At 65.2% G+C, this 56,197-nt stretch carries 53 protein-coding genes and 1 riboswitch (2 of these 54 running past the window's edge); of the genes, 23 read left to right on the plus strand and 30 right to left on the minus strand.

What is annotated here, in order from left to right; all coding sequences use genetic code 11:
- A protein-coding gene (gene hemB, locus CLM60_RS13705) for a porphobilinogen synthase (RefSeq protein WP_095589701.1) crosses the window boundary here: on the plus strand, window positions 1–397 show its 3' portion. Its footprint begins 605 nt before the window's first position; only the last 397 of its 1,002 coding nucleotides appear in the window; its start codon lies off the left edge, out of view; it ends in the stop codon at window positions 395–397.
- A gap of 119 nt (window positions 398–516) precedes the next feature.
- Window positions 517–1,077 (plus strand): lipid-binding SYLF domain-containing protein, encoded by a 561-nt coding sequence (locus tag CLM60_RS13710; protein ID WP_095589702.1) that lies wholly within the window; start codon window positions 517–519, stop codon window positions 1,075–1,077.
- A gap of 74 nt (window positions 1,078–1,151) precedes the next feature.
- Here the strand turns inward: CLM60_RS13710 and CLM60_RS13715 are convergent, their stop codons facing one another.
- A complete protein-coding gene (locus CLM60_RS13715) occupies window positions 1,152–1,586 on the minus strand; it encodes a 6,7-dimethyl-8-ribityllumazine synthase (RefSeq protein WP_095589703.1) in 435 nt (144 codons plus the stop codon).
- 73 nt (window positions 1,587–1,659) lie between these two features.
- Window positions 1,660–1,804: riboswitch (FMN riboswitch) on the minus strand.
- Window positions 1,805–1,949: 145 nt separating this feature from the next.
- On the opposite strand from CLM60_RS13715, the gene CLM60_RS13720 reads away from it, so the two are divergent.
- Together CLM60_RS13720 and CLM60_RS13725 are read left to right on the plus strand one after the other, a co-directional pair.
- The gene (locus tag CLM60_RS13720; RefSeq protein ID WP_176473881.1) at window positions 1,950–2,516 is read left to right on the plus strand and encodes a YceI family protein; all 567 of its coding nucleotides are present in this window, start codon (window positions 1,950–1,952) and stop codon (window positions 2,514–2,516) included.
- Between the two features lie 2 nt (window positions 2,517–2,518).
- Window positions 2,519–3,061, plus strand: coding sequence for a cytochrome b (locus CLM60_RS13725; protein WP_095589705.1), 543 nt, complete (start codon window positions 2,519–2,521; stop codon window positions 3,059–3,061).
- 1 nt (window position 3,062) lies between these two features.
- Here the strand turns inward: CLM60_RS13725 and CLM60_RS13730 are convergent, their stop codons facing one another.
- On the minus strand, window positions 3,063–3,935 hold the full coding sequence (locus CLM60_RS13730; RefSeq protein ID WP_095589706.1) for an NAD(P)-dependent oxidoreductase: 873 nt from the start codon (window positions 3,933–3,935) through the stop codon (window positions 3,063–3,065).
- 81 nt (window positions 3,936–4,016) lie between these two features.
- Between CLM60_RS13730 and CLM60_RS13735 the strand changes: the two genes are divergently transcribed.
- A complete protein-coding gene (locus CLM60_RS13735) occupies window positions 4,017–6,482 on the plus strand; it encodes a penicillin acylase family protein (protein WP_095589707.1) in 2,466 nt (821 codons plus the stop codon).
- Between the two features lie 59 nt (window positions 6,483–6,541).
- Here CLM60_RS13735 and lpxB read toward each other — a convergent pair whose 3' ends face one another.
- The 13 genes from lpxB to pyrH form a co-directional block, all read right to left on the minus strand.
- Window positions 6,542–7,705: a lipid-A-disaccharide synthase gene (gene lpxB, locus CLM60_RS13740; protein WP_095589708.1), complete on the minus strand. Its 1,164-nt coding sequence runs from the start codon at window positions 7,703–7,705 to the stop codon at window positions 6,542–6,544.
- A complete protein-coding gene (locus CLM60_RS13745) occupies window positions 7,702–8,520 on the minus strand; it encodes an LpxI family protein (RefSeq protein ID WP_095589709.1) in 819 nt (272 codons plus the stop codon). The genes lpxB and CLM60_RS13745 overlap by 4 nt, the downstream gene beginning before the upstream one ends.
- A gap of 3 nt (window positions 8,521–8,523) precedes the next feature.
- Window positions 8,524–9,321 (minus strand): acyl-ACP--UDP-N-acetylglucosamine O-acyltransferase, encoded by a 798-nt coding sequence (lpxA, locus tag CLM60_RS13750; protein ID WP_095589710.1) that lies wholly within the window; start codon window positions 9,319–9,321, stop codon window positions 8,524–8,526.
- Window positions 9,322–9,325: 4 nt separating this feature from the next.
- Complete coding sequence (gene fabZ, locus CLM60_RS13755) at window positions 9,326–9,787, minus strand: 3-hydroxyacyl-ACP dehydratase FabZ (protein WP_095589711.1); 462 nt, start codon at window positions 9,785–9,787, stop codon at window positions 9,326–9,328.
- 69 nt (window positions 9,788–9,856) lie between these two features.
- Window positions 9,857–10,450, minus strand: coding sequence for an OmpH/Skp family outer membrane protein (locus tag CLM60_RS13760; protein WP_095589712.1), 594 nt, complete (start codon window positions 10,448–10,450; stop codon window positions 9,857–9,859).
- Window positions 10,450–12,786, minus strand: coding sequence for an outer membrane protein assembly factor BamA (bamA, locus tag CLM60_RS13765; protein ID WP_095589713.1), 2,337 nt, complete (start codon window positions 12,784–12,786; stop codon window positions 10,450–10,452). The genes CLM60_RS13760 and bamA overlap by 1 nt, the downstream gene beginning before the upstream one ends.
- Before the next feature lie 131 nt (window positions 12,787–12,917).
- The gene (locus tag CLM60_RS21350) at window positions 12,918–13,046 is read right to left on the minus strand and encodes a hypothetical protein (RefSeq protein WP_281256702.1); all 129 of its coding nucleotides are present in this window, start codon (window positions 13,044–13,046) and stop codon (window positions 12,918–12,920) included.
- Between the two features lie 85 nt (window positions 13,047–13,131).
- A complete protein-coding gene (gene rseP, locus CLM60_RS13770; RefSeq protein ID WP_095589714.1) occupies window positions 13,132–14,475 on the minus strand; it encodes an RIP metalloprotease RseP in 1,344 nt (447 codons plus the stop codon).
- Window positions 14,476–14,488: 13 nt separating this feature from the next.
- Window positions 14,489–15,670: a 1-deoxy-D-xylulose-5-phosphate reductoisomerase gene (gene dxr, locus CLM60_RS20965; RefSeq protein ID WP_176473882.1), complete on the minus strand. Its 1,182-nt coding sequence runs from the start codon at window positions 15,668–15,670 to the stop codon at window positions 14,489–14,491.
- Between the two features lie 3 nt (window positions 15,671–15,673).
- Entirely contained in the window at window positions 15,674–16,465 is a 792-nt protein-coding gene (locus tag CLM60_RS20970; protein ID WP_176473883.1) for a phosphatidate cytidylyltransferase, read from the minus strand.
- Window positions 16,465–17,190, minus strand: a complete 726-nt coding sequence (gene uppS / locus CLM60_RS13780; protein ID WP_281256703.1) for a polyprenyl diphosphate synthase — start codon at window positions 17,188–17,190, stop codon at window positions 16,465–16,467. Before uppS ends, CLM60_RS20970 begins: the two co-directional genes overlap by 1 nt.
- A gap of 25 nt (window positions 17,191–17,215) precedes the next feature.
- Complete coding sequence (gene frr, locus CLM60_RS13785; RefSeq protein WP_095589716.1) at window positions 17,216–17,779, minus strand: ribosome recycling factor; 564 nt, start codon at window positions 17,777–17,779, stop codon at window positions 17,216–17,218.
- 63 nt (window positions 17,780–17,842) lie between these two features.
- Window positions 17,843–18,580, minus strand: coding sequence for a UMP kinase (gene pyrH, locus CLM60_RS13790; protein WP_095590704.1), 738 nt, complete (start codon window positions 18,578–18,580; stop codon window positions 17,843–17,845).
- Between the two features lie 88 nt (window positions 18,581–18,668).
- Between pyrH and miaA the strand changes: the two genes are divergently transcribed.
- The 8 genes from miaA to CLM60_RS20740 all read left to right on the plus strand — a co-directional run bounded on the left by miaA (window position 18,669) and on the right by CLM60_RS20740 (window position 29,495).
- Window positions 18,669–19,544 carry a tRNA (adenosine(37)-N6)-dimethylallyltransferase MiaA gene (gene miaA, locus CLM60_RS13795; protein WP_095590705.1) on the plus strand — a complete coding sequence of 292 codons (876 nt, stop codon included), beginning with the start codon at window positions 18,669–18,671 and terminating at the stop codon, window positions 19,542–19,544.
- A gap of 104 nt (window positions 19,545–19,648) precedes the next feature.
- Window positions 19,649–20,434, plus strand: coding sequence for an AraC family transcriptional regulator (locus CLM60_RS13800; protein ID WP_095589717.1), 786 nt, complete (start codon window positions 19,649–19,651; stop codon window positions 20,432–20,434).
- A gap of 241 nt (window positions 20,435–20,675) precedes the next feature.
- Window positions 20,676–22,340, plus strand: coding sequence for an ABC transporter substrate-binding protein (locus CLM60_RS13805; RefSeq protein WP_095589718.1), 1,665 nt, complete (start codon window positions 20,676–20,678; stop codon window positions 22,338–22,340).
- 129 nt (window positions 22,341–22,469) lie between these two features.
- Window positions 22,470–23,516 carry an ABC transporter permease gene (locus CLM60_RS13810; RefSeq protein ID WP_095589719.1) on the plus strand — a complete coding sequence of 349 codons (1,047 nt, stop codon included), beginning with the start codon at window positions 22,470–22,472 and terminating at the stop codon, window positions 23,514–23,516.
- Between the two features lie 18 nt (window positions 23,517–23,534).
- Window positions 23,535–24,956 carry an ABC transporter permease gene (locus CLM60_RS13815; protein ID WP_095589720.1) on the plus strand — a complete coding sequence of 474 codons (1,422 nt, stop codon included), beginning with the start codon at window positions 23,535–23,537 and terminating at the stop codon, window positions 24,954–24,956.
- 11 nt (window positions 24,957–24,967) lie between these two features.
- The gene (locus CLM60_RS13820) at window positions 24,968–27,052 is read left to right on the plus strand and encodes a dipeptide ABC transporter ATP-binding protein (RefSeq protein WP_095589721.1); all 2,085 of its coding nucleotides are present in this window, start codon (window positions 24,968–24,970) and stop codon (window positions 27,050–27,052) included.
- 193 nt (window positions 27,053–27,245) lie between these two features.
- Entirely contained in the window at window positions 27,246–28,439 is a 1,194-nt protein-coding gene (locus CLM60_RS13825) for a CAP domain-containing protein (protein ID WP_095589722.1), read from the plus strand.
- Between the two features lie 216 nt (window positions 28,440–28,655).
- Window positions 28,656–29,495 carry a hypothetical protein gene (locus CLM60_RS20740; protein ID WP_141246525.1) on the plus strand — a complete coding sequence of 280 codons (840 nt, stop codon included), beginning with the start codon at window positions 28,656–28,658 and terminating at the stop codon, window positions 29,493–29,495.
- Window positions 29,496–29,540: 45 nt separating this feature from the next.
- Here CLM60_RS20740 and CLM60_RS13835 read toward each other — a convergent pair whose 3' ends face one another.
- Complete coding sequence (locus tag CLM60_RS13835; protein WP_095589724.1) at window positions 29,541–30,128, minus strand: lytic transglycosylase domain-containing protein; 588 nt, start codon at window positions 30,126–30,128, stop codon at window positions 29,541–29,543.
- Window positions 30,129–30,288: 160 nt separating this feature from the next.
- Here CLM60_RS13835 and ssb point away from each other — a divergent pair, with 160 nt between their 5' ends.
- Both ssb and CLM60_RS13845 read left to right on the plus strand, forming a co-directional pair.
- Window positions 30,289–30,789, plus strand: a complete 501-nt coding sequence (gene ssb, locus CLM60_RS13840; protein ID WP_095589725.1) for a single-stranded DNA-binding protein — start codon at window positions 30,289–30,291, stop codon at window positions 30,787–30,789.
- A 163-nt stretch (window positions 30,790–30,952) separates the two neighbouring features.
- Window positions 30,953–31,354, plus strand: a complete 402-nt coding sequence (locus CLM60_RS13845; protein ID WP_095589726.1) for a DoxX family protein — start codon at window positions 30,953–30,955, stop codon at window positions 31,352–31,354.
- A gap of 111 nt (window positions 31,355–31,465) precedes the next feature.
- On the opposite strand, the gene CLM60_RS13850 is transcribed toward CLM60_RS13845, so the two are convergent.
- The 3 genes from CLM60_RS13850 to CLM60_RS13860 form a co-directional block, all read right to left on the minus strand.
- Entirely contained in the window at window positions 31,466–32,332 is an 867-nt protein-coding gene (locus CLM60_RS13850; protein ID WP_217983297.1) for a dioxygenase family protein, read from the minus strand.
- A 105-nt stretch (window positions 32,333–32,437) separates the two neighbouring features.
- Window positions 32,438–33,574: a 3-dehydroquinate synthase gene (aroB, locus tag CLM60_RS13855; RefSeq protein WP_425427239.1), complete on the minus strand. Its 1,137-nt coding sequence runs from the start codon at window positions 33,572–33,574 to the stop codon at window positions 32,438–32,440.
- A gap of 4 nt (window positions 33,575–33,578) precedes the next feature.
- Window positions 33,579–34,124, minus strand: a complete 546-nt coding sequence (locus CLM60_RS13860; RefSeq protein WP_095589729.1) for a shikimate kinase — start codon at window positions 34,122–34,124, stop codon at window positions 33,579–33,581.
- A 115-nt stretch (window positions 34,125–34,239) separates the two neighbouring features.
- Between CLM60_RS13860 and CLM60_RS21355 the strand changes: the two genes are divergently transcribed.
- The 5 genes from CLM60_RS21355 (at window position 34,240) to CLM60_RS13885 (ending at window position 39,237) form a co-directional block, all read left to right on the plus strand.
- Complete coding sequence (locus CLM60_RS21355; protein WP_095589730.1) at window positions 34,240–34,374, plus strand: hypothetical protein; 135 nt, start codon at window positions 34,240–34,242, stop codon at window positions 34,372–34,374.
- Entirely contained in the window at window positions 34,364–35,902 is a 1,539-nt protein-coding gene (locus tag CLM60_RS13870; protein WP_095589731.1) for a hypothetical protein, read from the plus strand. The genes CLM60_RS21355 and CLM60_RS13870 overlap by 11 nt, the downstream gene beginning before the upstream one ends.
- Window positions 35,899–36,831, plus strand: a complete 933-nt coding sequence (locus tag CLM60_RS13875; protein ID WP_095589732.1) for a site-specific tyrosine recombinase XerD — start codon at window positions 35,899–35,901, stop codon at window positions 36,829–36,831. The genes CLM60_RS13870 and CLM60_RS13875 overlap by 4 nt, the downstream gene beginning before the upstream one ends.
- A 56-nt stretch (window positions 36,832–36,887) precedes the next feature.
- Window positions 36,888–38,198 (plus strand): HlyC/CorC family transporter, encoded by a 1,311-nt coding sequence (locus CLM60_RS13880; protein WP_095589733.1) that lies wholly within the window; start codon window positions 36,888–36,890, stop codon window positions 38,196–38,198.
- Between the two features lie 88 nt (window positions 38,199–38,286).
- Complete coding sequence (locus tag CLM60_RS13885; protein WP_095589734.1) at window positions 38,287–39,237, plus strand: hypothetical protein; 951 nt, start codon at window positions 38,287–38,289, stop codon at window positions 39,235–39,237.
- Between the two features lie 40 nt (window positions 39,238–39,277).
- On the opposite strand, the gene CLM60_RS13890 is transcribed toward CLM60_RS13885, so the two are convergent.
- On the minus strand, window positions 39,278–40,825 hold the full coding sequence (locus CLM60_RS13890; RefSeq protein WP_095589735.1) for a helicase HerA-like domain-containing protein: 1,548 nt from the start codon (window positions 40,823–40,825) through the stop codon (window positions 39,278–39,280).
- Between the two features lie 412 nt (window positions 40,826–41,237).
- Here CLM60_RS13890 and CLM60_RS13895 point away from each other — a divergent pair, with 412 nt between their 5' ends.
- The gene (locus CLM60_RS13895) at window positions 41,238–41,885 is read left to right on the plus strand and encodes an invasion associated locus B family protein (RefSeq protein WP_095589736.1); all 648 of its coding nucleotides are present in this window, start codon (window positions 41,238–41,240) and stop codon (window positions 41,883–41,885) included.
- A 312-nt stretch (window positions 41,886–42,197) separates the two neighbouring features.
- Here CLM60_RS13895 and CLM60_RS13900 read toward each other — a convergent pair whose 3' ends face one another.
- The 4 genes from CLM60_RS13900 to CLM60_RS13915 are packed head-to-tail and all read right to left on the minus strand — an operon-like array spanning window position 42,198 to window position 46,460.
- On the minus strand, window positions 42,198–43,406 hold the full coding sequence (locus tag CLM60_RS13900; RefSeq protein WP_095589737.1) for a beta-ketoacyl-[acyl-carrier-protein] synthase family protein: 1,209 nt from the start codon (window positions 43,404–43,406) through the stop codon (window positions 42,198–42,200).
- On the minus strand, window positions 43,406–43,669 hold the full coding sequence (locus CLM60_RS13905; RefSeq protein WP_095589738.1) for an acyl carrier protein: 264 nt from the start codon (window positions 43,667–43,669) through the stop codon (window positions 43,406–43,408). Before CLM60_RS13905 ends, CLM60_RS13900 begins: the two co-directional genes overlap by 1 nt.
- Window positions 43,670–43,702: 33 nt before the next feature.
- Entirely contained in the window at window positions 43,703–44,794 is a 1,092-nt protein-coding gene (gene lpxD, locus CLM60_RS13910) for a UDP-3-O-(3-hydroxymyristoyl)glucosamine N-acyltransferase (RefSeq protein WP_095589739.1), read from the minus strand.
- A gap of 52 nt (window positions 44,795–44,846) precedes the next feature.
- The gene (locus CLM60_RS13915) at window positions 44,847–46,460 is read right to left on the minus strand and encodes a L,D-transpeptidase family protein (protein WP_095589740.1); all 1,614 of its coding nucleotides are present in this window, start codon (window positions 46,458–46,460) and stop codon (window positions 44,847–44,849) included.
- Window positions 46,461–46,799: 339 nt separating this feature from the next.
- Between CLM60_RS13915 and mepK the strand changes: the two genes are divergently transcribed.
- Both mepK and CLM60_RS13925 read left to right on the plus strand, forming a co-directional pair.
- A complete protein-coding gene (mepK, locus tag CLM60_RS13920; protein WP_095589741.1) occupies window positions 46,800–47,366 on the plus strand; it encodes a peptidoglycan L,D-endopeptidase MepK in 567 nt (188 codons plus the stop codon).
- A gap of 155 nt (window positions 47,367–47,521) precedes the next feature.
- A complete protein-coding gene (locus CLM60_RS13925) occupies window positions 47,522–48,148 on the plus strand; it encodes a LysE family translocator (RefSeq protein WP_245848417.1) in 627 nt (208 codons plus the stop codon).
- Between the two features lie 107 nt (window positions 48,149–48,255).
- On the opposite strand, the gene hflX is transcribed toward CLM60_RS13925, so the two are convergent.
- The 6 genes from hflX to CLM60_RS13955 form a co-directional block, all read right to left on the minus strand.
- The gene (gene hflX, locus CLM60_RS13930; protein WP_095589742.1) at window positions 48,256–49,542 is read right to left on the minus strand and encodes a GTPase HflX; all 1,287 of its coding nucleotides are present in this window, start codon (window positions 49,540–49,542) and stop codon (window positions 48,256–48,258) included.
- Window positions 49,539–49,772, minus strand: a complete 234-nt coding sequence (gene hfq / locus CLM60_RS13935) for an RNA chaperone Hfq (protein WP_036559479.1) — start codon at window positions 49,770–49,772, stop codon at window positions 49,539–49,541. The genes hflX and hfq overlap by 4 nt, the downstream gene beginning before the upstream one ends.
- Before the next feature lie 138 nt (window positions 49,773–49,910).
- The gene (locus CLM60_RS13940; RefSeq protein ID WP_095589743.1) at window positions 49,911–51,434 is read right to left on the minus strand and encodes a TrkH family potassium uptake protein; all 1,524 of its coding nucleotides are present in this window, start codon (window positions 51,432–51,434) and stop codon (window positions 49,911–49,913) included.
- Between the two features lie 4 nt (window positions 51,435–51,438).
- Window positions 51,439–52,815 (minus strand): Trk system potassium transporter TrkA, encoded by a 1,377-nt coding sequence (gene trkA / locus CLM60_RS13945; RefSeq protein ID WP_095589744.1) that lies wholly within the window; start codon window positions 52,813–52,815, stop codon window positions 51,439–51,441.
- Between the two features lie 55 nt (window positions 52,816–52,870).
- The gene (ntrX, locus tag CLM60_RS13950; RefSeq protein ID WP_095589745.1) at window positions 52,871–54,280 is read right to left on the minus strand and encodes a nitrogen assimilation response regulator NtrX; all 1,410 of its coding nucleotides are present in this window, start codon (window positions 54,278–54,280) and stop codon (window positions 52,871–52,873) included.
- Window positions 54,281–54,303: 23 nt separating this feature from the next.
- On the minus strand, window positions 54,304–56,197 hold the 3' portion of the coding sequence (locus CLM60_RS13955; RefSeq protein ID WP_095590707.1) for a sensor histidine kinase NtrY-like. Its footprint extends 365 nt past the window's final position; only the last 1,894 of its 2,259 coding nucleotides appear in the window; its start codon lies beyond the right edge, outside the window; the stop codon is at window positions 54,304–54,306.

Here is a 56,197-nt window from a genome sequence, read left to right on the forward strand (position 1 = left end):
ATATGCCAGCGCCTTTTACGGCCCGTTCCGCGACGCGGTGGGCGCCAGCGGCGCGCTGAAGGGCGACAAGGCCACCTATCAGATGAACGCCGCCAATTCGAACGAGGCGCTGCGCCTGATCGAACGCGACCTGCTGGAGGGCGCCGATATGGTCATGGTCAAGCCCGGCCTGCCCTATCTGGACATCTGCCACCGGGTGAAATCGACCTTTGGCGTCCCGACCTATGCCTATCAGGTGTCGGGCGAATACGCGATGCAGATGGCGGCGGCGCAGAATGGCTGGGTCGATGGCGACAAGGTGATGCTGGAAAGCCTGCTGGCGTTCAAACGCGCGGGCTGTGACGGCATCCTGACCTACTACGCGCCCCGCGTGGCGCGGATGCTGGCCGGGGGCTAGGGCCGCGCAATGCGCCGCGCAGGGACACAACACCTGATGACATAGCGGGGATAAGACACTATACATGGACAAAACGGCCACCAAGGCCGAATCCAGAGGCATAGTCAGAGGGCATATCCATGAGCACGTTTTCACGGCGGTCTTTTCTTATGGCAGCAGGCGCAACCACCGCGCTGACCGCGGCCTGCGGCAACGGTGTCGGCAGCCAGGGCGGCGCGCGGATCGACGCGCGGGTCGACAGCACCCGCGATTTCCTGTTCAGCCGCTATCCCGGCACGGTCGATCTGTCGAACAAGGCGCAGGGCATCCTGTGGATGCCGCTGATCACCGAGGCCGGATTTGGCGTCGGCGGGTCCTATGGCCGCGGCGCGCTGCGGATCAATGATGTGACGGTCGATTACTATTCCGCGACCCAGGCGAGCTTTGGCCTGCAGATCGGCGCGCAGCAATACGCGCACGCGCTGTTCTTCATGACGGCCGAGGCGCTGAGCACCTTCCGCCGCTCGCCCGGCTGGTCGGCGGGTGCCGATCTGGAATACGCGCTGAACGACGAGGGCGGCAATGTCAGCGCCGAGACCCTGACCGCGCTGGACCCGGTTGTGGCCGTGGTCTTCGGTCAGGCGGGGCTGCTGGCCGGTGCCTCGGTCGAGGGCACGAAATACAGCCGGATCATCCCGTAAGGCGATCTATTCCTAAAGAACGCATAACGCCGCGCAACCTGCGCGGCGTTTTCGTTTTCAGACCGGGGCAACGATCACGCGGCCAAAGCGGCCCGCGTCTTGCCCACCATCAGCGCGGCATCGGCGGCCTCGCGGCCCTTCAGCACGAAATGCTCGCGATAGATGGCCAGGTGGTGCGAGGTTTCCTGGAACTGATGCGGCGTCAGCGACACCGACAGCACCGGCACGCCGGTTTCCAGCCCCGCCTGCATCAGGCCGCTGACCACCGCCTGGGCGACGAAATCGTGGCGATAGATCCCCCCATCGACCACCAGCGCCGCCGCCGCGACCGCGCCATAGCGGCCCGTCGCCGCCAGTTCGCGCGCCATCAGCGGCAGTTCGAACGCGCCCGGCACATCGAACACGTCCACCTGTTCGGCCGGGATGATCTGTTGAAAGCCGACCAGCGCCTGGTCGACGATTTCGGAATGCCAGTTGGCTTTGACAAAGGCATATCGGGTGGGTGTCATGGTGATCTCCTTTCGTAACGACACGTCACCCAAGGCGATCACATGCAAAAAGCCCGCAGGACGCGGACCGGTTGCACGTTCTCTTTCATCCGGACTGTAACCGTCGGCTCAGGAATTGCACCTGATCTGCTGGACCCTTCACGATGAAGGCGCTCGCGGGCTTGCAGAACACGCTGCTTACCGCCGGTGGGGAATTCCGCCCCGCCCTGAGAACAGCGTGACCATGCCCCGGCGGGCGGGCGGATGCAACCGCGTTCGCGCGGGGCTGACGCCAACGTGTTTCGAATTATTCCGCCCGTTGGCGCGTTGAACCGGCAAGGGGGTCCGCCCCCCATGTCATTTCAACCCGAACGGAGATTTCAGATGAAGACCTTTGCCATCCTGTCGACCCTGCTTGTGCTGGCCCTGCCGGCGGTGGCGGCCCCGCAACCCTATGCGCTCCAGAAAGAGGACAGCAGCGTCGGTTTCAGCTGGTCGCTGGGCCAGGACGAGGTGCGCGGCAGCATGCCCATTGCCGATGCCGATATCGTGCTGGACCTGGACCGGCTGCAAAACAGCACTGCCACCGTGGTGGTCGATGTGCGCGGCGCGCGGGCGGGCTTTCCGTTTGCCAGCCAGGGCATGAAAAGCAAGAAAGTGCTCTGGGCGCAGAAATACCCCACGATCACCTTTCAAAGCACCCGCTTTCAACGGGATGGCGACCGCGCGATCGTGGATGGCACCCTGACCGTGCGCGGGGTCAGCCGCCCGGCCCGGTTCACGGCCGAGCTCTTCCGCCCCAAGGGGACGGCGGCGGATGATGTCAGCCGGCTTCTGGTGCAGCTGACCGGCAGCCTGTCGCGCGCCGAATTCGAGGCCGATGGCTGGTCGGACCTGGCCGGGGACGAGGTGCGGCTGTCGATCAAGGCCAAGATGCGGATCGGGGGCTGATCATGCGCCTGGGCAATACCCCCGACCGGTTCGGCCCCGTGACCCGCGCCCTGCATTGGGCCACCGCGCTGATCGTGCTGGCGGCAATCGGGGTCGGCTATTGGCTGGCCTATTCGGAATTTTCGCTGGCGCTGCTGAAATACTATGGGCTGCACAAGACGCTGGGGATCACGGTGCTGGCTCTGACCGGGCTGCGGCTGGTCTGGCACCGGATCACCGCCCCGCCCCGCCCGCTGCCCACGGGCACGGCGTGGAAGGACCGGCTGGCCGCGCTGGTGCACAAGGGGTTCTATGTGCTGCTGATCGCCATGCCCCTGTCGGGCTGGGTCGCCGGTTCGGCCACGGGCATCGACACCGTGATCTTCAACCGCTGGACCCTGCCCGCCATCGCGCCCGTGGATGAGGGGTGGGAGAAGGCCGGTTTCATCATCCACGGCCTGACCGCGAAGCTGCTGGTTGCGGCCATCGCGCTGCATCTGGGCGGCGTGCTGGTCCGCGCCTTGCTTCAACGCGACGGGACGCTCAAGCGGATGTGGGCGGGGTGACCTAGCCCAACGCCCTGAGCCGCTTGATCAGGCTGGAGGTATCCCAGCGGCCGCCGCCCATCGCCTGTACGTCCTTATAGAACTGATCGACCAGCGCGGTGACGGGCAGCGCGGCGCCGACCTCGTCGCCCGTGGACAGGCAGATGCCCAGATCCTTGCGCATCCAGTCGACGGCGAAGCCATGGTCGAACTTGTCGTCGATCATGGTCTCGTAGCGGTTGGCCATCTGCCAGCTGCCCGCGGCCCCGCCCGAGATCACCTCGACCACCGCCTTGCCGTCAAGCCCGGCCTTGTCGGCGAAATTCAGCGCCTCGGACAGGCCCTGAACCAGCCCGGCGATGCAGATCTGGTTGACCATCTTGGTCAGTTGCCCCGCGCCGCTGTCACCCAGCCGTTTGACCGTGCGGCCATAGGCCTCCATCACCGGCAGGGCGGCGTCGAAATGGGCCGCGTCACCACCGCACATGATCGACAGGACCCCGTTTTCGGCCCCCGCCTGCCCGCCCGAAACCGGCCCATCGACAAAGCCGATGCCCTTTTCGGCCGCCGCCTGGTGCAATTCGCGCGTGACCGCCGACGACACCGTGGTGTGATCGACAAAGATCGCGCCGGGCGACATGCCCGCAAAGGCCCCGTCCGGCCCCAGACAGACGCCGCGCAGATCGTCGTCGTTGCCCACACAGGACAGCACGAATTCCGCCCCCTCGGCCGCCTTGGCCGGGGTGGCGGCGTGATCGCCCTTGTGGCTGTCGCACCAGGCCTGTGCCTTGGCCGCCGTGCGGTTATAGACCGTCACCTGGTGGCCCGCCGCCGCCAGATGTCCCGCCATCGGGTATCCCATTACCCCCAGGCCCAGAAACGCCGTTCTTGCCATCACAACCTCCCATGTGTTTGCATCGCCTTGCGCTAGGTTTTAATGAACGGCTCTGATGAAGCCGTCAATAACGGGGCTGGAATGCAGACTGTCTTTCGCTGGCTGGTGCGGATCTTTACCGGTTTGGTCGTGCTGGGGGCGATTGCGGTGTTCGGGGTCTATTACCTGGCCTCGCGCTCCCTGCCCGATTATGGCCAGACCCATCGCGTGGCGGGGATCACCGCGCCCGTCGAGATCGTGCGCGACAATGCCAGCGTGCCGCATATCTTTGGCGAAACCGACGCGGACGTGTTCTTTGCGCTGGGGTTTGCCCATGCGCAGGACCGGCTGTGGCAGATGACCATGATGCGGCGCACCGCGCAGGGGCGCCTGTCGGAGCTGTTCGGGCGCCGGACGGTCAAGATCGACGAGCTGCTGCGGCGGCTGGATCTGTACAACCTGTCGATTCAGGCGGTCGAGGCGCAGGATGCCCCGACCCGCGCAGCACTGGAGGCCTATTCCAAGGGCGTGAACGCCTGGATCACCCGCGTGAACGAGGGCGCGATGGGCCGTGGCGCGCCGGAATTCTTCATCTTTCCGCCCGAGATTGCTCATTGGCAGCCCGCCGACAGCATCGCCATCGTCAAGCTGATGGGGCTTCAGCTGTCTTCGCACCTGGAAGAGGAAGTGCTGCGCGCGCGGCTGTCGCTGGCCCTGCCCGAGGCGCGGCTGGCCGATATCCTGCCCGATGTGCCGGGGGCGGGCGTGGCCGCCCTGCCCGACTATGCCAGCCTTGTGCCCGGGGTGAAGCGCAGCTTTGCCGCGCTGCAGATCGACGACGACCCGCTGTCGCCCTTCAAGCGGCGCGCCTTTGCGGGCGCCTCGAACGGCTGGGCGGCGGCGCCGTCACGCTCGGCCGCCGGTGGCACGCTTCTGGCCAATGACCCGCATCTGGGGCTGACCGCGCCGTCGATCTGGTATCTGGCGCGGCTGGAGCTGGAATCGGGCGGCGTGATCGGCGGCACGATCCCCGGCCTGCCGCTGGTGCTGGTGGGGCGCAGCGCGCGGCTGGGATGGGGGATCACATCGTCCTATGCCGACGATCAGGACCTGTTCATCGAACAGCTGAACCCCGACAACGGCCAGGAATACCTGACGCCCGAAGGCTACAAGCCCTTTCGCAGCCGTCAGAGCATCATCAACGTGGCCGATAGCGAGCCGCTGACCCTGACCCTGCGCTGGACCGAAAACGGCCCGGTGCTGCCCGGCAGCCATTACGACATCGGCTCGATCACGCCCAAGGGGCATGTGGCCGCGCTGTCCTGGACCGTGCTCAGCGCGCAGGACACCGCCGTCACCGCCGGGATGCGGCTGATGCGGGCGGGCGATGTGGACGCCGCACTGGAAGCCGGGGAACTGTTCACCGCGCCGTCACAGAACCTGACGGTGATCGACGCCGAACGGATCGCGATGCAGACCGTGGGCGCGCTGCCGCGCCGGGCCGCGCGGCACCAGAGCCAGGGCCGCCTGCCCAGCCCCGGCTGGTTGGCGCAGAACCGCTGGCAGGGCATCCAGAATTACAGCGCCAATCCGCGGTTCCTGGACCCCGAAGGCGGGATCGTGGGCAATACCAACAACAAGGTGATCGACCGGCCCTTTCCGCTGCATGTCAGCTTCGAATGGGGCGATACGCAGCGCATCCAGCGCTGGCAGCGGCTGATGCAGAACCGCGAGGTGCACACCCGCGACAGTTTCATCGAGGCGCAGCTGGACACCGTCAGCTTCACCGCGCGGTCGCTTCTGCCGCTGGTGGCGCGGGACCTGTGGTATTCCGACACGCCCGCCGCCGACGGCACGCCCGAACAGCACCGCCAGGACGCGCTGGAGCTGCTGGCGAACTGGAACGGCGAGATGAACGAGCATATGCCCGAGCCGCTGATCTATGCCGCCTGGATGCGCCATCTGCAGCAGCGCCTGATCCGCGACGATCTGGGCCCGCTGGCAGATGAATTCTCGCATCTGCAGCCGGTCTTTATCGAGCGGGTCTTCCGCGACATCGATGGTGCGGCGGCCTGGTGCGATATCGTGCAATCGACCGAGGTCGAGACCTGTGCCGATGCCGCGCGCATTTCGCTGGACGAGGCACTTTTGTGGATCGACCGGACCTATGGCGGGGATCTGACCGCGCTGCGTTGGGGGGATGCGCATCAGGCGCTGCATGACCATCCGGTGCTGGGCGAGATCCCGTTGCTGCGCTGGGTGGTGAATATCCGCCAGTCGACCAGCGGCGGGGACAATACGCTGATGCGCGGTGTGACCAGCGGCGTGGATCCCACGCCCTTTGCCAATGTGCATGGGGCGGGTTATCGCGGGGTCTATGATTTCGCCGATCCCGACAGTTCGGTCTTCATCACATCGACCGGGCAATCGGGCCATCCGCTGAGCCGGCATTATGATGATCTGGGCGAGCTGTGGCGGCGGGGCGAGTATATCCCGATGTCGCTGGATCCCGCGCTGGCGCGGGCGGCGGCGGTGGGGGTCACCAGATTGCAGCCGCGCGGCGGCTGAGGGCGCAGGCCGGGGGCCAGCCCCCGGACCCCCGGAGTATTTCGACCAAGAAGAAGGGATCAGGCGGTCAGGCCGTCCAGCACTGCCCGGGCGGCGCGCAGGCCGGGGGGCGGGCCGCCCGCGCCCAGCAGCGTCATGGCTTGGGCCGCGGCATCCAGTTGCGCCTGGCGCGCGGCGGGGTCGTCGAGCAGCGACAGGAGCGCATCGGCGATGGGCTCTGGCTGGCACGCCTCGCCCAGGAATTCGGGCACGGCGCGGGTGTTGGTGACGATATTGACCAGCGTCACGGTGTCGATTTTCAGCAGGCGGCGGATCAGGTGGCGGCTGATCCAGTTCATGTCATAGGCGATGACCATGGGTGTGGCCGCATGGGCCAGCTCCAGTGAGACCGTGCCGGACGCCGCAAGCGCCTGATGCGCGCTGTGGAAGGCCGCAGCTTTGTACGCGGGGTCCGGTTGGTTGCGCGGGTCCAGCACGATGGGCTGACCGGGCCAGGATGTCGTGAGCGCAAGGACCTGATCCGCGACGGGTGCGGCGGCGGGGACCACCACGCGCAGGCCGGGGTGGCGGGCCAGCACCGGGCGCAGCGCCGCGCCGAAGATCGGGGCCAGGCGCGCGACCTCGCCCTGGCGCGATCCGGGCAGCACCAGCAGGGTCCGTTCATCGGCGCGCAGGCTGTGCTTTGCGCGGAAGGCCGCGATCCGGGCCGCGTCGGGATGCGGCTGGGCCACGACCGGGTGGCCCACGAAATCGCAGCGCATGCCCTCGGCCTCCATATAGGGGGGCTCGAACGGGAAAAGCGCCAGCACCTGGTCGATCACCTGCGCCATCTTGGCGGCACGGCCCGGGCGCCAGGCCCAGACCGTCGGGGCCACGTAATGCACGGTGCGGAAATCGCTGGCGGCCTTGACCCGGCGGGCGACACGCAGGCCGAAATCGGGGCTGTCGATGGTGATGAGTGCATCGGGTTTCAGGTCCAGCACCGTATCGGCGCATTGGCGGATGCGGCGTGTGAGCTGGCGATAGCGCGGCAGCACCTCGACCAGGCCCATCACGCTGAGCTCGTCCATCGGGAACAGGCTGTCGAGGCCTTGCGCCTGCATCAGCGGGCCGCCGACGCCGTGGAAATCCGCCCCCGGGGCCAGTTCGTTCAGCCCCGCCATCAGTGCCCCGCCGAGCGCATCGCCCGACGGTTCGCCCGCGATCAGGAATAGGCGCGTCATGGGCGGCGCACCCACAGGAAGACGCCCGCGTCATCGGCGTCGGCGATGGTTTGGGCGGGGTCGAGCAGCATGACGCCGCGCTCTTCGATCACGATGCCCGCCAGCCCCGCGGCCTTGACCGCCGCCACGGTGCCCGGCCCGATGGCGGGCAGGTCGACGCGGCGGTCCTGTCCCGGTTTCGGCGCCTTGTAGAACACCCCGCCCACCGGGCGTTCGGGCAGGCCAGCCACCCAGGCCAGCATGGCGTCCGTTCCCGGCAGGGTTTCCACCGCCAGACACAGGCCACCGGCCACCACCGCGCCCTGCCCCACATCGGCCGCGCCCAGGGCGGCGACGATATCGGCGGCGCGGGCCGCGTCCGAGCGAGCGCGGTCATCGGGTTGCGCCCTGGTCAGAACGCCCGCATCGGGCAGCAGGTCCGGCGCGATGGCGTCGGCGCCGGTGACGGTGAAGCCCTCATCCTCGAACAGCCCGATGACCGCGCGCAGGGTGGCATCGTCGCCCTGTTGCAGCGCGGGCAGGATCGCGGGCAGCAGCATCGCGGTCTTGGGGTCGATGAGCTCGGGGTTCAGGCGCGGGCGCGCCACGGCACCGGCAAAGACCACGCGTGCGACGCCCAGATCGTGCAGCCGGTCGAAGAGCAGCGCCAGCCGTTCGATGGCGAACCGTTCCACTGGCAGACCGGCGGGGTTGTCCATCGCAAACCCCTCGACCTCGGCAATGACGAAATCGGTGCCGTCGGCCTGCAGCCGCGCGGCCAGATATGCGGGCAGCGCGCCCTTGCCGGCGATGATGGCGGTCTTGGGCGCGGGCATCGGTTACTCCGGCGTCAGGAAAGAGCGGTCGCTTTCGCCGGTCACGAAGGCCACGATCTGGCGGACATAGGCGCTTTCGGTTTCCTCGCCCAACCGGCGGGCGCGGTCCTGAAACGCGCCCTCGCCCTGGGCCAGCATCTGGAACGCGGCGCGCAACGCGGTGATGTCGGCGCGCGGCACGCCACGGCGCTTCAGCCCCACCAGGTTCAGACCATCGAGCTTGCCGCGCGGGGCCTGTACCAGACCGAAGGGGATCACGTCATTGGTCACCATGGTCAGCGCGCCGATGATCGCGCCCTGCCCGATGCGCACCCATTGATGCACGCCCGACAGCCCGCCGACGATCACATCGTCTTCGATGATGCAATGCCCGGCCAGCGCGGCGTTGTTGACGATGATGACCCGGTCGCCGACCTGGGCGTCATGGGCCACGTGGCAACCGGCCATGAACAGCCCGTCATCGCCCACGCGGGTCACGCCGCCGCCACCTTCGGTGCCTGGGTTCATGGTGACATGTTCGCGGATGCGGTTGCGGGCGCCGATCACCAGGCGGGTATCCTCGCCCTTGAATTTCAGGTCCTGCGGGATCTCGCCGATGACGGCGAAGGGAAAGATCATCGTCTCTTCGCCGATCTCGGTCTGGCCGGTCAGGACGACATGGCTTTTCACCTCGACCCCGCGGGCCAGTTTCACCTGCGGTCCGATCACACAGAACGGCCCCACGGTCACGTCGGGCCCGATGGCGGCGCCATCCTCGACCACGGCCGAGGGGTGGATCCGCGCGGAAGGGTCAATCGCCATCAGATCACTCCGCCGGAATATCCATCATCGCGGCAAATTCGGCCTGGGCAGCCATTTCGCCGCCGACCGTGGCCGTGCCTTCGAATTTCCAGATCTTCGAACCCCCGCGCAGCGCCTTGACGTGCAGCTCCAGCACATCGCCCGGCACCACCTTGCGGCGGAACTTGCACTTGTCGATTGACATGAAATAGACCAGCAGATCGCGGTCGGCCATGTCCAGCGACACGCCCACCATGACGGCGGCGGTCTGGGCCATCGCCTCGATGATGGTGACGCCCGGCATGATCGGCGCGCCGGGGAAATGGCCCTGGAAATGCGGCTCGTTGAAGGTCACGTTCTTGATGCCCACCGCGCTTTCATTGGCGACGATGTCCTGCACCCGGTCGATCAGCAGAAACGGATACCGGTGCGGGATGATCCGCTGGATCAGGTCGATATCGGCTGTGGTGACAGGCTGGTCGCTCATCTGGGCAATCCTTTTGCAGTGCTCGCGGGGTTCCGAGTATCAACTCGGCCGGACAAGAACAAGATAGGGCTAGTCCTGCGGCCCGTCGGGTTCAGGGGCAGGTTCGGGCGCGGGTTCGGCGGGCGGGTCGGTGTCGTCGCGCGCGTCGATGCGCGCGATGGCGTCGGCGGTGATGTCGACCTGTTGCGCCGACAGAAACACCACCCGGTTTTCCAGCACCATCACCGCGCCGCGTTCGCGCACGATATCGGTCAGGATCGGCAGGACATCCTGATAGAATTGCTGCTGCGCCTGTTCGCGCTTGCGCGTCAGTTCGCGCAGCTTTTCGGATTGGGCGTCGCGGATCTCGCCGACCTTGGTGTCGAACGCGCCGGCCAGGTCGCGGAACGCCGCGGGGTCCATCGCGGCGCGCTTCTGGGTCAGATCCTGTTCTTCCTCTTCCAGCTGCGCCTCGATCCGGCGGTTTTCAGCCGCCAGATCCTGCGATTCCGCCTCGAGCGCGGCCAGGATAGCCTGCCCCCGGGCCGACCGGGTGAACAGGCGGTCGCGATCCACCGTCAGGATGGGCGAGCGCAGCTCTGCCTCGCCCCCCTGTCCCAGCCCCGCCGACGGAAGCAGGCACGACACCGCCAGACAGGCGGCGGCAAGGGCCCGCCCGACCATCAGAACCGGGTCGAGATGGTCAGGTCGAAGGTGCGTTCCTTGTCGAATTCCTCTTTCTGCAGGGCATTCGCGAAGTTGAACCGCAGCGGGCCGACCGGCGTATCCCAGAAGAACGACACACCGACCGCCGAGCGCAGTTTGAAACTGTCGTCGATCCGGCCGCCATCGGTGTTGTCCAGCCCCCAGACCGAGCCGAAATCGGCAAAAAGGCCACCGGTGATACCGTATTCCTCGGGCAGGCCGATGGGGAATTCCGCCTCGAGCCGCAGCACCGCAAACAGGTTGCCGCCCAATGCCTCGCCATTGCCGCGCTCGGGATCGCGCGGACCGATGCCGTTATTGTCGAAGCCGCGGATCTTGCCGTTCAGGAAATAGCGGTCAGTGACGCGGCTGTTGCCGTTCAGCATGTGGATCGCGCCGCCCTCAAGCTCGGCGCGCAGGGTCACGTCCTCGTTCAGGACCAGCGTCTGGGCCGATACCAGCGCGGTGGTCTCGATCGATTCCACGTCGCCGCCCAGCCCCGAGAAATCCTGACCGAAGCGCAGCAGGACACCGGCATTCGGGTTCAGCCCCGTCAGGCGGGAATCATAGCTCAGGCTGTAACCGAGCGAGGATTTGATCAGGTCTTCTTCCTCGACCTCGGCGGCGATGATGTTGGAATCGCCCTCGTAGTCGTAAAGGCTTTCCTCGGCCAGGCGATAGCGCAGCTCCAGCCGGCTTCTTTCCCCGATCGGGAATTGCAGCGACGGGCTGATGCCGATCACACGGGTCCGGTATTCGGCCGAGTTCTGGTTGTCCGATTCCTCGTAGAACGCGGTGAAACCGAACCGGACATCGCGCCCCAAAAAGGCGGGTTCGGCAAAGGTGATCGAGCTGCGCGCGTTGTCGGTGCCGGTCGCGATGGTAAAGCTCAGGAACTGGCCACGGCCCAGGAAGTTCCGCTCGGAAAAGGTGATGGCCGCGCCGATGCCGTCTTCGATATTGTAGCTCAGACCGAAGGACAGCGAGCCGGTGGGCTGTTCCTCGACATTCACGTCGACGACCACCTGGCCGGGGCCCGACCCTTCGCGCGCTTCGACCTCGGCATTGCTGAAGAAGCCCAGGGCGCGAATGCGTTCGGCCGCCTCGCGGATTTCGCGCGGGTTGAACGGATCGCCCTCGACCGCGCGGAACTGGCGCCGGATCACACGGTCCAGCGTGGTGGCGTTGCCCTCGATATCGATGCGTTCGACAAAGACGCGCGGGCCGCGGTTGATGTTGAATTCCACGTCCAGCGTCAGGTCGCGGTCATTGCGCGAAATCCGCGGCTCGACCCGGATGAAGTTCAGCCCCTTCTGCAGCGCCAGACGCTCCATCCGGGCGATGGTGTTTTCGACCAGGCTGGGCGAATAGACGACGCCGGGGCGCACGCGGATGATCGACTGAAACTCTTCGGGGTCGACCTCGGCCACATCGCTGTTGGTGGTGATTTCGCCGAATTTGAACTGCTGCCCCTCGCGCAGGTTGAAGGTCAGCAGGAATCCGTCGCGGCGCCGGGTCAGCTCGGGGCTGACCGACAGCACCTGCATGTCGATATAGCCGCGCGACTGATAGAAATCGCGCAGGACCTGCTTGTCGAATTCGATCCGGTCGGCCACGAACGTGTCGCTGGAGACAAAACGGCGCAGCAGCCCCGCCTGTTTGGTGCCCAGCACACGGCGCAGGCGGCGTTCCGAGAAATTGCGGTTGCCCACGAACGAGATGCGCTCGATCTCGACCACCTGCCCCTCGATGATCTCGAAGACCAGATCGACCCGGTTGTCCGACCGCTGGATGATCCGCGGCTCGACCGTGGCGGCCAGACGGCCCTGTTGCTCATAGGCCAGCACGATCTGCGCGGCGTCGGCTTCGGCCTGGCGGGGGCTATAAACGCGGCGCGATTGCGACTGCACGACCGTGGCCAGATCGTCGTCCTTCAGCCGCGCGTTGCCTTCGAAGGCCACGACGTTGATGGTGGGATATTCCACCACGTCGATCTGCAGGGTGTTGCCGCGCGGTGTCAGTTCGACGGTTTCGAACAGGCCGCTGTCGACGATGCGCTGATAGGCGCTGTTCAGCTCGGTCGCGGAGACCGTGTCGCCCGAAGCGATTCCGGCATAGCTGAGGATGGTGGCGGCGTCGACGCGCTGGTTGCCGTTGATATCGACATTGGTGAACCGGTAATTCTGCGCCGAGGCAACATCAGGAACCGCAAGCAAGCCAATGAAAACAAGCGAAACAATCGCTGCCAATCGTCTGAGAAGCGGGATCCCTGCATACTGCTGGATTCCGCTGGCCCCGGTCCGGAAACTGCTCATATCAATGCCCCACGCCGCCAACTGTTTTTGTTCCCCTCTGACTACCGGGAAAGCAGCGTTTTGTCAAAGCGCAGAAACAGATCCCGGCCTGATGTACAGACCGGGAAACACGCGCACCGTTATTGGAGGGATTACAGAAGCGAACCGATGAAGCCGCCCAGCATCAGGGCGCCGAAAATCGTCGCAAGATAGAACAGCCGGTCCCAGTTCAGGTTCACCAGCAGCGACAGGCCGTGATAGCCTTGTGCGATCATTTGCATGTCGGTGCTCCTTCCCATACCAGTTACCAACGTTGCCATATAATTAATGCCCCAATGTGGCAGGATTTGGGCAGTTTGCGGCGCCTCAGGGGCAGAACACATCGTTGGTCAGCGAAAACACCATCAGCGACAGCAGCAGCATCAGCCCTGCCCCCATCAGCACCCGCAGCGCGCCATCGCTGGGCGGGCGGCCGGTCAGCGCCTCGTAGGCATGAAAGACCAGGTGCCCGCCATCCAGCACCGGGATCGGGAACAGGTTCAGCATCCCCACCGCCGTCGACAGCACCGCGATGAACCAGATGAAGCTGCTCAGCCCCTGGCTGGCCGCCGCGCCGGTGGTCTGGGCGATGCCCAGCGGGCCGCTCAGGTTACAGGTGCTGATCGCGCCGGTAACGATGTGATACAGGCCCGAAAGGCTTGATTTCACGATGAAAACCATCTGTTCCGCGCCACCCGAAACCGCATCGACAAAGGACGGCATGTGGCGTTCGGGGGTAAAGAACAGCGCCCCCGTCAGGCCGATCAGCCAGCGGGTTTCGAACCCACCATCGGCGGTGGGCAGATCGACGCGCTTGGGCGCCAGCGTCACGGCCATCTCGGTCCCGTCGCGCCAGACGGTCAGGTCCAGCTCGCGCCCTTCGGACGCGCCGACGATTTCCTGCAGCTGGCTGAAGGCGATGATCGGCTCACCATCCACATGGGTGATCACATCGCCCACCTTCAGCCCTGCGCGGATTGCCGCCGATCGCGCCTGAAGCGAGTCGATCAGGACCGGGAACGGATAGGGTCCGGTGATGTCCTGCTGGGTGCCGTCACGGTCGATCCGATAGGCGATCTGACGTTCCAGCGGCAGCGTCGCGAATGCCTCGTAGAGCGAACCGTAATCGGTGACGGTCTGGCCGCCGATGCCCAGGATCGTGTCGCCGGGTTGCAGCCCCTCGCCCGCCTGCGCGGCGGGCAGATCGGCCAGCGCGCCAATGGTGGGCGGCTCGACCTCTTGGCCGCGCCACATCAGCATGGCGCTGAAAATCAGGATCGACAGCACGAAGTTGAACACCGGCCCCGCCGCCACGGTCGCCGCCCGCGCCCAAAGCGGGGCGCCGTGCATCGTGTGGCGCTTGGTTTCCTCGTCCAGTTGGTCGAACGTGTCCGACGCCTTGTCGCTGGCCGCGCTGGCATCGCCCAGGAATTTCACATAGCCGCCCAGCGGCAGCGCGGCGATCTGCCATTTGGTGCCGCGGCTGTCCTCGCGCGAGAACAGGACCGGGCCGAAGCCGATGGAAAACACCTCGGAATAGATGCCGCACCAGCGGGCGACGATGTAATGGCCGAATTCGTGGATCGCCACGATCACGCTGAGCGCGACGATGAAGGCAACGACGGTGAATCCGATATTGCCGAAATTCGGAAGCTGGCTGATCACATCCACGGGGCGTATCCTTTTATGCCTGTTCTTCTACGGACCGGGCGATGGCCTCGTGCGCGTAACACGACGCCAGATGGTCTGCTCGCGCCAAGGTATCAAGGTCAATACCGGCAGAAATAGGGCCATTGTTGCCAGAAAAACGGTCAATTACGCGCGAGACCACATCCGCCATCTGCAAGAAGCCGATCCGCCCGTCGATGAACGCATCCAGCGCGCAATCCTTGGCCGCGATCAGCGCCGCCCCCGCCAGACCGCCCAGCTCCATCACGCGATAGGCCAGTTCCAGCGCCGGATAACGCTGCGGGTCGGGGGCGCGGAATTCCAGCTGGCCGATCTTGGCCAGGTCCAGCCGCGCCACCGGCAGATCGGCCCGTTCGGGCCAGTTCAGCGCATAGCCGATGGCGTGGCGCATGTCATGCGCGCCCAGATGCGCCATCAGCGCCCCGTCGCGGAACCCCACCAGCGCGTGCACCAGCGACTGCGGATGCACCAGGACCTCGATCCGGTCGGGCGCGATGCCGAAATATTCCTTGGTTTCAATGACCTCCAGTGCCTTGTTGAACATCGACGCGCTGTCGATCGTGATCCGCTGGCCCATATCCCAGTTCGGGTGGGTCGACGCCTGGGCGACCGTGGCGCGGGCCAGCCGGTCCAGCGGCCAGTCGCGAAACGCGCCGCCCGATGCGGTGATGATCACCCGTTCGACGGCGGCGATATCCTCGCCAACCAGCGCCTGAAACACCGCCGAATGTTCGCTGTCGACCGGCAGGACAGTCGCACCGTGATCGCGCGCGGTCTGCATCAGCAGCGGCCCGGCGGTCACCAGGCTTTCCTTGTTGGCCAGCGCCAGCGTCGCGCCGGTTTCCAGCGCCGCCAGCCCCGGCGCCAGCCCGTCCGCACCCACGATGGCCGACATGACCCAATCGGCGGGGCGGCGCGCGGCCTCGATCAGCGCGGCGCGGCCCGCGGCGACGGCCACCCCCGACCCCGCCAGCGCATCGCGCAGCGGTTCAAGGCAATCGTCATGGCAGGTGACGGCGATATCGGCCCGAAGCGCCCGCGCCTGTTCTGCCAGAAGCGCGATGTTGCGCCCGCCCGTCACCGCCACCACGTCATAGGCGCCGGGATTGCGCGCGATCAGGTCGACCGTGTTGCGCCCGATGGAACCGGTCGCGCCGAATATGCTGACACGGCGCATGGATCAGAACCTGACTTCGGGGACGTATACCAGCTGCGCCACCAGCAGCATGAACAAAGCCGCGCCCAGAAGCCCGTCGAACCGGTCGAAGAGCCCGCCATGGCCGGGCAACAGGTTCGAGCTGTCCTTGACCCCCATCCGGCGTTTCAGCGCGCTTTCGGCGATATCGCCCATTTGGCTGGCCAGCGACAGCGCCATGGAAATCCACGGCAGATCGGGGCCCGCATTGGTGAACTGGCGAAAGATCACACCGATCAGCGCCGCCGCGATCCAACCCGCCACGGTGCCCGACCAGGTTTTCTTGGGGCTGACACGGGGCCAGAATTTCGGCCCGCCGATGAAGCGGCCCGCGAAATAGCCGAAGACATCGGTCGCGATCACCACCAGCACCAGCCAAAAGAGCCACACCACGCCATAGGTGTCGCGGAACCCCGACAGGCCATGGCCCGCCACCAGTATGGCCAGCGCAAAGGGCGCAAACAGCAGCGGATGGCGTTTCAGCAGCCCGATGCCCACAATCGCGGGCGCGGCCAGGATCGGAAAGGTATAAAGCCCCGGCAAGGCCCGCGCCAACAGCACGGCCAGCCCGCCAATGACGGCGATCTGCAATGCCTCGGCCGTCTTTTCGGGGGCCAGCATGCGCGACAGTTCCCACAGCATCAGCCCCGAGACCAGCGCGGTCAGCGCGGCAAACCAGATGCCCCCGGCCCAGATCAGCGCAACGCCAGCACCCGCCATCGCAGCGCCCGACAGCAGCCGCTGCCGCAGGTCGTCCCATTGTCCCGCAGATGCCATCAGCCCACCACGGCCCCGAAACGGCGATCCCGCGCGCTGAACTTCGCGACGATCTCGGCGAAGGTGTCGGCGGTGAAATCGGGCCACAGGACCGGCGTGAATTCATATTCGGCATAGGCCGACTGCCACAGCAGGAAATTCGAGATCCGCGCCTCGCCGCTGGTGCGGATCACCAGATCGGGGTCGGGCAGCACGCAGGTGTCCAGGAACCGCGCCAGCGTGGTCTCGTCCACACTGTCGGGGTCCAGCCGCCCGGCGGCGACCTCTTGCGCCAGCCGCTTGGTGGCGCGGGCAACCTCGTCACGGCCGCCATAGTTCAGCGCGATGGTCAGATGCACCAGATCGTTCTGATCGGTCAGCTTTTCCAGCGCATCCATCATCTCGACCAGCTTGGGGTCCAGCTTGTCGCGGTCGCCGATGAACCGCACACAGACGCCCTGTTCCAGCAGCGCCTGCGCCTCTTTCTGGATATAGCGCTTGAACAGCATCATCAGGCCCGAAACCTCGGCCTGGGTGCGTTTCCAGTTCTCGGTCGAAAAGGCAAAGATCGTCAGGTAGCGGATGCCCAGCTCGGGACAGGCGCGCACGATCTCGCGCACGCGCTTGCCCCCCGCCTGGTGGCCGAACAGCCGCGGCCGACCGCGGCTTTGCGCCCAGCGGCCATTGCCGTCCATGATGATCGCCACATGGTCCGGGCCGTCCGTCTGTTTGGTGGTCTCGCGCAAGGGCGGCCCTTTCCGAACCAGCAGGTCAGACCTGCATGATTTCCTGTTGCTTGGTCTCGAGCGCGGTGTCGACCTTGGCGATCGAGGCATCGGTCAGGTCCTGCACCTCGGTCTCCCAGAATTTCTGGTCGTCCTCGGACATGCCTGCGCCCTTGGCCTTCTTGATCTGGTCCATCCCGTCGCGGCGCACGTTGCGAATGGCCACGCGGGCGCGTTCGGCGTAATCGCCCGCGACCTTGGTCAGCTCGCGGCGGCGTTCCTCGTTCAGTTCGGGGATCGGCAGCATGATGATGGTGCCGTTCAGCTGCGGGTTGATGCCCAGCCCGCTTTCGCGGATCGCCTTTTCCACGGCGCCCACCATGGATTTGTCCCAGACATTGACGGTGACCATGCGCGGCTCGGGGACGTTCACGGTGCCCACCTGGTTGATCGGGGTCTTCTGGCCATAGGCGTCGACCATAATCGGCTCCAGCATCGAGGCCGAGGCCCGTCCGGTCCGCAGCGACGCGAATTCCGTCTTCAGCGCCGCCATCGCGCCGTCCATCCGGCGTTGCAGATCATCAAGATCGATTTCCAGCTCGTCTGACATGTTCTTATCTATCTTTATTATGCATTTCGGGTGGCCCAAGCGGGCCGCTGCCCTGCTATAGCCTTAACCGTGCACGATTGTATAGGTGCCTTGCCCCGCCAGGATGCCCCGGAACCCGCCCGGTTCGTCCAGCGAAAACACGATGATCGGCAGGTTGTTGTCGCGCGCCAGGGCGATTGCGCTGGCATCCATCACCTTCAGGTTCTTCTGCAAAACCTCGTCGAAACTGATGTCATCATAGCGTTTGGCGTCGTCATGCTTGACCGGGTCCTTGTCATAGACGCCGTCAACCTTGGTGCCCTTGAAAATCGCCTCGCACGCCATTTCGTTGGCGCGCAGCGTGGCCGCTGTGTCGGTCGTGAAATAGGGGTTCCCGGTGCCCGCGGCAAAGATGCAGACCCGACCCTTTTCCAGATGCCGCACCGCGCGGCGGCGGATATAGGGCTCGGCCACCTCGTCCATGCGGATGGCGCTGATCACCCGGCAAAAGACGCCCAGTTCCTCAAGCGCGGACTGCATCGCCAGCGCGTTCATCACCGTGGCCAGCATCCCCATATAGTCGGCGGTCGTGCGCTCCATCCCCTGCGCGCTGCCCTGAAGCCCGCGAAAGATGTTGCCGCCGCCAATCACCATGCAGATCTCGACCCCCAGGTCGCGGACCGATTTGACCTCTTGCGCGATGCGCTGGACGGTGGGGGGATGCAGGCCGAAGCCCTGATCGCCCATCAGCGCCTCGCCGGAGATTTTCAGCAGAACACGCTTATAGGCGGGCGCTGGTTGATTGGCCGTGCCGTCACTCATATGGTCGATCCCCGATCCGATGTTGTGATTTGCGGGCAAAATGTCGGAAAACCCCGCGATGTTCAACGCATAAGACGTGGAATTTGTCGTGAAACTGCCCGCAGATCTTGACCATGAACGCCCGATCCTGATCGCTGGCCCGACCGCGTCGGGCAAGTCCGAGCTGGCCCTGCTCATTGCCGAGGCACAGGGTGGCGTCATCGTGAATGCCGATGCTTTGCAGGTGTTTGATGGCTGGCGGGTGCTGACCGCGCGGCCCCCCGCGGCGGATGAGGCGCGCGCGCCGCACCGGCTTTACGGGCATGTGCCCTTCGATGGCGACTATTCCGTGGGGCATTGGCTGCGCGATGTGGCGCCGTTGCTGAAGGGCCCCGAACGGCCGATCATCGTGGGCGGCACCGGGCTTTATTTCACCGCCCTGACCGAAGGGCTGGCCGACATCCCCCCGACCCCGCCCGCGATTCGCGCGCAGGCCGATGCGCTGCGGTCGGCGGGCGATCTGGGCGCGCTGCTGGCCGATCTGGATGCAGAGACCCGTGCGCGGATCGACACGCAGAACCCGATGCGCGTCCAGCGCGCGTGGGAGGTTCTGAAAACCACCGGGCGCGGGCTGGCCGACTGGCAGGACGCCACCCCTGCCCCGCTGCTGCCGCTGGCGGCGGCCCAGCCCCTGGTCCTGATGCCCGACCGCGACTGGCTGAACGACCGGATCGCGCGGCGCTTCGGGATGATGATCGACGCCGGTGCCCTGGACGAGGCGCGCGCCAACCTGCCCCGCTGGGACCCCGCGCTGCTGTCGGCCAAGGCCATCGGCGCGCCCGAGCTGATCGCCCATCTGCGGGGGCAGATGACGCTGGACGCGGCGATCGAGGCCGCCGTGATCGCCACCCGCCAATATGCCAAACGCCAGCGCAGCTGGTTTCGCGCGCGGATGCGCGATTGGCGGGCATTGTCGCCCACATGACACATCCCCGCCCCGTTTGCGCCGCAACTTCGCCAGATTTTCATTGCCCGGGCGCCATGCCCCCCCTAGGTTTAGGCCAACCGCCGCAACCGAGCCGCCCCGTGATGACACATCCGACCCTGCGCGTGATGCCGATCCAGAAGCTGACCCAAGGCGGCGGCTGGCGCACCGAGGCGATGCGCAGCTATGGCCAGCACCAGCTTTTGTGGTTCACCCGCGGCCAGGGGCGCATCACCGTTTCGGGCATCACCCGCGGCTATGGCGCGCATAACGCGGTCTTCGTGCCCGCGGGCGCGATGCATAATTTCCAGATCACGTCCCAGGTCTATGGCACCGCGCTGTTCCTGTCGCCCGAGCTGGATCTGGGCCTGCCCGCGCGGCCCTGTCACCTGCGGATCCGCGATGCGCAATCGCAGGCGGAACTGACGCAGACGCTGGATTACATCCAACGCGAATTCGAAGGCGACGCGGTGGGCCGCGACCGGGCGATGCTGCATCATGCGGGGCTGTTGTCGGTCTGGCTGGAACGTCAGGCGCATGTGAATGACGACGCGCTGGTCCCGCGGGATGCCGCGAGCCGGCTGGCGCTGCGCTATGCCGATCTGGTCGAACGCGACTTTCGCACGGCAAAATCGGTGTCGCATTACGCGACCGAACTGGGCGTGACGGCCACCCATCTGAACCGGACCTGCAAGGATATCAGCGGCCAGACGGCATCGACCTTTCTGGCCAACCGCAAGATCGCCGAGGCGCGGCGCCTGCTGGCCGATACGCGCACGCCGATCAAGGACATCGCGGCCACGCTGGGCTTTGCCTCGGCCGCCTATTTCACCCGCGCCTTTCACAGCCGCACCGGCATGGCGCCGGGTGCGTTTCGGCGCGGTGCCTGAGCACGGATCGCCGGAAAACGGGTTGAATCCTGCGCCAGTGTCGTTTTTGATGCTTGAGAATGTCGGTTTTGAACTACTCTTACAGGGATAGGCGCGATGATCTGAGGATCGAAGCCAGTACCGAAGAAGGGACGCTGATCCGTGGCCAGACCAGACAGGTTGCGACGCCACGCACATAAGGGCGCGAAGTCCCGACAGGCAACCGAAAATCATGAACAGCTTACAGGGAGTAAAGCATTCCATGACGGATCGTAATCACCACCGCAGCCGGCTGCACCCCGCCGCCCGGATGTATGCAGCCGAGGTCAAGACCGGCGACCTGAGCCGGCGCGAGTTCCTGACCCGCAGCACCGCGCTGGGTGTGTCGGCGGCGGCGGCCTATGGGCTGATCGGCGCGACCGCCCCGGTTCACGCGGCGGCCCATGGCCAGGAAGGCGGGACCCTGCGCGTGCAGATGAACGTGCGCGGGCTGAAGGACACCCGCACCGCCGACTGGTCCGAGATCGCCAACCAGACCCGTGGCACGCTGGAATACCTGACCGAATACAACAACGACGGCACCATTCGCGGCATGTTGCTGGAAAGCTGGGAGGTCAATGACGACGCCACCCAATACACGCTGAAGGTCCGCCCGGGCGTCAAATGGTCCAATGGCGACGACTTCACCGCCGAGGACGTGGCCCGCAACGTCGCCCGCTGGTGCGACAAGTCGGTCGAGGCCAATTCGATGGCCGCGCGCATGGGCTCGCTTGTCGATGCCGACACCCAGCAGGCGCGCGAGGGCGGGATCGTGGTCGTGGACCCGATGACCGTGCAGCTGAACCTGCCGCAATCGGATATCTCGCTGATCGCGGGCATGGCGGATTACCCCGCCGCCGTGGTGCACAGCAGCTATGACCCCGAACAGCCGCGCAACATGATCGGCACCGGCCCCTATGAGCTGACCGAGCTTGAGGTCGGCGTGAAATGCGTGCTGACCCGTCTGGCCGATCACGAATGGTGGGGCACGGCGGTCTATGGCGGGCCGTATCTCGATACGATCGAATATATCGACTATGGCACCGATCCGGCGGCCTGGATGGCAGCGCTGGAATCCGAAGAGGTCGACATGCTGCATGAAAGCGTGGGCGAGTTCATCGACATCATGGACGATCTGGGCCTGGTGAAATCCGAGGTCGTGACCGCCGCCACCCTGGTGATCCGGCCCAACCAGCTGGCCGAGGTCGACGGGATGCAGCCCTATGCCGACAAGCGGGTGCGCAAGGCCATCGCGATGGCCGTCAACAACGCCGTCTGCCTGGAGCTGGGCTATGGCAACCGGGGCGAGGTCGCGCAGAACCACCATGTGGCGCCGGTGCATCCCGAATATGCCGAGATCGAGCCGATCCCCTATGACCCCGCAGCGGCCAAGGCGCTGATGGAGGAAGCGGGCATGATGGATTTCGAACACGAGATCCATTCCATCGACGACGACTGGCGCAAGAACACCACCGACGCGGTGGCCGAACAGCTGCGAGATGCCGGGTTCAAGGTGAAGCGCACGATCCTGCCCGGCTCGACCTTCTGGAACGACTGGACGAAATACCCGTTCAGCTCCACCAACTGGAACCACCGTCCGCTGGGCGTGCAGATCCACGCGCTGGCCTATCGCTCGGGCGAGGCGTGGAACGAATTCGGCTGGTCGAACCCGGAATTCGACGCGCTGCTGGACGAAGCCCTGGCCATTGCGGATGCCGACAAGCGGCGCGAGGTGATGGCCAAGATGGAGGCGCTGATCCAGGAGGAAGGCGTGACGATCCAGCCCTATTGGCGGTCGCTCTATCGCCACATGCGCGAGGGGCTGGTGGGCACCGACATGCACATCACCTTCGAGCATCACCACTATAAATGGGCTCTGGCGGCCTAGGAACCATTGCACAGGGCCATGCCGCAACCGGTGTGGCCCTGTTCTGCGCCGGTCCGTCGCGGGGCTGGACAAACGCCTGCCTGAGATGCGGACCAACCGCACGCGCGGCGCCTGAAAACGGGGAGATCCATGCTGAGTTTCATCCTGCGCCGGCTGGGCGTGATGGTGCTGACGATTCTGTGCCTGACGCTGATCGTCTTCATCCTGACCAACCTGTATCCGAACCTGGAAAAGCTGGCCAAGACCCAGGGCAACATGCGGATGAGCGATACCGAGGTCACCGCCTGGCTGGGCGATCGCGGCTATGACCGCCCCACCCTGACGAAATACGGCGAATGGCTGGGCGTGGTGCCGGGCTGGACCCGCACCGATGCCGATGGCCGGGTCCGGGGCCGCTGCATCGACCCGGGCATGGACCCCGACGATGCGCCGCGCCGTTGCGGCGTGTTACAGGGCGACTGGGGCTATTCGACCGTCTTCAAGGAAGACGCCGCCACGATCATCGGCAAGCGGCTTCTGCTGACCGGCAAGCTGATGCTGTGGGTGCTGATCGTGATGGTGCCCGCATCGCTGATCGTGGGCGTGCTGGCGGGCATGCGCGAGGGGTCGAAGCTGGACCGCACCCTGTCGACCGGGTCGATCATCACCACCGCGACGCCGGAATATGTCTCGGGCGTGATCTTCATCGCGCTGTTTGCGTCGTCGGCCGTCGGGCTGCGCTGGTTCAAGGGCACGGCCACATCGGCGATGGATGACGCGAATTTTGCCAATTTCACCCTGCCCGTCCTGACCATCGCGCTTTACGGCATGGGCTATATCGCGCGGATGACCCGTGCCTCGATGGCCGAGGTCATGACCTCGCAATATATCCGCACCGCGCGGCTCAAGGGCGTGAGCTTTCGCAACATCGTGATGAAACACGCCCTGCGCAATGCGCTGATCGCGCCCTTTACCGTCATCATGCTGCAGATCCCGTGGCTGCTGAACGGCGTGGTGATCGTGGAAACCCTGTTCAATTACAAGGGCTTCGGCTGGACGCTGGTCCAGGCCGCCGGCAACAACGATATCGAGCTGCTGCTGGGCGTGTCGGTCGTGTCCGTTATCGTGGTGCTGATCACGCAGCTGATTTCCGATGTGGGTTACGTGTTCCTGAACCCGCGCATCCGCATCTCCTGACGCCGAAGGATCTGACCCATGGACACACTCACCTGGACCGGAACACTCGGCACCGTGCTGGACCCGATCACCTTTTTCGTCGCCATTGCCTTTGCCGTCGCCGTGGTGGCGCAGATCGTGGTGTCGTTCGTCACGCTGGACGACCGGATCGCGATCAATGCCGATGGCACCGCCACACGCGGGGCCGGGCTGGCCCATCTGGCGGGCCGCGCGGTGCTGATCCTGCTGCTGGCGCTGATCGGCTGTGTCGCGGCCTATGTCGTGGGCGGGATCGTGATGCCGCATGGGCAGGCGGGCATCGTCGGCGCCATCGGCAAGCGGTTCCTGCCGGTCTGGATCGCGCTGATCGTGACCTTTGGCCTGTCGATCGCCTTCAAGCGCAAGCTGGGGCTTTACGGCAAGCTGATGGACAGCACCGTGGGCATGATCGGTTTCGGCATGGTGATGTTCTGGGTCTATACCGCGCTGTTCACCGCCGGGTTCGACTGGATCGCGACCCATGATGCGCTGAACCAGATCTCGGGGTTGAAGAACAAGGTGCCCGGCACGCCCGTCCCGGAAGAGGGGCTTTATCCGCATTACCTGCTGGGGGGTGACAACCTGGCGCGCGATGTCTTCAGCCGCATGATCAAGGGAAGCTGGATCGTGGTGCAGATCGCGCCGCTGGCCACGGCGTTCGCGTTCATGGTGGGGATCACGCTGGGCCTGCCTGCGGGGTATTACGGCGGGCGGCTGGACACGTTCCTGAGCTTTCTGGCCAACCTGATCCTGGCCTTTCCGGTGATCCTGCTGTTCTATCTGCTGGTCACACCGGAAATCGTGAACAGCGGGCTGCCGAAATACATGGCCGGTGTGCTGTTCCTGTTCCCGATCGTCTTTCTGGTGATCCTGTACCAGTCGCGGTTTTTCACCCAACCGGCCAAGCGGAACCTTTATGTCGCGCTGGTGGTGCTGATCGGCGGCTGGATCTATCTGGGCGTGGCGTGGGACGCGGACCCCACCGGGCTGATCGCGGTGCCGCCGGGGGTGCTGGTGGTGTTCGTATCGGTCGTCTTCGTCAACGCGCCCACCGTGTTCCGGATCGTGCGCGGCCTGGCGCTGGACATCAAGACACGCGACTATGTCGCCGCCGCCCAGACCCGTGGCGAGGGGCCGTGGTACATCATGCTGTGGGAGATTCTGCCCAATGCGCGCGGGCCGCTGATCGTCGATTTCTGCCTGCGCATCGGCTATACCACCATCCTTTTGGGCACCTTGGGCTTTTTCGGCCTGGGCCTGCCGCCGGAAAGCCCCGACTGGGGGTCGACCATCAATGACGGGAGGCGGTTGCTGTCGGCCTACCCCCACCCGGCCCTGCCGCCCGCGCTGGCGCTGATGAGCCTGGTGCTGGGGCTGAACCTGCTGGCCGATGGCCTGCGTGAAGAATCGCTGAGGGATTGAGGAGAGCGCCGATGGCAAAATGGGATTACGACGGCCCGATCCTGGAAATCGACAAGCTGTCGATCAGCTTTTTCACCCGCCTGCGGGAAATCCCGGCGGTGATGGATTTTTCCGTCACCGTGCAACCGGGCGAGGCGATGGGGCTGGTGGGCGAATCCGGCTGCGGCAAATCCACCGTCGCCCTGGGGGTGATGCAGGATCTGGGCCGCAATGGCCGGATCGTCGGCGGCAGCATCAAGTTCAAGGGCCGCGACCTGGCGCAGATGTCGATGGACGAGCTGCGCGATCTGCGCGGCAACGAGATCGCCATGATCTATCAGGAGCCGATGGCCAGCCTGAACCCGGCGATGAAGATCGGCAAGCAGCTGATGGAAGTGCCGATGATCCACGAAAACATCAGCGCGACCGAGGCTTACGTCCGCGCGCTGGAGGTCGTCACCGATGTCCGCCTGCCCGACCCCAAGCGGATCCTGAACAGCTATCCGCACCAGCTGTCGGGCGGCCAGCAGCAGCGGATCGTCATCGCCATGGCGCTGATGTCGAAGCCCAGCCTGCTGATCCTCGATGAACCCACAACCGCGCTGGATGTCACGGTCGAGGCCGCGGTGGTCGAGCTCGTCAAGGATCTGGGCAAGAAATACGGCACCTCGATGCTGTTCATCAGCCACAATCTGGGGCTGGTGCTGGAAACCTGCGACCGGCTCTGTGTAATGTATTCCGGCGAGGCGGTCGAGACCGGCTCGATCGAGGATGTGTTCGACCAGATGCAGCATCCCTATACACAGGCGCTCTTCCGGTCGATCCCCCTGCCCGGCGCGGACAAGAACGCGCGCCCGCTGGTGGCGATCCCCGGTAACTTTCCCCTGCCGCACGAACGGCCGCCGGGATGCAATTTCGGCCCCCGCTGCGATTATTTCGAGGCCGGGCGCTGCGACGCGCAGGACATCAAGATGGCCCCCGTCGCGGGCGATGACCGGCACAGCACCCGCTGCGTGAAGTTCCGGGAAATCGACTGGTCCGCCCCGCCCGCCGTCACCGCCAGCACCGAAAAAGCCCCCGTGGGCGATGTGGTGCTGAAGATGGACCACCTGAAGAAATATTACGAGGTCGCGGCAAACGCCCTGTTCGGCGGCGGCAGCAAGAAGGTGGTCAAGGCGAACGAGGATCTGAGCTTCGAGGCGCGCGAAAGCGAAACGCTGGCCATCGTGGGCGAATCCGGTTGCGGCAAGTCGACCTTTGCCAAGGTGCTGATGGGGCTGGAAACCGCGACGGACGGCACCATCACCCTGCACAACACCCAGATTCAGGATGTCCCGATCCAGCGGCGCGACACCGAAACCGTGGCCAATGTGCAGATGGTGTTCCAGAACCCGTTCGACACGCTGAACCCGTCGATGACCGTGGGGCGTCAGATCATCCGCGCGCTGGAAATCTTCGGCGTGGGCCGGACCGAGGCCGAGCGCAAGAAGCGGATGTTGGAGCTGCTGGATCTGGTGAAGCTGCCGCGCGCCTTTGCAAACCGGATGCCGCGCCAGCTTTCGGGCGGCCAGAAACAGCGCGTCGGCATCGCCCGCGCCTTTGCCGGGGACGCGCGCATCGTGGTGGCGGACGAGCCCGTCTCGGCGCTCGATGTGTCGGTGCAGGCCGCCGTCACCGACCTGTTGATGGAGATCCAGCGGCAGAACAAGACCACGCTTTTGTTCATCAGCCATGACCTCAGCATCGTGCGCTATCTGAGCGACCGGGTGATGGTGATGTATCTGGGCCATGTGGTGGAGCTGGGCACAACCGATCAGGTCTTTGCGCCGCCCTATCACCCCTATACCGAGGCGCTGCTGTCCGCCGTGCCCATCGCCGACACCTCGGTCCAGAAGGAAAGCATCGTGCTGGAGGGCGACATTCCATCGGCCATGAACCCGCCGCCCGGCTGCCCGTTCCAGACCCGCTGCCGCTGGAAATCCGACGTGCCGGGGGGCCTGTGCGAGACCGAGGTGCCGCCGCTGCGCACCATGGCCGATGGCCACCAGATCAAGTGTCACCTGGCCGACGATGTGCTGTCGCGCATGCAGCCGGTGATCAAGATCGCGGCGGAATAAGCCCGGCCCGGCCCACCGGTTTGCGCGGCGGACCGCTCAACCCCGGCAGTCTTTCGCGCAGCGCATGGGCGTTTTCCGCCGATGGGCGGCAGCGATACGCCCGTTTCCGCCGTCCGCGTGAATGCCTGTTTCGTCTGCCCCCGCCACGCGCCATGACGGCCCACAGGGAAACTCTCTGCATGAAGGGCGCGCGATGACACAAGCCTCTGACCTGGAACGAGCGATGCTGGATCTGATCAACGCCGAGCGGCTGGCCGCCGGGCGCGATCCGCTGGCGCTGGAACTGGTGCTGAACACTTCGGCCGAAACCCATAGCGACTGGATGCTGGACACCGATCTGTTTTCCCATACCGGCGCGGGCGGCTCGACGGGCGGCGACCGTATCGTCGCGGCGGGGTTCGATCTGGACGGCGCCTGGGCCTGGGGCGAAAACATCGCCTATCGCAGCACCGGCGGTGATCCGGGCTATCTGGACGAGGTCGCGGCGCTGCATGACGCGCTGATGGACAGCCCCGGCCACCGCGCCAACATCCTGTCGGAGAATTTCGACTATGTCGGCATCGGGATCGAGATCGGCGAGTTCAACGGGTTCGAGGCGGTGATGATCACCCAGAACTTCGCCCGGACCGATGCCGCGGTGCAGCCCGATACCGGCGCCATTGCCGGGGATGGCGATACCGCCAATACCGCCCCGGATCTGGTCGCGCAGGATGTCACCCTGTCCCGCGCCCCGGGCGACGGTCTGGTCAATCTGGCCGACCTGATCGCGGCAACCGATGCCGATGGCGATGCGATCACCCATTACGAATTGCTGGATACCGACGGGCGCAAGAATTTCCTGTGGGCCGATGGCACCCGGATCGACGCCCGCAAGCCGGTGCAGGTCGCGGCCGACGCGCTGGATCAGGTGCTGGTGCGCCACGACCGCCCCGGCACCCAGACCGAGCTGCAGGTCCGCGCCTTTGACGGCAGCGATTACAGCGGCTGGGAAACCATCACGCTTACCACCGCGCCCACTGAAGCCCAGACGGCCAATGACGCCCCGGTCGTGACCACCCGCGATGTCACCCTGTCCAAGCTGCGCGGCGACCGCTATGCCGATGTGGCCGATCTGGTCGAGCTGTCGGACCCCAATGGCGACACGATCGTGTTCCTGGAACTGCGCGACACCGAAGGGCGCGACAATTTCCTGCTGCGGGACGGCACGAAGCTGGACGCCGAAACGCCCTATCGGCTGGACCCCGAGATGCTGGACGATCTGATGGTCCGCTTCGATATCGAGGGCAGCGTGACCCAGGTCGACATCCGCGCCTTTGACGGCACGGATTACAGCGACTGGGCCCAGATCGCGATCACCACGCTGGCCAACAGCGATCTGATTGGCTGATCCTGTCCACGGGGTCTGGCGCAGGCCGTTGCCTGTCCCGAAAACCCTGACGACACGCAATCTACCGCGGCGCGGTGACCGAAACGGCAATTCGTGATATGATTTGATCGAGCAATTTTGGCTCGACGATAACGTCTGGCAAGGCGCCCGGTATGCGTGGGCGGACCGGCCGGGCCTCGATTTTTCAGCTCGTTATTTCATATCAAGGATAGTCAAATGTCATTCGATCCATTCCGTCATTTCGGCCGCACCCTCATCGTCGGATTTACGTTCATCAGCGTTGCGGGGCTGCCTGCGAAAGCTGCTCCGGTTCGTAAAGCGGCGCCCAAGGTTGTCTTTGAGCCCGCTCTTTTGCCCGTGCATTGTCACGATGAAGACGACAGGGACCGGCAGCGGCGGAGCCCCGCTCCGGCGCCCGAGCCCGAGCCGGAGTCCGGCCCAATCACCGATCCCGATCTGATCCTGCAGAATGGTGACGTTTCTGGTCCGGTGGTTGTCGACTTTGATGGCAATGCGAATGCGATGGTTGAACGTCAGCCCTTTCGCGGCTCTGCCGTGCGGTTTCTGCATCAGGTCGACTGTCACACCAGCTCAAGCAAATTGGACAAGCGTGTTACCGAACAGGTTTTGAAACGCCATGCGGACACTGGCAGACATTGCCCCGCCGTTCCGGATCCCTACCTCATCGACTGTATCGCGGCACATTATGAAGAAATCGCAAAAAGCCTGCCCAGGACCGGCGAAGCGGGCAAGGCGCGGAAAGCATTTGCGACGGCGGCATCAAAGCTTCGGAGCGTCGTTCGCCAGACCCGCGACGAAACGCTGGAGCCAAAGCGTTATGCGGTCAATTCAGCTTCTGGAACAACGCGTTCTCCGCGCATGCTTCAACCGGTCGCGCCGTCACGCCAAAGGGCCGCGATTGCCGCCGCCGTCAACATCGTGACCGAGCTTCAGACCACACTTCTAAGATCCGTTGACAGTTCGGCGCAGCGCCATCTTCATTTTCAACAAATCGCAAGTGCGATCGACAGCGACAAGGTGCTGCTCCGATCCTGAAACGCCGTTGCGCTCGGCGGATGTGCCGTTTTTTGCGGTCCGCGCCTAGCTGCCCCAGATCTTCTTGACGTAGTTCTTGGTCTCGCGATAGGGCGGCACGCCGTTGTATTTCTGGACCGCGCCCGGACCCGCGTTATAGGCCGCCAGCGCCAGCCGCCAGCTGCGGAACGTGTCGTATTGCTGGCGCAGATAGCGCGCGCCGCCTTCCAGGTTCTGGTGCGGGTCATGCGGGTTCACGCCCAGCTTGCGCGCGGTGGCGGGCATCAGCTGTGCCAACCCGATGGCGCCCTTGTGGCTGCGCGCACGGGCGTTCCAGCCGCTTTCCTGCTGCACCAGGCGCAGGAACAGATCCTCGGGCACCCCGTGGCGCCGGGCCACATCGCGCGCCACATGCAGGTATTCGCCGCGATACTTGCCCGCATAGGCGGGGCTGGCGAATTTCGACGGCGTCACCACCGACGGCGGCTGCAACCGGATCGAGTTGTTGTATTGGCTGGTCGCGCGGGTATCCAGAACCCGTGTCTGCGACTTGAACAGATGTGCCCGCGATTTCGAGCTGAGCGCACTTTCCGCAAGTGCCGAACTGGCCAGCCCCATCGCACCGGCCGCAATCACCATCGTCAGATACCGCATCCCCGACCGAACCCCTCGTAACCTCGACGCCGGGACTATACTGTAAAATCCGCTTTTCGCCACCCTTGCGATGCGGCTGGGCAAAATTGACCTTTCATTAACGCTGTTGGGGTGGTGTAACGATGCAACTGCGACAGATCAGATTCGATGGGAGCAAGGCATGGCTGGATCGGTGAACAAGGTAATCCTGGTGGGCAATCTGGGGCGCGATCCGGAAGTGCGCAGCTTTCAGAACGGCGGCAAGGTGTGCAACCTGCGCATCGCCACGTCCGAGAACTGGAAGGACCGCAACACCGGCGAACGGCGCGAGCGGACCGAATGGCATTCGGTCGCGATCTTTTCCGAGCCGCTGGCCCGCATCGCCGAACAATACCTGCGCAAGGGCTCCAAGGTCTATATCGAGGGTCAGCTGGAAACCCGCAAATGGCAGGACCAGTCCGGCCAGGACCGCTATTCGACCGAGGTCGTGCTGCGCCCCTATCGCGGTGAACTGACCCTGCTGGACAGCCGGAACGAAGGCGGCGGCGGCGGTGGGTATGGCGGCGGCAGCGGTGGCGGCGGCTATGTCGACGACCGCTCGGGCGGCTATGGCGGCGGCCCCTCCTCGGGCGGCCCAGGACCGGCCCCGGCCAACGATCTGGACGACGAGATCCCGTTCTAGGAACCGCGAACGGATCGGCAACGGCACAGGCGCCGGGCATGTCACTGCCCGGCGTTTTCATATGTGCATTATCGAACCAACCATGCGCCAACTGTTGGAATATCCATCGCAAGCGCACAGGTCTATTCCGTGGTCAAACGCAAACGACCCATCGGAGAGACCCATGTCCACCACCCTGAAACCCCACGCGCCCAAAGCGCTTGCCGCCCTGCGCATCATCACCGCGCTGCTTTTCATTGCCCATGGCACGCAAAAGCTCTTTGGCTTTCCGGCGGCCGAGTTCCAGCCCCAGGCCTTTACCCTGCTGTGGTTCGGCGCGGTGATCGAGCTGGTCGGCGGCACGCTATTGCTGCTGGGCCTGTTCACCCGGCCTACCGCCTTTTTGCTGTCCGGTGAAATGGCCGTGGCCTATTTCATGTTCCACGCGCCCAACAGCTTCTTTCCGGCCCTGAACGGCGGGGACGCGGCGATCCTGTTCAGCTTCATCTTTCTGTATCTGCTGTTCGAAGGCCCCGGCGCGCTGGCGCTGGACAATGCCCGCGCGGACAAACGCGCTGCCGCCTGATCGAACGGCGCCGCCGATGCGTCCGTCACCCGGCGGCGGATGGGCGGGCGTCCGTTCGGCGCGCCCTGAGTACCCGAAGGCCCGCACGCTGATCGCGCGCGGGCCTTCGTATCATTCGCCGGGCTTCGGCGGCATCTCGCCCCCGGGGAAGCCACCGGCGGGCGGCGCCATGCCCGCCGACCGCTCGGCGTCGAAATCGACCGGGATGGTCAGGGTGCCGCGATAGCCGGTATCCGGCGCGCCGGTCAGCGCCACGGTCTGCTGCGTCAGCTGCGCGGCGGTGTTGTCGGCAAAGACATTGTCGCTGGACAGTGTGATCCGGCCCAGGTTGCGGGTCCCGTTGGGATAGCGCGCATCGGCGGCATAGACCGCGGCGCAGTCGGCCTCGGGGAACGCCATCTGCGCGGTCAGCACCGACGCCGCGCCCGAGACCGCCGCCTCGGCGCTTTCGAACACCTCGAAATGGATATGCGGCCAGCGCCCGTCATAGCAGCCGGGGAAGATCGTGGTGAACGACACCCGGCCATCGGCATCGGCAACGCCCACACCGCGCAGGAAATTCGCGTCCTCGATATCGTAAAGCGAATAATCCCCAACCGTGTCGCAATGCCAGACATAGATCGCGTGCCCGTCGAGCGGCGCGCCGTCGGCGGCATTGGCCAGCCTCAGGTCCAGATCCAGCTGCACGCCCTCGGCCACCGGGGTCAGCGCGCCGAAGGACGGGCGCAGGTCGCGGCGGATGACGCCCGCCTCGGTCAGGACGTTCTGCGCGGTGCCGCCACGGGTCACGGTGCCATCGGCGGGATAGGGTCCCTGGGTTTCCCAGGGCAGCGCGGTCAGCACATTGGCCATCGCCTGTGCCCCGCCCGCCGCGCCCAGGCCCAGACCGCCCAGCACGGTCAGAAACCGCCGGCGCCCCAGCATACGGGGCAGATCATGGGCAAAGCCAAGGTCGTGTGAATGGGGATCGTCGGTCATCTTGCCTGCTCTCCTCTGAGTGGGTTGCGTCATCGCATCAGAGCTTCAACGGATGCGGGCCGCGCATCTGTCGCAGGCTTCAAGATATTTCGGCCTGACCCTGCGTCAACCGGGCGCGCGGACCCCGTCCCGCGCCGCCAGCGCATCGCGCATCACCGCGCGCACAAGATCGGGGTTCACGTCGCTGGTGACAAAGGCCTGACCGATCCCGCGCGCCAGGATAAAGCGCAGCTTGCCATCCAGCACCTTCTTGTCCTGCGCCATCAGCGCCAGCAACCCGTCCGCATCGGGCAGATCGCCGGGAATGTCCGCCAGATCGCGTTTCATCCCCATCGCCGCCAGATGCGCGCGCACGCGGCTCGGCTCTTCCTGGCTGCATAGGCCCATCCGCGCCGACAGCTCGAACGCCAGTGCGCAGCCGATCGCCACCCCCTCGCCATGCAGCAGCCGGTCGGAATAGCCCGTCGCGGCCTCAAGCGCGTGGCCGAACGTGTGGCCCAGGTTCAAAAGCGCGCGGTCGCCCTGTTCGGTCTCGTCCCGCACGACGATATCGGCCTTCATCTGGACGGACCGGCGCACCGCCTCGATCCGGGCGGCCATGTCACCGGCGGCCAGCGCGGGGCCGTTGGCCTCCAGCCATTCGAAGAAATCGGCGTCGCCCAGCAGCCCGTATTTCGCCACCTCGCCATAGCCCGACAGGAAATCGCGCGGGTCCAGCGTGCCCAGAACGGCCGTGTCGGCCAGCACCAGGCTGGGCTGGTGAAACGCGCCGATCAGGTTCTTGCCCAGGGGCGAGTTGATGCCGGTCTTGCCGCCCACGGAACTGTCGACCTGCGCCAGCAGGGTCGTGGGGATCTGCACGAAACGCACGCCGCGCCGCAGGATCGCGGCGGCAAAGCCCACCAGATCGCCGATCACCCCGCCACCCAGGGCCACGACCACATCTCGGCGCTCGACCTTTTGTTCCAGCAGCCATTCGACGGCTTGCGTCAGGTGGGGCCAGCTTTTGGTCCCCTCGCCCGCCGGCAGGGTCAGCGCAATCATGTCGATCCCGGCGTCCGAAAGCCCGGCGCGCAACCCCTCGAGATGCAGCGCGGCGACATTGGCATCGGTGATGACCGCCACGCGTGGCCGCGACAAAAATGGCGCGATCAGCGCCCCGGACCGGTCCAGCAGCCCCGCGCCGATCAGAACGTCATAGGCGCGGTCATCCAACGGGACATGCACGGTGGTTTGGGTCACGGGTTCAGACCTCCTCGACAACATCTGGGCGGGTTTTCAGGGCGCTCAGCACGGCTTGCGCGGTATCGGCGACCGAATAATCGGGCTGCACCGCGACCGTCAGGTCGGCCTGGGCATAGACCGGCACGCGCTGGTCATAAAGCGCGGAAAGCGTGGCATGAGGGTCCTCGGTCCGCAGCAGCGGGCGCGTGTCCTTGTGCCGGACCCGGTTCCACAACAGCTCCAGATCGGCGTTCAGCCAGACCGACACCCCCAGATCGTGGATCAACGCGCGGTTTCCCGCCGACATAAAGGCACCGCCGCCGGTCGACAGGACGCCCTGCCCGGCCTCCATCAAACGGCGGATCACTTGCGTTTCCTTCTGGCGAAAGAACGCCTCGCCATCGCGGGCGAAGATCTCGGCGATCGACATGTTCGAGGCTTTGACGATCTCTTCGTCGCTGTCCAGGAACGGCACGTCCAGCAGCCGGGCCAGGGCGGTGCCGACGGCGGTTTTCCCCGCCCCCATCATGCCCACCATCACGATCGTCTTGTTGACCCGAAAGCCCATTATGGGCAGCCTCTCGCTAAGTTTTGCGTTTCGGCCCCTGAATGACGTGAACTTGCCGGGAATGCCATATATAATCGTCACAAAGCATACGAGGCAGAAGACAAAGGCAGGTAAAATGGGGCGTCTGATCAAGTTGCTTCTCTTTCTGATTGTTCTGGCCGGCACAGCGCTGGTCGTGTTCGCGTTTCTGGGCGATCTCAGCCCGCAGCGCGAAGAGGTACAGGTGCCGGTAACACTGGATGCGAATTGAGCTTTCTCTTGTCCTGACAGTGACATTGGCCCTTGCGGGCACCGCGCGCGCCCAGAGCGAGGATCCGCTTTCGGCGATCGACTGGTTGTCGGAATCGGTGCGCGAGGACATCCAGGTGCCACGCGGCCATGACGGGGCCGTGGTCCAAAGCGCAGCACCCCCGGCGGTCAGCGTGACGCCGCTGGACACGCCGCGGCTGGATTCGGTCGGGCTGTTGCCCGGGTCGACCACCGGGCTGCCCGCCGATCTGTGGGGCGATACCGGCGCGGTCGAGATCGCGCGCCTGATCCGCGCCACCCCAAGCGAGACCCTGCCCGCGGTGCAGGATCTGTTCTATATGCTGCTGCTGGCCGAGCTGGACCCGCCCGAAAAGGGGGCCGCCGATGACGGCGTGATCCTGTTGGCGCGGCTGGACAAGCTGCTGGAGATGGGCGCGCTGGAACAGGCGCGCGCGTTGCTGGAACGCACCGATCCGGCGCAGCCCGCGCTGTTCCGGCGGTGGTTCGACATCTCGCTTCTGACCGGGCACGAGGACCGCGCCTGTCGGGCGATGCGGGCCACGCCCGATCTGGCGCCGACCTTTCCGGCGCGGATCTTCTGCCTGGCGCGCGGCAATGACTGGAACGCCGCCGCGCTCAGCCTGGAAACCGGCCGCGCGCTGAACCACATCACCGAATATCAGGACGCGCTGCTGGCGCGGTTCCTGCACCCCGAACTGGCCGAGGATCAACCGCCCCTGCCCGCGCCGTCGCGGCCCAGCCCGCTGGTCTTTCGCCTGCTCGAGGCAATCGGCGAGCCGCTGCCGACCAACAGCCTGCCGGTGGCCTTTGCCCAGGCCGACCTGCGGCACAATGGCGGCTGGAAGGCGCGGATCGATGCCGCCGAACGCCTGGCGCGGCGCGGCGCGATCAGCCCCAACCAGTTGCTTGGCATTTATACCGAGGCGCTGCCGGCGGCCTCGGGCGGGGTCTGGGACCGGGTGGCGGCGGTGCAGAAGCTGGATGTCGCGCTGATCTCGGGCGATACCGATGCGGTGCAGCGCGCCCTGCCCGCGGCCTGGTCGGAAATGCGCGCCGCGGGGCTGGTGGTGCCGCTGTCGCGGCTTTACGGCCCGCGTCTGGCGCGGCTGGCGCTGGGGGGTACGGCCAAGAGCATGGCGTTCCGCGCCGGGCTGCTCAGCGACGATTACGAGGCGATTGCCAGCACCCATGGCCCGCTCAGCCGCGACGAGACCCTGCTGCGGATGATCGCAACCGGCCAGCCCGGCCCCGACCCGATGCGCCAGCCCCTGCCGGCGGCGGTGCAACAGGCCTTTGCCGACGCCACGCTGGGCGAGAACATGCGCTATCGGCTGGAACATCGCGAGATCGGCGAGGCGATCCTGATGGCGCTGCAACTGATCGCCGACGGGGCCGAGGGCGACCCCACCGACGTGACCGAGGGGCTGGTGCTGCTGCGGCAGGTCGGGTTGGAGGACGCGGCGCGGCGGATCGCGCTGCAACTGCTGATCCTGGGGCGCGACACATGACCCCCGACGCCGCGCGCTGGATCGCCACCTTTCTGGACGCGCAGGCCGCCGAGATGGACGCGGCGCGCAACACCGTGCTGGCCTATGCCCGCGACCTGAAGGATTTTCAGGGCTGGCTGGACCGCCGCGGCCTGGCCTTTGCCGCTGTCAGCCGCGCCGATATCGAAGCCTATCTGATCGCCTGCGACGCCCAGGGTCTGGCCCGCAGCACCCGCGCCCGGCGGCTGTCGTCGATCAAGCAGTTGTTCCGTTTCGCGTTCGAGGAAGGCTGGCGCGCCGATAATCCGGCGATCCAGATCAAGGGGCCGGGCAAGGAAAAGCGCCTGCCCAAGACGCTGGATATTGCCGAGGTCGACCGCCTGCTTGCGGCGGCCGCCACGCCTGGGCGCGACGCGGTCCGCAACCAGTGCCTCATGCAGTTGCTTTACGCCACCGGCATGCGCGTCAGCGAACTGGTCTCGCTGCCCGTGGCGGCGGTGCGGGGCGATCCGCGCATGGTGCTGGTGCGCGGCAAGGGCGGCAAGGAACGGCTGGTGCCGCTGTCGCCGCCCGCGCGCGCGGCGGTGGCGGGCTGGCTGGCCGAACGCGATACGGCCGAGGACGCGGCCCGCGCCAAGGGCATTCCGGCCAGCCGGTTCCTGTTCCCCTCGCGCGCGAAAGAGGGCCACCTGACACGGCACCGGTTCTATATCCTGATCAAGTCGCTGGCGGTGCAGGCGGGCGTCGATCCGGGCAAGGTCACGCCGCACACCCTGCGCCATGCCTTTGCCACCCACCTGCTGGCGGGCGGCGCCGATCTGCGCACGATCCAGACGCTGCTGGGACATGCCGATATCTCGACCACCGAAATCTATACCCATGTGCTGGACGAGCGGCTGAAAAACCTGGTGCTGGAACACCACCCGCTGGCGAAACCGGACAAGGGCTGACTTGATCCCGCCGCGCCGCTGCGCATATCTGGCGGGACAACAACACCGGACCACCGATGACCGATCCTGACCCTTCGCTTCTGGACATGACCTTTTGGCTGACCGCTGGCGGCATCTTTCTGCTGCTGCTGCTGTCGGCTTTCTTTTCGGGCTCGGAAACCGCGCTGACCGCGGCCTCGCGCGGGAAGCTGCGCAGCCAGGCCGACAAGGGCAGCAAGGGCGCAGAAACCGCGTTGAAGATCACCGAGGATAACGAGCGCCTGATCGGCTCTGTGCTGTTGGGCAACAACCTGGTGAACATTCTGGCAACCTCGCTGGCGACGGCGCTGTTCACGCGGCTTTTCGGCGAAAGCGGCGTGGCGCTGGCCACGCTGGTGATGACCTTTCTGGTGCTGATCTTCGCCGAGGTGCTGCCCAAGACCTATGCCATCACCAATGCCGAGACCGCTGCGGCGGGCGTGTCGCCGGTGATCCGCGTTGTGATCCTGGTCTTTTCGCCCGTGGTCAGCGCCGTGCGCGCGCTGGTGCGGCAGGTGCTGGCGCTGTTCGGGGTTCAGACCGACCCCGACAGCCATATCCTGGCCGTGCGCGAGGAAATCGCCGGCGCCCTGCATCTGGGCCATTCCGAGGGCGTGGTCGAAAAAGAGGACCGCGACCGGATCCTGGGCGCGCTGGACCTGAGCGACCGTTTCGTCGAAGAGATCATGCTCCACCGCAGCCAGATCGAGATGATCGACGCGGGCGGCACCCCGAGCGAGATCCTGACCCAATGTCTGGAAAGCCCGCATACCCGCCTGCCCGTGTTCCGGGACGAGCCGGAGAATATCGTCGGCGTGATCCACGCCAAGGACCTGCTGCGGGCCATCCACGCGCTGGAACGCACCGCCCCCGATCATGGCGACGCGCTGGCGGGTTTCCACATCATGAACGTGGTCAAAAAGCCCTATTTCGTGCCCGAAACCACGACGCTGGACGACCAGATGCGCGAATTCCTGCGCCGTCACACGCATTTCGCGCTGGTGGTCGATGAATATGGCGCGCTGCAGGGGCTGATCACGCTGGAAGACATCCTGGAAGAGATCGTGGGCGAGATCACCGACGAATTCGACGTGGACGAGGAACACCCCCTGAAGACCTCCGAGGACGGGCATTTCCTGGTCGACGGAGCGATGACGATCCGCGACCTGAACCGCGCGATGGACTGGAACCTGCCCGATGACGAGGCCAACACCATCGCGGGCCTTGTTATTCACGAAGCGCAGATGATCCCGCAACAGGGCCAGGTGTTCAGCTTTCATGGCTTCCGGTTCGAGATCTGCGCGCGGGAATCGAACCGCATCACCCTGCTGAAGGTCCGGCCGCTATAGCCCGACGCGCTTGCGCGCGGGACCACAATTTCGCCACATTTTCTCCTTAGTCGTGAAAACCGGTGGGGTGCAAGCGGGAGTTCTCGGCATGCAACCACTCGACCTACGCGTCGCAATCTATCGTCTTTATCGGCTGCGCAAGCAGGTGGCGGTTGCCGCCCTTCTGCCCCTGCCCGCCTTTGTCCTGGCGCTGTTTGCCGGGCTGCCTGTCCATATCTGGATGGTGCCGGTCTGGTATCTGCTGGTGCTGGCCCATGTGGTGCGGTTTCCGCAGGCTTGGGTCGACCTTCTGGCCATGGCGCTCGCGCTGGCGCTGGTGCTGTTCATGGCGCCGCTGGGCGTGCTGGCGGGGATCGGCGCGCCGCTGGGTTATGGGCTGGCGGCGGTCACGGGCTTCGGGCTGTGGCTTTATCTGTGCAACCGCATTCACGCGCTGGAAAAATTCGCCTGGCCCCAGCAGGAGCTGCGCCTGCACCGCAAGACGCGCCTGCCCGCGGCCACGCTGCGCGACGCGCTGTTCCTGCGCCCTAACGCGCAGGTGGGGCTGAACCGCTGTGGCCCGGCCAATGAACACGGGGTGTTCCAGATCGTGTCGACCGGCGCGGCGGGGATGCCGTCGCTGAACACCATCGACGGGCTGTCCGAGGACGCGCGCGGGATGGATATCGACGCCGATCTGCAAAACGGCCTGTTCCGGTTCTGGGCCACGGTGATCCGGTCCGAGCCCGATTACCAGGAAACCATGTACATCACCGAACCCGATGGCGAAGAGGCCTCTGTCGAAACCACGATCCAGACCCTGACCGAAACCGCATCGGGCACGATTTACCAGAAACAGGAAACCGCCACCGGCATGGGGCTGGTCAGCGGCTTCGGCTTCTGGCTGAACGATGTGGATCGCGATCATTTCACCGCCACGATCGACCATGTGACCGGCGCGCGGTCCCGGGCGGTGCGCGCCGCGCCGCATGACACGCCGCTGATCCTGTTGGCGCAGCGCCTGACGCGCAAGCGGCTGGCCCGCCTGCACGAGGCCTGATCGCCCGCGCACCCTGCATCGACGGGGGCGCGCGGCGGCCTCAGCGCCCCTTGAACAGCCCGCCCAGAATGCCCCGCACGATGCGGCGCCCGGTGGTGCCCTTCAGCTCTTTGATCACCAGCGTGCCGATGGCCCCGGCGATGCTGTCGTCGGATTTCCGGCTGCGGGTGCTGCGCGATGTCGACCGGCCCACGCGGGTCCCGCTGTAACGCCGCCCGGCGTTGAAATCCTGGAACATGGCGTCCATGTCCTCTTCCTTCTTCTCGGCCTCTTCGGCGGCGGCGGCGGCCTCTTCGGCGCGTTTGGCCAGCATCTCGAACGCGGAATAGCGATCCTGTACGGCCTCGTATTTCCCCGCGATATGCGACGCTGCGATGACCCCCTGACGCTCGGAATCGGTGATCGGGCCCAGCTGCGACGATGGCGGCCGGATCAGCGTGCGTTCCACGATGCCCGGCACGCCCTTCTTGATCAGGAACGAGGTCACGGCCTCGCCCACGCCAACCTCGCGGATGGCTTCCTCGGTGTCGAAACGCGGGTTCTCGCGATAGGTCTCGGCCGCCATGCGCAATTGCTTGCGGTCCTTGGCGGTAAAGGCGCGCAGGGCGTGCTGCACCCGGTTGCCCAGCTGGCCCAGGATATCCTCGGGCACATCCGCCGGGTTCTGGGTGATGAAATAGACGCCCACACCCTTGGACCGGATCAGGCGCGCGACCTGCTCCACCTTGTCGACCAGCGCCTTGGGCGCGTCCTCGAACAGCAGATGCGCCTCGTCAAAGAAGAAGACCAGCTTGGGCTTGTCCGGATCGCCCACCTCGGGCAGTTCCTCGAACAGTTCCGACAGCAGCCACAGCAGGAAGGTCGCGTAAAGCCGCGGGCTGGCCATCAGCTGATCCGCGGCCAGCAGGTTCACACGGCCCTGCCCGTTCGCATCGGTCTGGATCATGTCGAACAGATCCAGCGCCGGCTCGCCGAACAGCTTTTGCCCGCCCTGGTTTTCCAGCACCAGCAGGCGGCGCTGAATGGCCCCGATCGACGCGGTCGACACATTGCCATAGCGCAGCGACAGCTCGGCCCGGTTTTCACCGACCCAGACCAGCAGCGATTGCAGGTCTTTCAGGTCCAGCAGCGGCAGCCCCTGTTCGTCGGCCACGCGGAAGGCGATATTCAGGATGCCTTCCTGCGCCTCGGACAGCTCCAACAGGCGCGAGATCAGCAGCGGCCCCATCTCGGCCACGGTGGTGCGGATCGGGTGGCCCTGTTCGCCGAACAGATCCCAGAACGTGACCGGCACCGTGTCATATTGCAGGTCCAGCCCGATGGTCGCGGCGCGTTTCATGAACGCGTCATGCAGCTTGAAATCCGCCGAGCCGGGCTTGGCCAGCCCCGACAGGTCGCCCTTCACATCCGACAGGAACACCGGCACGCCCGCGCGCGAGAACCCCTCGGCCAGGATCTGCAGCGTCACCGTCTTGCCGGTGCCCGTCGCCCCGGCGATCAGCCCGTGGCGGTTGCCGTATTTCAGCAAAAGCTCCTGCGGATCGGCGTAGCCTTCGCCCCCACCCCCGACAAAAATCGTCTCGGACACCGGAAATCCCCCTGCTCGTCACTTTATTTCGGCTTTCACCATACATTCTTAACCATCTGCTGCCAGTCTAGATATGCCCCATCGCGGCATCTGTTGCGCAGGGGCTTGTACTTCCTCCCTGTCTGACTGGCCGCGCAGCTTCTGCGCGGTCTTTTTCCCTTGGAATATCAGCCCGATGCCGCGCGTATTTCCCTGTTGACGGAGCCTGCCAAAGCGCATAGCGTTCCCGACTATAAAAAGTCGGCCAGTCCGACGGGGAGTGCGAAATTGGAAAAAGGGCCCTTTCGGCCCTTTTTTCTTTTTCGGCGGTTGCATCGGCGGCGATCCGACCCGACCTTGCATTTCAGCCTGACACCGGTGGCGCACCATGCTAGATGCGCGGCACTGGATTTCTGAAAAAGCGAAGGACGCTATGAAAACCTATCTGACCACCCTGGCCCTGATCTCCGGGATCGCGATTGGCACCTCTGCACTGGCACAGGACGCCGCGGAAACCGTCGAAGAACCGGCTGCGACCACCGAAGCCGAAACCGGCGAAGCCGCGCCCCAGCCCGCCGAGCCCGCCCTGAACCTGGGCGAGGCGGATGCCGAAGACGCGGTCGGATCCAGCTATAACGCGGCCAAGCATGGCGATTGGGACCTGCGCTGCGTGCGCGCGCCCGAGGGGCAGAAAGACCCCTGTCAGCTGTACCAGCTGCTGACCGACGAGGCCGGGAATTCCGTGGCCGAAATCAGCATGTTCCCCCTGGGCAAGGAACAGAACGGCGCCCGCGCCGGGGCCACCGTGATCACGCCGCTGGAAACGCTGCTGACCGAACAGCTGCGCCTGTCGGTCGATGGCAGCCAGGCCAAGCGCTATCCGTTCACCTGGTGCAGCCAGGTCGGCTGCTTCGCGCGGCTGGGCTTCACCGGCGACGACATCGCCACCTTCAAGCGCGGCAATGCCGCCACGCTGACCATCGTGCCCGTCGCCGCGCCCGACCAGCGCGTGACGCTCAAGGTCTCGCTGACCGGGTTCACCGCCGGGTTCGACGCGCTGGAGGCGCAGCTGGCCGAATAAGCCACGGGGCTTTGCAGGATTTGAAGCCGTCCCTGCGGGGGCGGCTTTTTTTATGGAATATCCGCAATGTGGGAGGAAGCGCAGATCGACTTGAAGCCGCGCGGCGCCCGACCGCGGGTGGGCGTCAATCCGGTTGAGCGATGCGCTTTATGGTGCCAGACACATCGCCCCGCAAATGTCAGCGGACCGGTGAAAGGCGCCCGCCCGGGGGGCGGTCGGGCGCCGCGCGGCGGGGCTGACGCCCCTTGATCCCGCGCATGGGGGCGCATGATTTGTGTTCAAAGCCGACGGCAATCGCCGCCATGGACAGGATCACACCCGCCGCAGCGCCAGCACCGCATTCAGCCCGCCAAAGGCGAAGGCGTTGGACAGAACCACATCCACATCGGCCTCGCGCGCCTCGTTCGGGACGACGTCCAGCGTGCATTCGGGATCGGGTTCCTCGTATCCGATGGTGGGCGCGATGACGCCGTCGCGCAGCGCCATGATACAGGCCAGAAGCTCGACCGCGCCGGTGCCGCCGATCAGATGGCCATGCATGGATTTTGTAGAGGAAATCATCAGCCGGTCGGCATGCGCCCCGAACACATCCGCCACGGCGGCGCATTCGGTCTTGTCATTGGCCGCCGTCCCGGTCCCGTGGGCGTTGATATAGCCCACCTGGTTGGGCGACAGCCCCGCATCGCGCAGTGCGCCCGAGATGGCCCGCGCGGCGCCATGGCGCGAGGGCATGACGATGTCGGAGGCGTCCGAGCTCATGGCGAAACCGTTCACCTCGGCCAGGATCTGGGCACCGCGGGCTTTCGCGTGCTCGTATTCCTCGAACACGAAGACGGCCGCGCCTTCGCCCTGGACCATGCCGTTGCGGTTGGCCGAAAACGGACGGCAGGCGTCCTTGGACATGACCCGCAGCCCTTCCCAGGCCTTGACCCCGCCGAAGCACAGCATGGATTCCGAGCCGCCCGTGACCATCGCCGGGGCAAGGCCGGATCGGATCAGCTGGAACGCCTGCCCCATCGCGTGGTTCGAACTGGCACAGGCCGTCGCCACGGTAAAGCTGGGCCCCATCAAGTTGTATTCCATCGACACGTGGCTGGCGGCGGCATTGTTCATCAGCTTGGGCACGACGAAGGGGTGCACGCGGTTCTTGCCGTCCTCGTAGACGGAGCGGTAATTTTCATCCAGCGTGTTCATCCCGCCGCCGGAGGTGCCCAGCACCACGCCCGATTTCACCGCCAGCTCGCCGTCGAAGGTCAGGCCGGATTGCGCGATGGCTTCCTTGGCGGCCAGCATGGTGAATTGCGTGAACCGGTCGAACAGCGCGATCTGCTGGCGGTTGAAGTGATCCTCGGGGGTATAGCCCTTGACCTGTCCGCCGATCTTGATCGACAGCCGGTCGACATCGCGAATATCCAGATCGCCGATACCGCACCGTCCCTCGCGCATGGCTTCGGTGGTGGCGGCAACGTCATGCCCAAGGGCGTTGATGGTGCCCTGCCCGGTAATGACAACCCGCTTCATCAGGCTTTTTCGGCGACCAGCTTTTCGATCGCGTCGATGATCGAGGCGACAGAGGAGATGTCGAAATCGCTTTGTTCGGGTTCATTGGCGTTGAACGGGACCTGAATATCAAAGGCCTCCTCGATGGCGAAGATCGATTCCACCAGCCCCAGACTGTCGATGCCCAGATCTTCAAGCGTGCTGTCGGGCGTCACGTCCGATACATCCATGACGGCCTGTTCGGCGATGATCGCGATGACCTTATCCTTGACACTGTCCGACATCTTCACCCCCTGACTTTCGCGGTTGCCGCTGATTTAGTCATTCTTGCCGGTCTTTGAAACCGCTTTTTGCAGTGCGGCCACCTTGTCGATCAGCCGTGGCAGGCGGCGCAGGTTCTTGTACAGCTCGACATGGGTCTCCATCTTCATCGCCGGATATCCCAGCAAAACCCGGCCCTTGGGCGCGTTGGTGAAGATCTTGGTGGCGCCCCCGGCGATCACGTCATCGCCCACGAAGATATTGTCGTTCACACCGCATTGCCCGGCCAGAACGACCCGATCGCCGATTTTCGACGAGCCGGCGATTCCCACCTGACCGCACAGAAGGCAGTCGCGCCCGACCTGCACGTTGTGGCCGATATGGACCAGGTTATCCAGCTTGGTGCCCGACCCGATCCGGGTGTTGCGGATGGTGCCCCGGTCGATGGCGGTGTTGGCGCCGATTTCCACGTCGTCGCCGATCTCGACCGCGCCCAGCGAATGGATGCGGGTCCAGCTTTGGGCGCCCGCGTCGCCCGCGTCGCCCAGGCTTTGGCGGACGTTTTCCACCGCCGATTTCTCGGGCGTGACAAAGGAAAAACCGTCGCTGCCCACCACCGCGCCGGGCTGAGCGATGAAGCGGTCGCCAATCGTGACCCGCGCGCCGATCCTGACCCCCTGCAACAGCAGCGCGTCGTCGCCGATCACCGCCTGTTCCGCGACCGAGGCATGGGCCGCGATCCGCGCCCGTGCGCCGATCCGGGCGCCCGATCCGATGACGACAAAGGGGCCGATGGCCGCGCCGTCGCCGATGAGCGCATCCTCGGCCACGACCGCGCTGGGGTGGATGCCCGGCGCGATATCGGGACCGGGATCCATCAGCTGCGTCAGGCCCGACATGGCATAGCGTGGGCGGGGGACGAAAATCGCCGCCTCCAGCCCCAGCGCGCGCCAATCCGCCCCATCCCACAGGATCGCGGCGCGGGCCTGTCCCTGGGCCAGGCCGTCGGCATATTTGGGGTCCATCGCCAAGGCCAGCGCATCCGGCCCCGCCATACCGGGTTCCGACGCGGCCGCGATCACCAGATCGGCGTTGCCTTCGGCCCGCGCGCCAAGCGCGTCGGCGATGTGCTGAATGGTGTATCCCATAAAGACCCTCTTTCGCAGCGGCGCGGCGGTTGCCCCGCCGCTGCCAGAGGATTTAGCCCCGAACCGAGCGCAGCACCACCCCGGCTTTCGACAGGGCGTTGAAAATCCGTGCGTCACGCCCGTAAACATCGCGGCGGAACTGGGTGCGGCCCTTGGCCTGGGTGAAGGCGGTGCGATAGATGATATGCACCGGCAGCGGCTGGGCCAGGTTGACCTGGGTTTCCTTGCCCGTCTTCAGCCGCGCCTGAAAGAACCCCTGCGGGTCGCTTTCCTGCTTCGACAGCAGCGCATAGGCAAAGTCGAACGGATCGTTCAGCCGCACGCAGCCATGGCTGAAGGCCCGCACCTCGCGCCCGAACAGCGACTTGGACGGCGTGTCGTGCAGATAGATGTTATAGGGGTTGGGGAACATGAATTTCACCAGACCCAGCGCGTTGCCCTGGCTCGGCGGTTCCTTCAGGTTGAAGGGGAATGTCCGCTCTGTGTACTGGTTGAAATTCACCGCGCTGCGGCTGACCGTGCGGCCCCGCGCATCGACCAGACGCAGATGGCGCACCGCGTTCGGGTTGCGCTTCAGCAGCGGCAGGTATTCCTTGGTCGCGATGGACCGCGGCACGTTCCAGGTCGGGTTGATGATCATATGCTCCATCACGTCGGAAAATTCCGGCGTGCGCTGCTCGTCGGCATTCTTGCCCACGACCGAACGGGTGCGGAAGGTGACCTTGCCATTGTCGACGATCTGGGCGTGGAAATCGGTGATGTTGACCAGCACGTGGCGCTTGCCCCGGTCGGTGTTCATCCAGCGCTCCCGCTCCATCGCGACGATGACCTGCCCCAGGCGCTTGTCCACGGGCTGGTTGATCTCGGCCATGGTGCCGGCCCCGGCCACGCCATCGGGCGACAGGCCATGCGCCAGCTGGAACTGCTGGACCGCCTTTTGCAGGTTCCCGTCATAGGTCTGGGTGGCCGAGCGTTTCATGTAACCCATGGCGATCAGACGGTCGCGCAGCTGCACCACCGCGCCGCCGGATTGGCCCGGCTTCAGCGACTTGGCCTGCACCGGTGCGCCCCAGCCGCCACGGCCCAGCTGCTTTTCCAGGTTCAGCTTTTCGGCCATCAGGCGGTTGTATTCCGGGGTTTTCGGCGCCAGCTGCCGGAAATAGGCGCGCGGCGAGCTTTTCGAGAATGCCACCAGCTGCTTCAGCCGGTCGCGGCGCGGCGGCTTGCGCTTGATGTCGCGTGTGATCTGCGCGGGATCCAGAACGCCCGATTGCAGGTCCTGCGCGAATTGCAGGAAGACGCGGCTCGCCTCGACCTCGACCCGGCCACGGTCACGCGGGGATTTCGCCGCGCGGAACATCTCCTCCAGCGCGTCGCGCTTGTAGCGGGTCTCGGGCAGGCCGTGATCGCCCGCGGTATCCAGCGCCTTGATCAGCGCCTGGCGCCGGCCCCGGTCCCGCCCCGAGGTCCAGAGCGGCTCGTAATTCCGGGTGCGATAGAATTCGGACAAGACAGTGTCACGCGCCGCGGCCTCGGCCACGGCCTGTTTGAAAGCCATCACCTCGGCCCGCGCGCCCCCCGCAAGGGCCACCAGCGCGGCAACAGTCAGGACCAGCACCCGCAGCGCAGCGGATGGTCCAGAGAAAAAACGGAAAGCCGCAACCATGGCTTCACCTCACCAATTTAAATTCTGTTCACGTTCAGCGTCCGAGCATTGGGCAGTCATGCGCCAGTGTCCATTCACAAAGTCGGGGGGCGGCCATGCAATCCGCAGGTGTTGCAGGTAATCCGCGCCCGGCGGCTCCCGATCCGTTGCCCTGAGGCCACACTGGGAATCTGGTGGAAATTTGAGCAAAATCCCGCCTATTCATCAAGTTTAGCTCGCATTGTTGACATTCTTACCTTGGCCCCTAGCGCCATCTGTGCGATACCAAATCTGCACTTGGGGATAACTTGCACAACAGCCGCAGAATGCGGCCGAGCAGCACTGGGACAGGCGCTCTGAATGACCACTTCTAGAACAGAAATGACCCGGCGCGGGCTTCTGAAAGCTTTTGCCGCAACCACAGTTATCGCAGCACCGAGTTACGCCAATGCCTTTGCCTTCAACCGGGGCGCTGGCGACATCCGCAGGATCACGATGTATTCCGGCCGGACCGGCGAAAACATCGACATGATCTATTGGATCGAGGGCGAGTACATCCGCGAAGCTGTCAAGGAAATCAACAACTTCATGCGTGACTGGCGCACGGGTCAGGTGATCGGGATCGATACTCGCACCATCGACATCATGGCCGCCGCGCATAACCTGATGGACACGCGCGAACCCTATATGCTGCTGTCGGGCTACCGCTCGCCGCAGACCAACGCGATGCTGCGCTCCCGCTCCAGCGGTGTGGCCAAGAACTCGTTGCACATGAAGGGCCAGGCGGCCGACCTGCGGCTGAAGTCGCGCTCGGTCAACCAGATGTTCTCGGCCGCACAATCCTGCCGCGCCGGTGGCGTCGGCAAGTATTCCGGCTCGAACTTCGTCCACATGGATTGCGGCGTGGTCCGCACCTGGGGCCGGTAAGGCCCCCTAGCCCGCTGCGAAGCGTTTACCGAAATACATGAAAATCCTCGCGGATTGTTGCGAGGGTTTTGTTCTTTCGCATGTCTGTTTTGTAGACATTGCTGCCACTGCTCGGATGTGGTCTACCTTGCGCGACCTATGGACAAGATTTTTTTATGCTTCCCATGATTGACCTGTTAGTATTTCTTCCCGCTTGCTTTGTTCTGAACCTTGCGTTCGGGCCGAACAATCTGCTCGCGCTGACACATGGAGCACAGCATGGCGTCGCCTTTGCTGTCAGTGCCAGCGCGGCGCGATTGGCTGTCTTCGTTCCCATGATTGCTGCCAGCGCCCTGGGGTTGGGGGTACTTCTTTCCGCGTCCGCATTCCTCTTTGGCGCGATCAAGATCGTTGGGGCGGTCTATCTGATCTGGATGGGCATCAAACTCTTGCGGACCCGCCCGGCGCGGGCCGGTGTGGGAACTGAATATCTCAAACCGTCATTTCGTCAGGCATTCCGGCGAGAGGCGCTAATTGCGGTCAGCAATCCGAAAGCCATCTTGATTTTCGCTGCCTTCTTTCCGCAATTCGTAGATACCACTGCCTACTGGCAAAGCTATGCCTCTCTGGGGGCGATTTTCATTGCCCTCGAAACATGCGCGATCACGGTGTATGCTTTGGCCGGGCGGTTCGCGGCAGCATTTGCTTCGACGCGCTTGCACTGGTTCCAGCGTATCTCGGGCGGTGGTATGATCGCGTTCGGCGTCCTGCTCCTGTTTAGTCGGCAACCCGGACGTGCATAGGCTCGCTGCAAGTATGGGCTCAAACCGGCCAATAAAATTGCCGCCGAAACGCATTCCGGCACCAGCGCCGCCTATCGCCGGGCACCAAGGCGGCAGAGCTTTGCTTGCTACATCCCCCGGAACCGTTTTTCCTGCCGTGCGGTCCAGTTGACGGTGATGCGATAGCCGGTTTCGGTCTGGACCTCGGCCTCGACCACGCCTTGTTCGAACAGCCAGGCGCGTTTGCGGCCCTCGGCGAAGTCCAGTTCCAGTTCGCGGCGGGTGCGGGCGTCGTCCAGCAGGTCGTTGGCGCTGTCCAGAAACGCGTCCATCCCCTGCCCCGTCAGCGCCGACATGGTCAGCACATCCGCCCGGCGGTCGGCCTGGACCTGAAGCGCCGCGCGCTGGTCGGCGTCCAGCTGGTCGATCTTGTTCCACAGCTCCAGCCGGGGCGTGTCCTCGGCAATGCCCAGATCGGCCAGGATCGCATCGACATCCGCCGCCTGCGCCATGTGATCGGGGTGCGAGATGTCGCGCACGTGGCAGATCAGGTCGGCCTCGCGGACCTCTTCCAATGTGGCGCGGAACGCGGCGACCAGTTGGGTCGGCAGGTCGGAAATGAACCCCACCGTATCCGACAGGATCACCTGGCGCCCCGATGGCAGGGTGACCGCGCGCATCGTGGGGTCCAGCGTGGCAAAGAGCATGTCCTTGGCCAGAACCTCGGCCCCGGTCAGGCGATTGAACAGCGTCGATTTGCCTGCGTTGGTATAGCCCACCAGCGCCACCACCGGGAACGGCACCTTCTTGCGCGCGGCGCGGTGCAGGTCGCGGGTCTTGACCACCTTGGACAATTGCCGGCGCAGGCGGGTGATCGCCTCGTCAATGGCGCGGCGGTCAGCCTCGATCTGGGTTTCGCCGGGTCCACCGACGAAGCCCAGGCCGCCACGCTGCCGTTCCAGGTGGGTCCAGGCGCGGACCAGACGCGTGCGCTGATAGCTGAGCGCGGCCAGCTCGACCTGCAACACCCCCTCGCGCGTGCGGGCGCGGTCGGCGAAGATTTCCAGGATCAGACCGGTGCGATCCAGGATCTTCAGCCCCCATTGCTTTTCCAGATTGCGCTGCTGGACCGGGGTCACCGGGCCGTCGATCAGAACCAGCTCGATCTCGGCGGATTTCAGCCGCTCGCCCAGCTCGTCGATCTTGCCCGACCCGAACAGGTAACCGGGCCGGACCTTGGGCAGCGGCACGATTTCGGCGCCGATGACCTCAATCTCGGGCAAGGCGGCGGCCAGCGACACGGCCTCGTCCAGCGCGGGGCCTGCCGCCCGGCGCTGTCGGTCCGTCGTGATATCGGGATGCAGGACCCAGGCGCGCGTGCTTTCGGGGCCCTGTCGGTCAGGGTGCGGGCTCAATCCTCACCGTCATACAGGTTGATCGGCGAAGACGGCATGATCGTGGAAATCGCATGTTTATAAACCAGTTGCGACTGACCATCCCGGCGCAGCAGGACACAGAAATTGTCAAACCAGGTGATCACACCCTGCAGCTTGACCCCGTTGATCAGGAAGATCGTGACCGGAACTTTGGTTTTGCGAACGTGGTTCAGAAATGCGTCTTGCAAATTCTGCTTATCGGCAGCCATCGATTTTTTTACCTTTTTTGTTCGTTCTGCCCCAACGGTGGACAGCCGTTACACATACGGCAACAAGTATGAAACGGTGCGGCCCGAGATTCCAGCCCTAAAAACAGCCCGTTATCCGGCTATGGCGCAAATGCAGCATCAGTTGCGCCAAAATTCGGGATTGAACAGCGCGATAATGGCCAAAGTCTCCAGCCGGCCCAGCACCATCGCCGCCGCCAGGATGAGTTTTTCCGGGGTTTCCAGCGCGCCATAGCTGACCGCGCCATTGGTGGCGACCCCGGCCAGCGGGCCGGTTGTCGACAGCGCCGAAACGGTCAGCGCGGTGGCTTCCTCGAAGCCCAGGCCGGTCAGCGACAGGGCCAGCATCACCACCGCGATGCTGAGCGCGAACAGCATGAAGAACACCCAGGCGATCATCGCCCCCTTGCGCCGGATATGGCGGGCATGCGGCCCCGACCCGCCGACCGAGGATGGGTGGACCAGCCGGTCCATCTCGCGCATGCCGTGCTTGTAAAGCGCATAGACCCGCAACAGCTTGACCCCGCCCGCCGTGGTCGCCACGCCGCCGCCCACCACGGCCAGCCCCATCAGGATCAGCCCCGGCGTCGGCAGGCCCGACCAGCTGCGCGCGGCGGCCCAGTCGGCCGACACGAAACCGGTGGTGGTCAGATAGGACAGGACGGTGAACGCGCTGCCCCACAGCGCCTGCAGCGCGGCGATGAAATTCTGTTCCTCGTCAACCTCATAAGCGCCCAGCCAGTGGCGCGCGAACAGCATCAACGGCACCACCGCGACACAGGCCACCCCCATCAGGAATTCCGGATCGTGCCGCAGCCGCGCCCAAAGCGGCTGGCGGCTCTGGATCGAATAGATCCGGTGCGAAATCGCCAGGAACAGAAAGCCGAACATCACCAGCTCGCCCACCCGGCCCGACAGGCCGTATTGCACCCCGCCCACGGGTGAAATGCCGCTGGTGGCGACGATCGACATCGCGTGACAGGCCGCGACCAGCGGGTTTTCCTGACAGATCACCAGCAACAGCCACAGCGCCCCGGTCGCCCCGGCATAGATCGGCAACAGCCGCGTGCCGAAGCGCAACAGCCGTTCGCGCGGGTCGACCACATGAGTTTCGCCGCCCGCGGGATCCATCCGCGAGCCGCGCCCGATCTGGGTCGGGGCCGTCACCTCGAACCCGCCCAGACGCATCGGCGCCAGGATCGCCACCGCCGTCACCCAGACCAGATAGCCGCCCAGCCAGCCGACGATGGCCCGCCACAGATGCACCGACCGCTCCAGCCTGCCGGGATCGTCGAACAGCGTGGCGCCGGTGGTGGTGATGGCCGACAGCATTTCGAAATAGGCGTTCAGAAACGTGGTGTTGCGCACCGATTCCAGGAACGGCACCGCCAGCATCAGCGGCAGCACCGCAAACGCCCCCAGCAATGTCAGCAGGTGGCTGCGCGCCAGGTTCTGTGCCTTGCGGTTGTGGGTGGCCAGCCCCAGAAGCACCGTCAGGGTCGAAAACAGCAGCCCGGAATAGAAGAACGCCCGCGCCGTCTGCCAGTCGCGCACGATCACCGCATGCACAAAGGGCAGGAACATCGCCAGCGCGCCGATCCCCATCAGGATGATAAAGAAATGGACCTGAAGGATACGGCGCATCGGATCAGAAGAAGTCGATCGAGACCTGCAACAGGCGCTCGACCTCGGGGACATCGGATGACAGCGCAAAGACCGCGATCACGTCGCCCTCGTCGATCCGCGTGCCGCCGGTCGGTTTGACGACCTTGTCGTCCTTCATGATCCCGCCGACCATCGCGCCCTCGGGGAAGTCGATGTCGCGGATCAGCTGGCCGGAAATGGGCGAGGTCGACAGGACCTGTGCCTCGATCACCTCGGCCTCGGCATCGCCGATGGAATAGACCCCGCGCACGCGCCCGTGCCGGATATGACGCAGGATCGAGCTGACGGTGGTGGCGCGCGGGTTGATATAGGCGTCGATGCCCAACGGCTCCATCAGCGGGACCAGCGTGGGATCGTTCACCAGACAGATCGCCATCGGGCAGCCCGCCGCCTTGGCCCGCACGGCAGTCAGCATGTTGGTCTTGTCGTCATCGGTGACCGACAGGATCGCATCGGCGCGGCGGATACTGGCCTCTTCCAGCAGGGCGACATCCAGCCCGTCGCCATGCAGGACGATGGTGCGTTCCAGCTGGTCGGCGGCATGTTCGGCGCGGGTGCGGCTTTTCTCGATCACCTTGGCGCGGATACGTTCGGCGCGGTTTTCCAGCGTGCTGGCCACCGACAGGCCGACATTGCCGCCGCCCACGATCACCACGCGTTCCTGTTTCTTGGTCGTCTTGCCGAAGATTTCCAGCGTGCGCTCGACATCGTCGGTATGGCTGAAGACATAGACCTGATCGTCGGGGAAAAGCTGGTCGTTCGGCGCGGGCGAAAAGAGCGACCCCTTGCGGCGGATGCCGACGACCAGCGCGCGCAGGGTCGAAAACAGGTCGGTCAGCTGCCGCAGCGGCGTGTTGATGACCGGGCAATCCTCGCCAATGGCGACGCCCAGAAGCTGCGCGCGCCCCTCCATGAAGCTTTCGGTGTCGAACGCCGCCGGCGCCTGCAGACGTTGCAGCGCGGCCTCGGCCACCTCGCGCTCGGGGCTGATCACCACGTCGATGGGCATGTGGTCGCGGCGGTAAAGGTCGGAATAGATCGCGGTCAGATACGATTGGCTGCGCAGGCGCGCGATCTTGCGCGGGATCGCAAAGACCGAATGCGCCACCTGACAGGTCACCATGTTGACCTCGTCCGAATAGGTGGCCGCGATCACCATGTCGGCATCGCGCGCGCCCGCCCGGTCCAGCACATCGGGATACGAGGCAAAGCCCGCAACCCCCTGAACATCCAGCGTATCCATCGCCCGACGCACCAGTTCGGCATTGTTGTCGACGACGGTGACGTCGTTTCTTTCATTGGCCAGATGGCGCGCGATCTGCCATCCGACCTGGCCCGCCCCACAAATGATGATCTTCATCCAAGCGTCCCGGTTGCGAAACTGGCCTCATCCATTGCAGATGCGCCCGGCGGGGTCAATCGGCGGCTGTGCCTTCGTCCACATGCGCCACCCGCGCCCCCGCCTTGGTCGAGGTCACGACCCCCAGCGATTTCAGCTTGCGGTGCAGGGCCGAGCGTTCCATGCCGACAAAGGTGGCGGTGCGGCTGATATTGCCGCCAAAGCGGTTGATCTGGGTCAGCAGGTATTCGCGTTCGAACAGCTCGCGCGCCTCGCGCAGGGGCAGCGTGGCCAGCGCGCCCGACAGGACCACCCGCCCCTCGCCCGCCGATTCCTCGGACGCCACGGGAAGTTCCTTGGCCGTGATGGCGCCGCTGTCTTCGCCCAGGATCAGCACCCGTTCGATCACGTTTTTCAGCTGCCGCACATTGCCGGGCCACAGCATGGTCTGCAAAAGCGCGCGCGCCTCGTCGCTGACATCGCGCAGCGGCAGGCCTTGGGCGCGGTTGAATTCGGCAATGAAATGCGCGGCCAGTTCGGGAATATCCTCGCGCCGTTCTTCCAGCGACGGGACGGAGATCGGCACCACGTTCAGCCGGTGATACAGCTCTTCGCGGAAGCGCCCGGCGGCGATTTCCGTGGGCAGGTCGCGGTTGGTGCTTGAAATCACCCGCAGGTCGACCCGCACCTTGTCGCCCCCGCCGACGCGCTGGAACTGCTGTTCGACCAGCACGCGCAGGATCTTGGACTGGGTGCCCAGCGGCATATCCGCGATCTCGTCGAAATAGAGCACCCCGCCATGGGCCTGTTCCAGCAAGCCGGGTTCGACGCCACGATCGGGGCTTTCGCGGCCGAACAGGACCTCTTCCATCCGCTCCGGCTCGATCGAGGCGCTGTTGACCGTCACGAAGGGCGCGGCCGAACGGTTGGAATTGGCGTGGATATGGCGCGCGGCCACTTCCTTGCCCGCGCCCGCGGGCCCGGTCAGCATCACCCGGCCATTGGATTTGGTGACCTTTTCCAGCTGCGCCTTCAGTGTCTTGAAGGCCGAGCAAGACCCGATCATCTCATACGACACCACATCGCGGCGGCGCAGGTCGATATTTTCGCGCCGCAGCTTCGATGCCTCCATCGCGCGGCGGATCACCACCATCAGCTGGTCGATGTTGAAGGGCTTTTCGATGAAGTCATAAGCACCCTGCTTGATCGCGGCGACAGCGATTTCGATGTTGCCGTGGCCCGAGATGATGACGATGGGGATATCGGGATTGTCGCGCTTGACGGTCGACAGGATATCGATCCCGTCCATCCGGCTGTCCTTCAGCCAGATATCCAGGATCAACAGCGCGGGCGGCTCGGCGTTGATCTCGTTCATGCATTCGTCGGAATTCGCCGCCAGCCGCGTCGTGTACCCCTCGTCCTGCAGGATATCCGCAATCAGTTCCCGGATATCGCGCTCGTCATCGACAATAAGAATATCGCCCATCTGTTCCCTGCCTCATCTGTGTTCTATTCGGCGACCGCCGCGATCCCGCCCTGCTCTGGCGACACCGCCAGCGGCAGACGGATCACCGCCATCGCCCCGTAATGCGTGGTTCCATCGAAGGGCGCGGCATCTAGCAGCGCCAGCGTGCCGCCGTGTTCCTCGATGATCTTCTTGACGATGGGCAGGCCCAGGCCCGTGCCCTTGTCGCGTGTGGTCACATATGGCTCGAACAGCCGCGCCCGATCCTCGGGCAGCCCGATGCCATTGTCGGAAATCCGGATCTCGGCCCAGTCGTCGGCGGTGGTCATGGCAACGCGGATCTCGGGCGCGAACCCGTCTTCGGCGCCGGCCTCGACATGGGTTTCTATCGCCTCGCCCGCGTTCTTGATCAGGTTGGTCAGCGCCTGCGACAGCATCGTGCCGTCGAATTCCGCCGTCACCGGCAGGTCGGGCAGATCGCGCCGGAACTGCACCTGTGGCTGGCCGTTTTCCTGCAATATCACCGCATCGCGCAGCACCGCCGCCAGATCGCCGATCCGGCGTTCGGGTTCGGGCATGCGGGCGAATTTGGAAAACTCGTCGACGATCCGGCGCAGATCGTTGGTCTGGCGCACGATCACATCGGTATATTGTTCCAGATCGGCGGCATCGTCCCCCAAACGAGGGGCGAATTTGCGTTTCACCCGTTCCGCCGACAGCTGGATCGGGGTCAGCGGGTTCTTGATCTCGTGCGCGATGCGGCGGGCCACATCGCCCCAGGCCGCCATCCGCTGGGCCGAGACCAGGTCGGTCACATCGTCGAAGGCCACCACATAACCTTCGGGCGCGCCATCGGCATTGCGCCGCGTGGCCATCCGCACCAGCAGGTTTTCCAGCTTGCCCCGGCGCGACAGCTTGACCTCTTCCTGTTCGGTGCCGCCTGCCCCGTCGCGCAGCCGCGCAAACAGCGGGCCGAATTCCGGCACCGCCACATCCAGCGGCAATTCGTGGTCGCGCTCGGCGCTCAGGTCCAGCAGCTTCAGCGCGGAGCGGTTCATGAAATCGATCCGCCCCTTGTCGTCCAGCCCGACCACACCCGACGTGACCGAACCCAGAACGGAGTCGAACAGGCGGCGGCGTGCCTCGATCTGGCGATTGTTGTCCAGAAGCGCATCGCGCTGCGCCTTGAGCTGGCGGGTCATCTGGTTGAACAGCCGCCCCAGCATGGCGATTTCGTCGTCGCCCTTTTCCTCGATCACACGCACGTCCAGATCGCCCGCGCCCACACGCTGCGCCGCCCCCGCCAGACGGCCCACGGGGCGCGACAGCCGTTCGGCGAACCACATGCCCAGCCACACCGCCGCCAGGATCAGGATCAGCGCAAAGCCCAGATACAAAAGGCCGAATTCGAACAGCACCCGGCCCCGGTCGTTTTCCAGCTGCTGATACAGCACCACGGTTTCCTGCGTGTCATCCAGCAGGCTCAGGATCCCGCCATCCACCGTGCGCGAGATGAACAGGTACCGGTCGGCAAAGGCGTCCAGCTTGATCAGCGCGCGGAATTCATTGTTGTCCCAATCCTCGATGATCACGGTCTCGCCCCGGTCCGCGCGGGTGATCTCGCCTGCACTGGGCGGCTCGTAATCGAACAGATAGGACCGGTCGCCGCGGGCCTGAATCTCGGCCGCGCCATCGATGACATAGGCCTCTTTCAGCCCGCGCTGCACCTGCCCCTGCGCCTGGGTCAGCAATTGCCGGATCTCGCCATCGTCCAGAAAGAACGTCGCCTGCCGCGCCACGTTCAGATAGCCCGCCAGCGCGCGCGCGTCTTCGGCCAGGTCCTGACGGTGTTCGTTCTCATAGGCTTGCGCGGCCGACAGCGAATTGCCGACCACCTGTTGCACGCGGTCGGAAAACCAGCCCTCGAGCCCGATATTC

The organism is Actibacterium ureilyticum (genome assembly GCF_002285435.1).
GTDB classification, from domain to species: domain Bacteria; phylum Pseudomonadota; class Alphaproteobacteria; order Rhodobacterales; family Rhodobacteraceae; genus Actibacterium_C; species Actibacterium_C ureilyticum.

What these genes read in the sequence shown, in the direction of transcription:
- CLM60_RS13710 (WP_095589702.1), top strand. Translation starts at nt 517, where the DNA reads ATGAGCACGTTTTCACGGCGGTCTTTTCTTATGGCAGCAGGCGCAACC.
- CLM60_RS13715 (WP_095589703.1), bottom strand. Translation starts at nt 1,586, where the DNA reads ATGACACCCACCCGATATGCCTTTGTCAAAGCCAACTGGCATTCCGAA.
- CLM60_RS13720 (WP_176473881.1), top strand. Translation starts at nt 1,950, where the DNA reads ATGAAGACCTTTGCCATCCTGTCGACCCTGCTTGTGCTGGCCCTGCCG.
- CLM60_RS13725 (WP_095589705.1), top strand. Translation starts at nt 2,519, where the DNA reads ATGCGCCTGGGCAATACCCCCGACCGGTTCGGCCCCGTGACCCGCGCC.
- CLM60_RS13730 (WP_095589706.1), bottom strand. Translation starts at nt 3,935, where the DNA reads ATGGCAAGAACGGCGTTTCTGGGCCTGGGGGTAATGGGATACCCGATG.
- CLM60_RS13735 (WP_095589707.1), top strand. Translation starts at nt 4,017, where the DNA reads ATGCAGACTGTCTTTCGCTGGCTGGTGCGGATCTTTACCGGTTTGGTC.
- lpxB (WP_095589708.1), bottom strand. Translation starts at nt 7,705, where the DNA reads ATGACGCGCCTATTCCTGATCGCGGGCGAACCGTCGGGCGATGCGCTC.
- CLM60_RS13745 (WP_095589709.1), bottom strand. Translation starts at nt 8,520, where the DNA reads ATGCCCGCGCCCAAGACCGCCATCATCGCCGGCAAGGGCGCGCTGCCC.
- lpxA (WP_095589710.1), bottom strand. Translation starts at nt 9,321, where the DNA reads ATGGCGATTGACCCTTCCGCGCGGATCCACCCCTCGGCCGTGGTCGAG.
- fabZ (WP_095589711.1), bottom strand. Translation starts at nt 9,787, where the DNA reads ATGAGCGACCAGCCTGTCACCACAGCCGATATCGACCTGATCCAGCGG.
- CLM60_RS13760 (WP_095589712.1), bottom strand. Translation starts at nt 10,450, where the DNA reads ATGGTCGGGCGGGCCCTTGCCGCCGCCTGTCTGGCGGTGTCGTGCCTG.
- bamA (WP_095589713.1), bottom strand. Translation starts at nt 12,786, where the DNA reads ATGAGCAGTTTCCGGACCGGGGCCAGCGGAATCCAGCAGTATGCAGGG.
- CLM60_RS21350 (WP_281256702.1), bottom strand. Translation starts at nt 13,046, where the DNA reads ATGCAAATGATCGCACAAGGCTATCACGGCCTGTCGCTGCTGGTGAAC.
- dxr (WP_176473882.1), bottom strand. Translation starts at nt 15,670, where the DNA reads ATGCGCCGTGTCAGCATATTCGGCGCGACCGGTTCCATCGGGCGCAAC.
- CLM60_RS20970 (WP_176473883.1), bottom strand. Translation starts at nt 16,465, where the DNA reads ATGGCATCTGCGGGACAATGGGACGACCTGCGGCAGCGGCTGCTGTCG.
- frr (WP_095589716.1), bottom strand. Translation starts at nt 17,779, where the DNA reads ATGTCAGACGAGCTGGAAATCGATCTTGATGATCTGCAACGCCGGATG.
- pyrH (WP_095590704.1), bottom strand. Translation starts at nt 18,580, where the DNA reads ATGAGTGACGGCACGGCCAATCAACCAGCGCCCGCCTATAAGCGTGTT.
- CLM60_RS13800 (WP_095589717.1), top strand. Translation starts at nt 19,649, where the DNA reads ATGACACATCCGACCCTGCGCGTGATGCCGATCCAGAAGCTGACCCAA.
- CLM60_RS13805 (WP_095589718.1), top strand. Translation starts at nt 20,676, where the DNA reads ATGACGGATCGTAATCACCACCGCAGCCGGCTGCACCCCGCCGCCCGG.
- CLM60_RS13810 (WP_095589719.1), top strand. Translation starts at nt 22,470, where the DNA reads ATGCTGAGTTTCATCCTGCGCCGGCTGGGCGTGATGGTGCTGACGATT.
- CLM60_RS13815 (WP_095589720.1), top strand. Translation starts at nt 23,535, where the DNA reads ATGGACACACTCACCTGGACCGGAACACTCGGCACCGTGCTGGACCCG.
- CLM60_RS13820 (WP_095589721.1), top strand. Translation starts at nt 24,968, where the DNA reads ATGGCAAAATGGGATTACGACGGCCCGATCCTGGAAATCGACAAGCTG.
- CLM60_RS13825 (WP_095589722.1), top strand. Translation starts at nt 27,246, where the DNA reads ATGACACAAGCCTCTGACCTGGAACGAGCGATGCTGGATCTGATCAAC.
- CLM60_RS20740 (WP_141246525.1), top strand. Translation starts at nt 28,656, where the DNA reads ATGTCATTCGATCCATTCCGTCATTTCGGCCGCACCCTCATCGTCGGA.
- CLM60_RS13835 (WP_095589724.1), bottom strand. Translation starts at nt 30,128, where the DNA reads ATGCGGTATCTGACGATGGTGATTGCGGCCGGTGCGATGGGGCTGGCC.
- ssb (WP_095589725.1), top strand. Translation starts at nt 30,289, where the DNA reads ATGGCTGGATCGGTGAACAAGGTAATCCTGGTGGGCAATCTGGGGCGC.
- CLM60_RS13845 (WP_095589726.1), top strand. Translation starts at nt 30,953, where the DNA reads ATGTCCACCACCCTGAAACCCCACGCGCCCAAAGCGCTTGCCGCCCTG.
- CLM60_RS13850 (WP_217983297.1), bottom strand. Translation starts at nt 32,332, where the DNA reads ATGACCGACGATCCCCATTCACACGACCTTGGCTTTGCCCATGATCTG.
- CLM60_RS13860 (WP_095589729.1), bottom strand. Translation starts at nt 34,124, where the DNA reads ATGGGCTTTCGGGTCAACAAGACGATCGTGATGGTGGGCATGATGGGG.
- CLM60_RS21355 (WP_095589730.1), top strand. Translation starts at nt 34,240, where the DNA reads ATGGGGCGTCTGATCAAGTTGCTTCTCTTTCTGATTGTTCTGGCCGGC.
- CLM60_RS13870 (WP_095589731.1), top strand. Translation starts at nt 34,364, where the DNA reads ATGCGAATTGAGCTTTCTCTTGTCCTGACAGTGACATTGGCCCTTGCG.
- CLM60_RS13875 (WP_095589732.1), top strand. Translation starts at nt 35,899, where the DNA reads ATGACCCCCGACGCCGCGCGCTGGATCGCCACCTTTCTGGACGCGCAG.
- CLM60_RS13880 (WP_095589733.1), top strand. Translation starts at nt 36,888, where the DNA reads ATGACCGATCCTGACCCTTCGCTTCTGGACATGACCTTTTGGCTGACC.
- CLM60_RS13885 (WP_095589734.1), top strand. Translation starts at nt 38,287, where the DNA reads ATGCAACCACTCGACCTACGCGTCGCAATCTATCGTCTTTATCGGCTG.
- CLM60_RS13895 (WP_095589736.1), top strand. Translation starts at nt 41,238, where the DNA reads ATGAAAACCTATCTGACCACCCTGGCCCTGATCTCCGGGATCGCGATT.
- CLM60_RS13900 (WP_095589737.1), bottom strand. Translation starts at nt 43,406, where the DNA reads ATGAAGCGGGTTGTCATTACCGGGCAGGGCACCATCAACGCCCTTGGG.
- CLM60_RS13905 (WP_095589738.1), bottom strand. Translation starts at nt 43,669, where the DNA reads ATGTCGGACAGTGTCAAGGATAAGGTCATCGCGATCATCGCCGAACAG.
- lpxD (WP_095589739.1), bottom strand. Translation starts at nt 44,794, where the DNA reads ATGGGATACACCATTCAGCACATCGCCGACGCGCTTGGCGCGCGGGCC.
- CLM60_RS13915 (WP_095589740.1), bottom strand. Translation starts at nt 46,460, where the DNA reads ATGGTTGCGGCTTTCCGTTTTTTCTCTGGACCATCCGCTGCGCTGCGG.
- mepK (WP_095589741.1), top strand. Translation starts at nt 46,800, where the DNA reads ATGACCACTTCTAGAACAGAAATGACCCGGCGCGGGCTTCTGAAAGCT.
- CLM60_RS13925 (WP_245848417.1), top strand. Translation starts at nt 47,522, where the DNA reads ATGCTTCCCATGATTGACCTGTTAGTATTTCTTCCCGCTTGCTTTGTT.
- hfq (WP_036559479.1), bottom strand. Translation starts at nt 49,772, where the DNA reads ATGGCTGCCGATAAGCAGAATTTGCAAGACGCATTTCTGAACCACGTT.
- CLM60_RS13940 (WP_095589743.1), bottom strand. Translation starts at nt 51,434, where the DNA reads ATGCGCCGTATCCTTCAGGTCCATTTCTTTATCATCCTGATGGGGATC.
- trkA (WP_095589744.1), bottom strand. Translation starts at nt 52,815, where the DNA reads ATGAAGATCATCATTTGTGGGGCGGGCCAGGTCGGATGGCAGATCGCG.
- ntrX (WP_095589745.1), bottom strand. Translation starts at nt 54,280, where the DNA reads ATGGGCGATATTCTTATTGTCGATGACGAGCGCGATATCCGGGAACTG.